Genomic DNA, 57,671 nt, shown 5'->3' on the forward strand with positions numbered 1-57,671 from the left:
CTTGTCCCCGACGAACCTGCCGCGGCCGGCATACACGGTGATGTTCGGGGTCTCTGGGCCGGAGCGGTACGCCCGGCCGCCGGCCTCGATGGCGTCGATCCGGGTGAAGATGCGGTCCCTGATGGCGGTCCAGTCCACCTTGTCGACGTGTGCGCTGACGCCGAGGTCGGCGGCCCGCCGGGTGCCCCAGGCCAGGTCGGCCGGATAGACGAACATCTTGGTGGGGATGCAGCCGACGTTGAGGCAGGTGCCGCCGAACTTGCCGTCCTCCACCATCGCGATGTCGACGTGCTCGTAGCCGGGCGGGATGCTGTTGCCCGAACCGGTTCCGATGATCACCAGCTCGTGCCGGCGTACCTCGGGTGTTGTCACTTGCATCTCTCCGTCCCACCGCGATTGGTCGTCATTGCGCCCAACGGCCGGCCGCCCCGGCGCATTCCCTTTCGGGTGTACCGCTCAGGCGGCGTGCGTTCCGACCAGGATGGCCCGGCCGAGGGTGTGGAAGGCGAGGTTGAACGACACCACAGCGGGCGAAGCGTCAGCGTCGACGTCCAGCTCGGGCACGTCCACGGCGTGCACCACGAAGTAGTAGCGGTGCGCCGGGTCGCCCTCGGGCGGCGCGGCCCCGACGAACTGCGCCTGCGACATGTCGTTGCGCACATGAAAAGCCTTGTCGCCGGCGACCTTCTGTAGCTCGGCGTCGGAGCTGCCGGCGCCGGCGGGCAGTTCCGTCACCGAGGCCGGCAGGTTGACCGCCACCCAGTGCCAGAAGCCGGAGGGGGTCGGGGCGTCCGGGTCGTACGAGGTGACGACGTACGACCGGGTACCTTCGGGCGCGCCGCTCCAGCTCAGCGCCGGCGAGATGTTCTGACCGCCGGACGACTCGGCCAGCTGCGCCTTGCCCAGTGGCTGCCCCTCGGTGACGTCGGTGCTGGTGACGGTGAACGACGGCACCTGCGGCAGCAGCTGGTACGGGTCCGGCGCGGTGGGGCGGTCTAGTCCTGGCACGGTGCGCTCCTTTGCTCGGGTGGTCGGTACCCCGACGCTACCGCCGCCCCGGCTGTCGGTGCCGACCGGCCGGGCTCGCCCGGGTGCCTCGCCGGGGCTCTCGCGAGGGCGCTCACCGGTGCTCGCGCGGGGCGGCGGGACTCAGCCGACGCGCGCGATGATCTCCCCGTGTGGGATGACGATCCAGCCGTCAGGGTCGTCGGCCCAGGCCAGCCAGCCCTCGGCGATCGCGGCCAGTTCGCCGTCGCCGACGCCGGATTCCTTGGCCTGTTCGGCGATCCGCGAGTGCCGAATCCGATCGGCCCATGACGATCCCCATGCCCGCCGGCTCTCCGGGTCGGCGTACGTCCAGACCGACGCGGTTGCCGTCACGGCGCCGAGCCCCGCGGCATGTGCCCAGGCCAGCAACCGGCGGCCGGCCTCCGGCTCGCCGGCGTTGGCCCTGGCCAGCCGTCGGTACAGCTCGCGCCAGCGGTCCAACTCCGGCAGTTCCGGGTACCAGGTGAAACCGGCGTAGTCGGCATCCCTGGCGGCGACGATGCCGCCGGGTCGGGTGACCCTGGCCATCTCACGCAGCGCCTGCACCGGATCAGCGACGTGTTGCAGCACCTGGTGGGCGTGCACCACGTCGAACTCGTCGTCGTCGAACGGCAGCCGGTGCACATCCCCGACCACCAGTTCCACCGACTCCAGGTTGTGTGCCGCCAACTCGGATGCGGTGAGCCGCAACGCTTCCGGGTCCGATTCCAGCGCGGTGACGACGCCGGGAGCGACCAGCCGGGCCAGGTCGGCTGTGATGGTGCCGGCGCCGCTGCCGACATCGAGCACGCGGTGACCGGCTCGAAGCTCGGGGATCAGGTAGCTCGCCGAGTTCTCTGCGGTCCGTCGCCGATGCGAGCGGATCACGGAGTCGTGAAAGCCATGGGTGTAACGCCGTTCCGGGGATACGTTGGGCATGCCTCGAACTATAGCGACCATATCGAATAATGAGAAACAGTTCTCAGAGTATGGGAGAGCGTTCCGGAGTCGGGAGGCTAGTCACCGTCCGGCGGCGGCAGCTCCCCGAGCAGCTGTGGCCGGGTGCCGACCGGCCGATCCGGGGCGGCATCCGACCCGCCGGCCAGCGCCCACAGGTGCTCGCTCAGTGCGTCGGCATCCGCCGCCAACACGCCCCGCCGGGAAAAGAAGTCGGTGATGTTGGTGCAGTCACGTCGCAGGAAGCTCAGCCCTTGCGGGTTGGCGATCACGTCGATCACTTGCGGCACATCGATGACGACGCAATGGCTTTCGCCGTCGGACGGGTCGGTCGACACCAACACGTTGTACGCCGACAGGTCGCCGTGCGTCAGGCCGGCCTCGGCGAAGATCTCCAGAGTGGCGACCAGGTCGTGATACAGCTCGGTGTACTCGCTGGAGTCGGCCTCGACTGCGGCCAGCCGCGGCGCCGCCGACCCCTGCTGATCGCCGACGAACTCCATCATCAGCTCGGAGCCGATCAGCTGTACCGGGTAGGGAACGCGCCCGCCCGCCAGCCAAACCTGGCTCAGCGCAGCGAATTCCGCCGCCGCCCACCGGCCGGACAGCAGCTCGCGGCCGAACGCGGTCCGCTTCGCCATCGCGCGGCCCTCCCGGCTGCGCCGGGTACGCCGGCCCTCGAGATAGCCGGCGTCTCGGTGGAACATCCGGTGCTGGGTGTCGCGGTAGGTCTTCACCGCTAGCAGACAGCCAGGCCCGCCGGGCAGCGACCGGTCCAGCAGCGAAACATCCGCCTCCTTACCGGTTTTCAGCACGCCGAGCCGGGTGTCCCTGGCGTTCAGGTCGGTGATCAGCCAGTCCGGAACCGGGTCGGGCCCGCGTTGGGCCACGTCGTACGACGACAGCGGCGAGGGTTCCACCTCGCGGCGGCTCTCGTCACCGACACCGACACCGGCAACGGCACCGATGCCGTCGCCGGTGCGGTCGGGATCGAACCAGTCGGGATCGGCCGGCGAACGCGTATCAGGGTCGCCCTCGTCGCGGTCGACCTCGGAGCGACCGGACCGGCCCTCCGCCACCAACCGGGGCCGGCGGGCCGACTTTCGGCGGCTGTGCTGCGACCGGCCGGCGCGGAGATCATCGTCAGTGTCGTCGTCGACGTAGTCGGCGTACCGCTCGTACGGGTCGGTCGGGTCCGTCAGCTCAGCCGAAGCAGTTGGGTTGGCCGAGTCGATTGGGGTGGAGTGCTCAGGGGTGCCATCGGCGGGATCGGTGCCGCCGGTACGGCCAAGCCGATCGTCGACCGGGGTGTGAGTGGACGAGTGAGAGGCGTTGCGGGACTTGCGGTGTGACATGAGGTTCGAACTCCTGAAGGGGGCCGACCTCGACGCTGGCTGCTCGGTTCAGCAGCGTGGTGCGGGGGAGGTCGGGAGGCTGAAGGACGGGGCTGTTCCGCTTGGGACCGTCATGATGCGTGCCTCCCCTCCGCGGCGGCCGAGCCACCGCATCCGTCGATGTTCCGACGTGCTGCCCGGCTGGTCCGCCGGCTACCAGGACAGTGTGGCAAGCAGTGTCCGGCGCGACAACTGATTTTTTTGCGGCAGCAATCCCGGCTCAGCACAACTGCGTTGCACCCGCTGGCTACGGTGAACATCATGGACAGCGTCTCGACTCCCGCCACCGCCACCGCCGCCGATCTGGATCGGCTCACCGAACGGCCGTTGACCGTTGACGACGCGGCCCAGATCACCGAGTTGCTCTCCGAGGTGGAGGCGGCGGAGCCGGTTGAGGAGCACATCGACGAAGGCCAGGTGCGTCGTGAGCTCACCGGCCCGGCCGCCGATCTTGAGCGCGGCTCTGTCGGCTTGTTCGACGGCGATCGGCTGGTCGGGTTCATCGCCGTCACCGGCATCGGCGACGGCGAGAAATGGAAGGCCTACCTGCACGGCGGCGTCCGCCCGGGGTGGACCAGGCTGGGCCTGGGCACCCGACTGGTGAACACGGCGCGCGAGCTGGCGGCCGCCTGGAAGGAGCGGGACGCGCCCGACCGCGAGGGCGAGCTGCAGATGTGGGCAGACACCAAGCAGACCGGCGCCATCGCGCTGGCCGAAAGCACCGGGTTCGATGTCTGGCGGCACTTCTACACCATGCGGCGCGATCTGACGGAAAACGCGGCACCGATCGAGACCACTGATGTCGCAAGCGGTTTCACTGTCCGGCCGTACGCCGAAGCAGATGGCGAGCCGGTGCGGTTGGCGCGCAACAACTCCTTCGCCGATCACTGGGGATCGGTGCCGACTCCGCCGGAGCGCTGGGAGGCATTCATGGTGGGCAGCCCCGACTTTCGGCCGCAGCACAGCCTTGTTGCCGAGTTCGATCAGGGCGACCCAGCTGTCGCCGAACTCGGCACCCGGATCGCCGCCTTCGTGATGGCCGAGGAGTTCGACGCCCAGACCAAGGCGGAAGGCTTCCGCACCGGCTACATCGCCCTGGTCGGCACCACCCGGCCGGCCCGTGGCAAGGGGCTGGCCAGCGCCCTGCTCGGACGGCAGCTGCTTTCGATGCAGCGGGACGGCTACGCCAGGGCCGAGCTCGGGGTGGACTCGGATTCGCCGACCGGCGCCGGTCGCATCTACCAGCGGGCCGGTTTCATCGAGGCCAGAGCCAGCCGCAGCTACGGGCAAGCGCTGTAGCTGCTGCTGCCGCCGACGCAGAGGTGCTGCGGGTCAGCCGGGCGTCGACTGCCGGGCGCGCAGTTGCTCCACCAGAATGTCGCCATGCCCGGCATGCCGGGCCAACTCGGCGATCAGGTGCCCATAGATGAACCGCAGGTTCACCGGGTCGCGGTGCCAGTGGAACTGCTCGTCAAGATCGTGCTCGGCCGCGATCGTCCTGGACACCGCACAGGCGTCGACGAATGCCTGCCGCACGCCGGCGACGGTGTCGTCGTCGCTGAGGATGAAGCTCTCGTCAACGGTGTCGGGCAAGCCCAGCTCCGCGCGCGCCACGTCGGCGACGCGGGAATGGAACCAGATCCGCTCGACAAAGGTGGCGTGTTTGACCAAGCCGAGCGGGGTGGTGAGCGACGGGACCAGGCGGGCGCGGGCCTGCGTCTCGTCGAGGCCGTCGAGGATGCCGGCGATGGCGTCCCGCTGCAGATCGAGCCGGGCTTCGAGGGCTTCGCGCTCGCCGGCGGTCTGAAGATGTGGCATGGCGGGCCTACCGTTCGCCCGGAAACGCAACGGTGACCGGGTCGGCCTTGGCCAGCTGCCGCCAGCGCACCAGCCGGTTCGCGGTCTCAAGCAGTACTTGGGCCGCCAGCCGGCGCAGATCGGCATTGTCGGTGGAGCCCACCACATTTCGCCATGCGGCGGCGCAATCGCTCTCGATCTGAATCGCCAGTTCGCGGGCCTGCGCCTGGTTGCTCACCTTCGGTACTCGGTAGGCGGGGGCGGGCGGCGGGGCTTCTTGCTTGGCGGCAACCAGCAGACCCGCGGTGGCGTCCCGCCGCACCCGATGTGCCGCCACCATCGACCCGGTCACCGCGATGTCGTCCTTGTCGCTCGCGGCCACCAGCGCGTAGGCCCAGATGGCCGCGTTCTCGGTGCGCAGCGCGGTCTGCACAGCGGTGGTCGCGGTCTTGTCCAGCGGCATGGGTTGCGCCGACTCCGGGCTCTGCGGCCCCACCGACACCTCAGGGGGCGCCTGCGACGTGGCCGCACCCGAGCCGGCGCCCATCCCGCTCTCGGTGGCGGGCGTGCTGGACCCGGCGTCGCCGGCGCTGGGCGGCTCCGGAGGCCCGACGGGGGGCCCCGGCGGACCCGAGCCGGCCGCGCCGGATCCCACTGCTCCGGATCCCACGGCTGCTGAACCCACTGGGCCCGAACCCACTGGGCCGGAAGCACCCGCCGGGTCGGAGCCGATCGGTTCGGAACCAACGGTGTCGGTTCCGGACGCCTGCACCTGTGCGCGCCGACCTGCCGGACGACTCACTCGCTTGCTGCTCACTGCGGTCGATTCCTCCATCCGGCCCTGTCGTCCCGCTGCTTGCCCGCGCGGTCCGCTCCGTGCCTGTTCGATGCGCTCCCGCGGTCGCCGCGGGCCGGTCCGACGCTCCGTTGTGGCGTTGGTCCGTTGCCTGCGCTCGTGGTCGGCTCCGTGCTTGCTCGATTCGCTTCCGCGCTCACGACGGCGCCAAGACCGTTCGATGCGTCGCCAGGCAGGCAGCGATCGAGGCGAACAGCGCCGCCCGGTAGCGCGAGACGTTCGCGATCTGATCGGTGAAGGCGACCTGGGCGACCGAAGCGTCGTCGACGGCGGAACTGATCGCCGCGGCGGCGGACGCCGGCGGTGCAACGGTCTGCCCGGCCTGAGTGGCCGGCGCCGGGGTGCTGCGATTGGTTCGAGCCTGCTCGGCCAGCAGCCGTTTCAAGTGCTCGAGCCGATCTTTGGCCAGCGGCTCAAGCTTGGCGGCAGCTCCGCCGAGGCTCGCTCCGGCCTGCAACCGCAGATAGTGCAGCCTGGTCATCGAGATCAGGTTGTCCATCGGGTCGGTGGGTGGGGGAGCGGCCACCGTCTCGGTGCGAGTGGTGCGGCTGGACGAGAAGACCGTGCAGCCGGCCGTTGCCGAGAGCGCGACGGCGGCCCCCGCGGCGAAAACACCCCGGCGCGCCATCCGCATTGACCTCACCGGCATCTGCTCGGCAGTTTGCGCGGTTGTTTCCGGCGGGTTTGTTGCCGGCACGATCATTTCCGGCACGGTCAATTCCCGCGCGCTCGGCGGCTCCTGGGCGCGGTCCAACCCGGGACGGTCGATGGCAGACACTCGCCCATCATGTCAGCAACGGCGCAAACCCCGGCCCGCACGGGGGTGGTCCGCGCGGGCCGGGGCGGCGCCGAGCAGCCGGCCCATCAGACCGTCCCGGCCACCGGACGGACCCGACCGGCACGCCTAACAGCCATCCCAAACAACCGGACCCGAGAGCCGGACCCACGAGGCAGACGCAGCGGGCAGCGCCGTCATCGGCATCGGGGCCGCACTAAACTCGGGACGTTGCCGCGCCCTGGAAGGCGGGCAAGCCGCGTGACCGCCGAGCCCGGTGTGCCGTCACCGTGGGTCGCGCACTGGTACAACATCTGCATACCGACAACTGCCCACCGACAATTGCACACCGATAACTGCACACCGACGAAGGACGACTGACATGGCCACCGGCGAACAGCGCTGGCGAGAGATCGCGGAGCGGGTTGCGAACGAAGCGGGCTTTGACCTTGAGGACTTTTCCGTCGTCAACGCCGGCCGGCGCCGCATGGTGCGGGTGATCATCGACGCCGACGACGGAGTCGACCTTGACCAGGCCGCCACCGTGAGTCGGCGGCTGTCCGCGGCATTCGATGCCGACGAGGAACACCAGTCCGGCGCCCCGGTCGGCAGCCAGGCGTACACCCTCGAGGTCACCAGTCCCGGCATCGGCCGCCCACTCACCGAGCCCCGCCACTTCCACCGGGCTCGCGGCCGGCTGGTCACCCTCAACCGCACCGACGGCTCCAGCCTGTCCGCGCGCGTCGTCGGAATCGACGCCGACGGTGTCGACCTGCTCGGCGGCAAGAGCGGCACCGATCCGGTCACCGTGCCCTTCGCCGATATCGCCAAGGCCCGCGTCGAGGTCGACTTCTCCGGACCGTCCGCCGCGGTGCTCGCCGCGCTCGCCGCCGACCCGCGTTCGGCCGATGTCGCGGCCAAGGCCGGGGGTGACCCCGTCAGCATCGACGCCGGTGACGATGCGGATGCCGCCGCCGCTGGCGACCCTGCCGCTGAGGACGCCGCCGACTCCGGTGACGCCGACGCCGAGCATCCCGATAGTGCAGACCAGGCCCGTGACGCCGCGGAGTCAGCACCGGCCGAAGGAGAGAATCGATGAAGAACATCGACCTTGGCAACCTGCGGTTGCTCGCCGCGGACAAGGGCATCGCGGTGGAGTCGCTGATCCAGACCCTGGAGACCGCGCTGCTCACCGCCTACAAGCACACCGAGGGGCACGAGGGGCACGCCCGGGTCGAGGTGGACCGCACCAGCGGCGCCATCCGGGTGTTGGCGGCCGAGGTCGACGACGAGGGCAACGTCGTCCGCGAGTGGGACGACACCCCCGAGGACTTCGGGCGGATCGCCGCCGGCACCGCCCGGCAGGTCTTCACCCAGCGGTTCCGCGACGCCGACAACGAACGCGTCTTCGGCGACTTTGCCGGCCGCGAGCACGAGCTGATCACCGGGACCGTCACCGCCGACGCCAGGGTCAACGCCCGTGGTGTTGTGGTGGTGAGTCTCGGCGACGTCGAGGGCATCATCCCGGCCGCCGAGCAGGTGCCAGGCGAGACCTATCAGCACGGCCAGCGACTGCGCTGCTATGTGGTGTCGGTGGCGCGCGGCCTGAAAGGTCCGCAGATCACGCTGTCGCGGACCCACCCCAATCTGGTGCGCAAGCTGTTCGCGCTCGAGGTGCCGGAGATCGCCGACGGCACCGTCGAGATCGCCGCTGTGGCAAGGGAAGCCGGGCACCGCACCAAGATCGCCGTCCGGCCGACGGTACCCGGCGTCAACGCCAAAGGCGCCTGCATCGGCCCGATGGGCGCCAGGGTGCGGGCGGTGATGAGCGAGCTGAACAGCGAGAAGATCGACATCATCGACTACTCGGACGACCCTGCCACCTTTGTCGGCAACGCACTGTCGCCGTCCAACGTGGTGTCCAGCACCATCGTCGACGCGGCCGCCAAGGCCGCCAGGGTTGTTGTGCCCGATTTCCAGCTGTCGCTCGCCATCGGCAAGGAGGGTCAGAACGCGCGGTTGGCCGCCAGGCTCACCGGCTGGCGCATCGACATTCGCTCCGACGCCGAGACCCCACCAGCGCCGGCGGGCCAGGCAGGGCAGTCAGCGCCGGCCGGACAGGCAGGGCAGTCAGGACAGTCAGGGACGGCAGGTCGGTCGGACGGCGCGGCTGCCGATCGCGGTACCCCGAGCACCGCTGCCGGGCCGGCCGCGGCTGGGGCTGGTGGTGCCGGGACAGCTGGCGCCGGGACCGCCGGCGGTTCCAGCACCGCGGACGCCGAGGCGGGCCGCACCGAGGATGCGGCGGGGACGTGACGGCGCCGGCGCGGGCGTGTGTCGGAGCACTGCGTCCCGGGCGTAGACTCTCTTGACGGACCGATCGGCGCCAAGCTCCAGCGGTGGGCCATCCCGTTCCGCTCGTCCCAGCGCAGCCGTGTCAGCTCGCCCAGCCCAACCAGCTGAAGCAGCCGACACAGCCAGCACGGCGCGGGCGAGCAGTAAGGGATGTCGCACCTGCGTTGGATGTCGCGGTAAAGACCGGCCCGTTGCTCTGCTCAGAGTCGTCGCCGCTACCGGCACCGACGCTCCGGAACGTTCCGGGGCGATCGCGCTGGTCCCGGACCCGCGGCGCCGGCTCCCCGGTCGGGGAGCGTGGATCCATCGTCACGACGAGTGTCTACGGCTGGCTGAGCGGCGCCGAGCGTTCAACCGAGCTCTCCGGCTTCCGGCCGGGCAGGCCGTTGACTCTCGGCAGGTCAAGCAGTACCTGGTGCGTAAGGAAAGTGCAGGCGATCCATTGTGAAGACCGTGAGCACACAAGGCTCAGCATCATGAGCGCGCAGTGAAGCCGCAACGATGAGCATCATCCACTAACCGGGGGCCGAGCCGGCTGGGACTACCTGCCGCCCGTCCTCCACCGACAAGGAGAGCAGTGGCAGGCAAGGCCCGCGTCAGCGCAATTGCAAAAGAGCTGGGACAGTCCAGCAAAGACGTCATCGCCAAGCTTCAGGAGCTCGGCGAGTTCGTGAAATCAGCGTCGTCCACCATCGAAGCGCCAGTGGTGCGCAAACTCCGCGATGCCTTCCCGGCGGCGGAGAACGGTGCGGCCGACGGTGCCAAGAAGGCACCGGCCAAGAGTGCCGGCAGCAAGGCTGCCGCCAAGAGCACCGGCAGCCCGAAGCCGGGTGCCCCGCGGCCCGGTAAGGCTGCTGCCGACGGCATCGCAGACACCAGTGCGGCAACCGCCGGTGCCGACAGTGCACCGGCGGCGAGTGCGCCCGCCGAAGCTGCTGCGGCCACCGCAAAGCCGGCGGCCCCGAAGACAACACCGGCTCCGGCCGCCGAGGCAGCACCGTCGACCACCGATTCCGGCAGGGCCGCGCCGCGGCCGGCCCCGGCTCGGCCGGCCGCGAGCGCCCCGGCAGCAGCAAGTGCAGCCCCGGCCGAATCGGCGGGCGCCGCACCGGCTGCGGAACGGCCGGCCGCCCGCGCCGCCGACGGTGCCACCGGCGCCGCGGCGGCAGACGCCGGTGGTGAAGCGCCGGCGCGCCCGCGCCCGACCGGTGGCGTCCCCGGCGCCCCGCGGCCGCCGCGCATGGGCAACAACCCGTTCGGGGTCGGCGCCGGTTCCCGTACCCCGGCTCGGCCCGGCGGCGTTCCCGGTGCGCCTCGCCCCGGCGCCCGTCCTGGTGCCGGCGGTGCTCCCGGTGCCGGCGGCCCGCGTCCCGGTGGCGGCCGACCCGGCGTGCCCAGTGGTGCGCGCCCCGGTACTCCCGGCGGCCGGCCGCCGGCCATGGGCCGTCCCGGCGGTGGCGGCGGTGGCGGCTACCGCGGTCCGGGTGGACCCGGCGGTGGCGGCGGTGGCGGTGGTTACCGCGGCGGCGGTGGCGGACCGCGTCCCGGTGGCGGCGGCCGCGGTAACGCCCCTGGCGCTTTCGGTCGCAAGGGCGGCCCGGCGCGTAAGGGCCGCAAGTCGAAGAAGCAGCGTCGTCAAGAGATCGAGAACATGCAGGCGCCGTCGGTGGGCGGTGTCACGCTGCCACGCGGCAACGGCCAGACCATCCGGCTGGTGCGTGGTTCGTCGCTCGCCGACTTCGCCGACAAGATCGACGCCAACCCGGCGTCGATGGTGCAGGCGCTGTTCCACCTCGGCGAGATGGTCACCGCCACCGCGTCGGTGTCCGACGACATCCTCGAGCTGCTCGGGTCCGAGATGGGCTACGAGGTCGAGATCGTCAGCCCCGAAGACGAAGACCGCGAGCTGCTGGAATCGTTCGACCTGTCGTACGGCGAAGACTCCGGCGGCGAGGACGACCTGCAGGTGCGCCCGCCGGTGGTCACCGTCATGGGCCACGTCGATCACGGTAAGACCCGACTGCTGGACGCCATCCGGCACACCAACGTGGTGGACAAGGAGGCCGGTGGCATCACCCAGCACATCGGCGCCTACCAGGTGGCGACCGAGCTGGAGGGCACCGAGCGGCTGATCACCTTCATCGACACCCCCGGTCACGAGGCGTTCACCGCCATGCGTGCCCGCGGTTCGAAGTCCACCGACATCGTGGTGCTGGTGGTCGCCGCCGACGACGGCGTGATGCCGCAGACGGTGGAGGCCATCAACCACGCCAAGGCGGCCGACGTGCCGATCGTGGTGGCGGTCAACAAGATCGACAAGGAAGGCGCCAACCCGGACAAGATCCGGCAACAGCTCACCGAGTACGGGCTGATCGCCGAGGAGTACGGCGGCGACACCATGTTCGTCGAGGTGTCGGCGCGCGAGCGGATCAACCTTGACGGGCTGCTGGAGGCCGTGCTGCTGACCGCGGACGCGGCGCTCGATCTGCGCGCCAATCCCGACATGGAGGCCCAGGGCGTCGCCATCGAGGCGCACCTGGACCGCGGCCGCGGTGCCGTCGCGACCGTGCTGGTGCAGCGCGGCACGCTGCGGGTCGGCGATTCCGTGGTGGCCGGTGAGGCGTACGGCCGCGTCCGCGCCATGCTGGACGACTCGGGCAACAACGTCAGCGAGGCGCTGCCGTCATTCCCGGTGCAGGTGCTCGGGCTCACCTCGGTGCCGGGTGCGGGCGACTCGTTCATGGTGGTCGAGGAGGACAGGGTGGCTCGCCAGGTCGCCCAGTCCCGGCAGGCCCGCGCCCGCAAGGCGCAGGTGGCCAACCGTCGCCGGATCTCCCTGGAAGATCTGTCAACCGCGTTGGCGGAGAAGAAGATCGAGCAGCTCACGCTGATCATCAAGGGCGACAACTCCGGCACCGTTGAGGCGCTGGAGGACGCCCTGCTCAAGATCGACGTCGGCGACGAGGTCGATCTGCGCGTCGTGCACCGCGGTGTCGGTGGCATCACCCAGGACGACATCAACCTGGCGTCCACCACCGACGCCATCGTGCTCGGCTTCAACGTCAAGCCGGTGCGCGGTGTGCAGGAGTTCGCCGACCGCGAGGGCGTCGAGATCCGTTACTACACGGTGATTTACCAGGCCATCGACGAGATCGAGGCCGCGCTCAAGGGCATGCTGAAGCCGGAGTTCGAAGAGGTGGCGCTGGGTGCCGCCGAGGTCAGGCAGATCTTCCGGTCCAGCAAGTTCGGCAACATCGCCGGCTGCATCGTCCGCTCCGGGGTGATCCGCAGGAACACCAAGGCGCGGCTGCTGCGCGGCGGTGTCGTGATCAACGACAACCTGCAGATCGACTCGCTGCGTCGTGAGAAGGACGACGTCACCGAGGTGCGCGAGGGCTACGAGTGCGGTATCAGCCTCGGTTCCTGGAACAACATCGAGGTAGAGGACAGCATCGAGACCTACGAAGTGCGGGAGAAGCCGCGCACCTGATCCGCTGAGCTGGTGCCGCCACCGCCGAGGGGTGGTGGCGGCACTCATCGGTCGGCGGAACGCCGGTCGGTTGACCATGGGCGGCGGACCATCGGTCAAGGGTTCGGGGCCGGTGAGAGGGGATCGAAGGAGCATGGCGACGTACACCGGGGTGCTGGAGTTCGACGTGATCGTCGGCGCCGGGGCACCCGTCGACTCGCTGAAGCACAAGCGGGCGATGCTGCGACCGGTGCTGGCCCGGCTGCGGCGGCTGCAGGTCGCCGCCGCCGAGACCGATCACCAGGATCTGCACCGGCGCGCGCTGATCGCGGTCGCCACCGTTGCCTCCGACCCGGGTCAGGTGCAGGCGGTGTTGGACACCTGCGAACGCCAGGTGGCTGGTGAGGTGGAGCTGGAGCTGCTGTCCGCCCGGCGCCGCACCCTCGGCCCCGAGGACGACTGACAGCTCTGCTCGGCAGACCGACAACTCTGCTGAGCGGGGGAGCGCGGCAGCAGCGAGCATTGCTTGACGTGAGTTGTCCGAAGTAATTAGCAGTGAACAGCAGTGCAGAGCAGTTCAAGAGCAGTGAACAGCAGTGCAGAGAAGTGAACTGAAGCGGAACAGAAGAAGGTGATGGTCGTGGCCGATTCGGCCCGGGCCCGCAGACTGGCCAAACGCATCGCCGCCATCGTGGCGACCGAGCTCGAACACCAGGTGAAAGACCCGCGGCTGGCGATGCTGACCGTCACCGGAGCCACCCTGACCCCCGACCTTCGCGACGCCACGGTCTTCTACACCGTCTACGGCGACGACGAGGAGCAGGCCGCCACCGCGGCGGCGCTGGCATCGGCGACCGGGGTGCTGCGCAGCGCGGTCGGCAAGCAGACCGGCATCAAGTTCACGCCGACCCTGGCGTTCAAGGCCGACACCGTGCCGCAGACCAGCGCGCACATCGAAGATCTGCTGGCGGCCGCCAAGGCCTCCGACGCCGAGATCGCCAGGCAGGCCGCCGCCGCCGACTACGCCGGCGAGGCGGACCCCTACAAGCCGCCGCGCGAGGACGCTGCCGACACTGACGACGCCGCACCCGACGCGGCGCCGGATGCCGAGACGCCCGACGCCGAGGCGCCCGATGCCGGACCATCGGATGCCGAAGCATCGGAGTCGGGGGCAGCGCGCCGATGACGTCCATGTCGCCGTCGATGCTCGATTCGGCGGACCAGGGGGAGCAGCCGGATCCGCGGATCGTGCAGCTGCTGCACGCGGCCCGGCGTCCAGTGTTGTTGGCGCACAACAATCCTGACGCCGATGCGTTGGGATCGGCGTTGGCGCTCGCGCTGGCGTTGCGGCACCACGGTGCGCAGCCGGTGGTGGCCTTCGACCAACCGGGCGAGGTCCCGGACGCGCTGCGTGGGCTGCCCGGCCAGGAACTGCTGCACCCGGGCCCTGCCGACCCCGCCGCCCCGGCGGACTGGGATCTGATCGTCACGCTGGACGCGGCGTCGCCGGATCGGTTGGGCCGCTGGGCCGAGCTGTTCGACGGTGACGTCCCGGTGGTGGTGATCGATCATCACCGCTCCAACACCGGGTTCGGTGATCTGCGCTGGGTGCTGCCGCAGGCACCGGCGACGGCGGTGCTGGTGCACCGGCTGCTGCCGCTGCTGCAGGTGCCGCTGGACCCGCAGATCGCGAAGGCGCTGTACGCCGGGCTGGCCACCGACACCGGCAACTTCCGCTACGGCGATGCCGACGCCCACCGGATGGCCGCCGACCTGATGGACGGTGGCGTCGACCCGGAACAGGTGATGCGGCCGATCTACGCCAGCCACCGCTGGGGCTGGTTGACGTTGCTGGGCAACGCATTGGGGCGCGCCGCGCTCGACCCCGAGGTGATTCCCGGCGGCCTGCTGTCCACCGCCATCACCCTGGCCGATCGCGGCGAGCTGCCCCGCGAGGAGTGCTACTCGGTGATCGGCATTCTGACCGGCAGCGCCGACGCCGACACCGTCGCGGTGCTCACCGAGACCGGACCGGGCAGCTGGGACGTCTCGCTGCGCTCCCGCGGCGAGTCCGAGGTGGGCAGCGTCGCCGTCGCACTGGGCGGCGGCGGACACGCCAGGGCCGCCGGATTCAGTTGGACCGGTGAGCCGGAGGCGGCGTTGTCGACGTTGGTTGCGCAGCTGCGCAGGAACCGGCCGAACGCCGATGCCGCCGGCGCCGGGGCCGCCGGTGCTACCGGTGCCGCCGGTGCCGCCGGTGCTGATGCCGCCGGTGCTGCCGGCGCCGAGCCCGCAGGTGCTGCCGGCGCCGAGCCCGCAGGTGCTGCCGGCGCCGCGGCCGGGGGCTCCGAATCGGGTCGGACGGCGGCGCAGCCTCCGACGCAGCGGCCGGCCGACTCGGTAGAGCCGGCCGCCGCGGACTGACCCGCTGGCGAGTCACAGCCATGCCGGAGCCGAACCGACCGTCTCCCGCCGGCCCGAACCCGACGCCACCCGACGCCGCCGCTCCCGCGGCAGCTCCCGCGGGCACCGCCGGGCCGAGTGCTGCCGCCCGGTCCGGCTCGGCATCCAGGCGCGCCTGGCTGATCTGGGGCGTCGGCGCCGGTGTGTACGTGCTGGCAGTTTTCCATCGCTCCTCGTTGGGCGTCGCGGGGCCGCTCGCCACCGAGCGGCTGCAGCTCTCGGCGGGGCAACTGTCCACGTTCGTGATGCTGCAACTCGGCGTCTACGCGGCGATGCAGGTGCCGACCGGGCTGCTGGTGGATCGCTGGGGTCCGCGCCGGATGCTGCTCGCCGCGACGCTGACCATGGGCATCGCCGAGCTGTTGTTCTCGGTGGTGACCAGCTATCCGCTGGCGCTGCTGGCCCGCGGTTTGCTCGGCATGGGCGATGCCATGACCTACATCTCGGTGCTCCGGCTGGCCGTCGGCTGGTTCCCGGCACGGCGCTACCCGATCATCGCCTCGTACACCGGCCTGCTCGGCACCGCGGGGAACTTGATCGCCACCATCCCGTTGACCGGCCTGCTGCACCAGTTCGGGTGGACCACCACGTTGGCGGTGGCCGGCGGCATATCGATCGGCTATGCGCTGCTGCTGGTGCGGAAGGCGACGGTAGCGCCGTTCCGCGAGGTGGCGGGCGCGGCGTCCAGCTCACCGGCGTCCGGCAGCAAGGTGGTGACCCAGGTACGAGCCGCATGGCGGATGCCCGGTGGCCGGTTGGGTTTCTGGGTGCACTTCACCACCATGGCGGGCCCGACGGTCTTCGCCGTGCTCTGGGGATTTCCGTACCTGCGGCAGGTGATCGGGCTGTCGCCGTCGTCGGCATCGCTGTTGATGATGCTGTTGGTGTTGGTCGGTCTGGTCGCCAATGTCACCATCGGCCGGATGGTCGCCGCCCGACCGGAGATCCGGACGCCGTTGGCGGTGCTGGTGGCGCTGGCCGGGCTGCTCGGCTGGCTGGCGTTGGTGCTGTGGCCGGGTACCCGGCCGCCGCTGCCGGTGGTGATCGGGGCAGTGGTGGTGTTCGCGGTGGGTGGCCCGGCGTCGTCGGTGGCGTTCCAGCTGGCCCGCGACTACAACCCACGGCACCGCATCTCCACCGCCACCGGAATGGTCAACGTCGGCGGTTTCTGCGGTGCGGTGATCGGCACCTTCGCGGTCGGCGTGATTCTCGACGCGATCGACGGGTCGGCCCCCACCCACTCCAGCACGGCGTTCCGGGCGGCGTTCGCCGCGATCGCCCTGCTCACCGCCTTCGGACTATGGCGGATGTTGACCTGGTGGCTGCGTACCAGGGCCGAGGTACTGTTGGCCGCCGCGCGCGGAGAACCGGTGCCGGTCAACATCTCTCGGCAGCGCTGGGAGCTCGTCGACGAGGCCATCCTGCAACGCGAGTGGGAGTTGGCGAACCGGGTCGAAACCGCGCAGCAGCAGGTGACCAAGCCGGAGCGGGGTGCACACGATGACTGATCCGAGCGACGGGCGGCCGGCCACCGCTGCCACCGGCCCACCGAATGGTGTGCTGTTGGTGGACAAGCCGTCCGGCGTCACCTCGCACGACGTGGTCGGGCGGGTGCGCGCCGTGCTGCGCACCAGGAAGGTCGGCCACGCCGGCACACTCGACCCGATGGCCACCGGCGTGCTGGTACTCGGCATCGGGCCGAGCACCAGGCTGATCGGGCAGCTGGCGCTCACCGACAAGGCCTATGCCGCAACCATTCGGCTGGGTATCGCCACCGACACCGATGACGCCGAGGGGACGGTCACCGATCGGCGTGGCGCGGCGGATCTCGTCGACGGCGCCTGGGCCGAGCCGATCGCCGCGCTGACCGGCGACATCCTGCAGGTGCCGAGCACGGTGTCGGCAATCAAGGTGGACGGGGTGCGCGCCTACCAGCGCGCCAGGGCGGGGGAGCAGGTGGAGTTGGCCGCCCGCCCGGTCACCGTGAGCCGCTTTGCGGTGCTGGCACCGCCCCGCCGCTGCACGGTGGGTGGCTGCTCGGACAGCGACGCGGCCGGCGGCACCGCCGTCGTCGATCTGGACGTCGAGGTCGAGTGCAGCAGCGGGACGTACATCCGGGCGCTGGCAAGGGATCTCGGGGTTGCGCTGGGCACCGGTGCGCACCTGACCGCGCTGCGCCGCACCCGGGTGGGGCTGTTCGACGTTGCCGGTGCCGTCGACGTCTTCGGTCCCGAAGGCCCGGCCCCGCGACCGGAACCTGGCGGCAAACCGGTACGGCGCCCGATCCCGGAGGCGCTGCGGGCCGAGGTGGCCGGCGCGGTGATCCCCGCGGGCCAGGCCGCCGCGCTGGCGTTCACCGTCCGCATCGGCACCGACGCCGAGGTGCGCGCGCTGTCGTACGGCCAATCGATCGCGGCGACCGGGACGGCCGGGCCGGTGGCAATCCTTGATGCCGCAGGCGATCTCGTCGCCCTGGTGCGTGACGACGGTGATCGCGCTGCGCCGGTGGTGGTGTTCCGCGCCGCAGGGTGACCGGGCCGGGAGCGGCGGTGGGTCACTGACCGGTGAGCAGTGCGATCTTTCCGCCGGCGTGGCCGGCGCTGACCCTGCGCAGCGCGGTGACGGCCTCGGCCAGCGGGTAGCTGCCGGCCATCGGCACCACGAGGTCGCCGCTGCTCGCCAGCTTGATGATCTCGGAGCGGACGCTGTCGCGGTAGCCGGCACTGTCCGGGCTGGTGCCGGCAACCGCGACGAAGCCGTCCGCGGCGGCCCTGGCCGGCGCCGCCGCGGTGACGATCCGGCTGCGATCGGTCACCAGCTGCAGCGCGGCGTCGACGGCCTCGTCGGTGCCGGCCAGATCCAGTACCGCTGCTACCGGCCCGGGTGCGACCGCCCTGATCCGTTCCAGCACACCGTTTCCGTAGCGCACAGGAATCCCGCCGAAGGAGCGCACCAGCTCGTCCCCGTGCTGCCCACAGGTGCCGATCACGGTGATGCCGCGCAGCCGGGCCAGCTGCAGCACGGCCGCGCCGACCGCACCGGAAGCGCCGTGCACCACGATCACCTCGCCGCCGAGGGTGCCCGCATGAACGCGATGCAGCATGTCGGCGGCGGTGGTACCGGCCAGCAACAAATTGGCCGCCTGCTCGTCCGGCATGCCGTCGGGTGCTGCGAAGACATCGGCGGCCGGCTCCGTGACCGCGGTGGCGTACCCGCCGTACACCCGGAACGCCACCACCCGGTCTCCGATCGCGCCGCCGCCGGAGGCGATGGTGGTGTCCGGACCGACGGCGGAGAGCCGGCCGGCCACCTCGTAGCCGATGGGCGTCGGCAGCTTCGCCGGATCGCCGCGCAGGGTGTGCTTGAGATCGGAGGGCTTGACGCCGGCCGCGGTGATGGTGATCGTCACCTCGCCCCGGCCCGGTTCGGCGAGTTCACTCTCGACGAAGGCAAAGTCGTCCAGCCCGGAAAAACCCTGTGCCACCCCGCGTTTGATCTGCATCCCGGTGAGCCTAGAGCCGCGGCGGCGGCCGGCGCAGTAACGGCGATCACCCCATAGCCGGTCAATCAGCATGGCGTGGCTCGGCGCGGCGGCCGAGCTCCCGGCAGCGCTGCAGAAAGTCGGCGAGCACACCGGACAGCCGCCGGTTGCCGTCCGTCACGACGAACGTTGCCAGGCTCAACGGGCGAGCCTTTTTGCCGACCTCGACCGGCCGGAAGGCGACGCCGGGAATGGCCAGCGTGTCTGCGTGCGAGGCGTAAAAGACCGTCCAACTCGGCGGCCCGATGGCCAGTTCCGCGAACGCTTCGTGCAGGGCCGCGCCGAACTCGCCGGCGATCACCGGTTCGAAGCCGGAGACCGCTGCCGCTTGCTGCACCGCCTGGTACAGGTCGGGGTTGTGGTGCGCCGGCGCGATCCGCAGCGGCAGGCCGGCAAGTTCGCCGAACGGGATCCGCCGCCGGCCGGCGAGGGGGTGTGCGGAAGGCAGCGCCACCAGCAGCTCGTCGGTCCAGACGTGGGTGAAATCGAACTCGTCGGTGGCGCGGCTGTCACCGCGCACCACCGCTGCGTCCAACGTGCCGGACCGCACCTGGTGCAGCCGAGTGCTCACGTCGGAGTAGTTGAGCTGCAAGGTGATCGGCGGATCGGCGCGCTGACAGCTGTGCACCAACTCGCTGACCCGGGCGCCGAGTCCGGCGCTGGTCCCGAGCCGGACCAGCCGTTCCTGCCGGCCTGAGAGCGCCCGCATCTCGGCCACCGCGGTGGTCTCCGCGTCCAGCACCTGCTGCGCCAACGGCCGGAACCGTTCACCGGCGTCGGTCAGCCGGACCGTGCGGTGTGAGCGATCCAGCAGTGGCACACCGAGTTCACGTTCCAGCCGTGACACCTGCTGGCTGACCGCCGACGGCGCCACCCGCAGCCGCTCGGCGGCGCGGCCGAAGTGCAGCTGGTCTGCCACCTGCAGGAAGTACCGCAGCTGGCGCAGTTCCACCGCACCTCCGATCCATCGCATTCATATCCATCGCATTCATATCCATCGCATTCATATCGACCGCGCAACCAGCCGCGCGGCCCCGCCGTGCCGTCGCGCCGCCCGGCCCACCATGCCTGTCGCGCCGGGCCGGCGACGGACCGGCTGCGACGGCCCGGGTCCAACCGGAATCCGTTCAGCAAACGTGAACGCTGCCTGCACGATATGACGCTGGTTCGACGGCCGGCCCGGCGGCACCGTGAAAGCCGTGAACACCGATAACAACCGTCCAACGGCCGGCTCCCCAGAGCCGGCTACCGATTTGCCGGACGCCATGGGCAGACAGCACACCGGTGCCGGGACCAGCTACCTGCGGGCAGGTACCGGGCCTGGCCTTGTGCTGCTGCACGGCACCGGCGCCAACGCGGGGATGTGGGAGCCGCTGCTGCCCCGCTGGTCGCCGTCCCACACCGTCGTCGCACCCGACTTCACCGGTGCTGAACCCGATCGAGCCGACGCTGCACCCGGCCGGGGCGAGCCACCGCTCACCCTGGCCGGCCTGGCCGCACAGGCACTGGACGCCGCCGACCATGCCGGCTTGGCGACCTTCGACCTGGTCGGGCATTCGCTCGGTGCCGCGGTGGCCGCCGAACTCGCGGCGACCGCACCGAACCGAGTGCGCAGCCTGGTGCTGCACGCCGGCTGGGTCCGCACCGACCCGCGGCAGTTGGCCGAGTTCGACTGGTGGATCCGCCTGTTACGCAACGACATCCAGCATCAGACGCAGCTGTTCCTTCGCTACCTGCCGTTGCTGGCGTTCGGGCCGGTCTTCTGGTCGGCGGCCACCGTGAGCACCGTTGACGAAATCGTCCCACTGCTGGCCGAGCAGTTCCGGCCGCGGGCCACCATCCGGCAGATCGAGCTGGACCAGCGGGTGGACCTGACCGATCGACTGGTTGCCATCACCGCCCCCACCTTGGTGCTGACCTCAAGACACGACCGGCTGATCGACTGCGCGAGTCAGCGCGCGTTGGTCGAGGGCATCGCCGGGAGCACGCAGGCCGGTTTGGACGCCGGGCATGGTGCGCCGGCCGAGAACCCGACCGAGTTCGCCCATGCCATCGAGACGTTCTGGAGCCACACCAGATGACGACAGCAACGAAAGTGGATGCCCGCATCGGTTGGGGCCCAGCCATTCTGCTCTGCGTCACCGTGCTGCTGGTGCCCGTCGGGCCCCCGGCGCCAGCGTCTCGATTCCCGGCATGGCAGCGGAGCTGCGGGCACCCGCCAGCGCCAGCAACTGGGTGATCAACGCCTTCATGTTGGCGATCGCCGCGGTGATGGCGGTGGCCGGAGCGCTGGCCGACCGGTTCGGCCGCCGGAGGGTGCTCGCGGTCGGCCTACTGGTCTTCGTGGCCGGCAACGCGCTGATCGCCACCGCGCCGGCGATCGCCGTCGTCATCGCCGGGCGCGCCGTCTGTGGTATCGGTGCCGCTGCCATCACCACCGCCGGCTCCGCGCTGCTGTCGAACACCTACTCGGGGCGGCAGCGGAGCACCGTTTTCGCGGTGTTCGGCACCACCATCGGTCTCGGGCTCGCGTTCGGCCCGATGCTGTCCGGGCTGGCGATCGCTGCGGTCGGTGGCTGGCGGTGGCTGTACGTGCTGTACGCCCTGGTTGCGGTGCCGCCGCTGGTGCTGCTGCGTCGGGTGCTGCCGCGGGAGAGCCCTGCGGCCGCCGGCCGTTTCGACATGGTCGGCGCGCTGGTGCTCACCACCGCGCTGACAGCGTTCATGATCGGGGTGTCGCTCGGGCCCGATCTTGGTTGGCTGCACTGGTTCCCGTTGACGATGCTGGCGCTGGCAGTTGCCGCAGTGCTGGTCTTCACCCGGGTGGAGCGCACGGCTGCGCACCCCTTGGTCGAGCTGAACCTGTTGCGGGTACGACAATTCCGCGCCGTGTGCCTGACGGTCACGTTGGGCGCCTTCGGCTTCGTCTCGCTGGTGTTCACCCTCGGGGTGTTCCTGTCGGTGGCTCACCACGCGGGGGCGCTGGCCACCGGCGCCATGTTGCTGGCGCTCACCGGGCCGACCCTGCTGGTGCCGCTGCTGATCGGCCGATTGGCGCATCGGATCCCGCTGCGCCGGTTGCTGACGCTGTCCATGCTGGTGGTGGCGGTCGGCTGCGGCTGGCTGGCGCTCATCGGACCGGGGCGGCCGCTGGGAAGGACGGCCGCACCGATGGCGGTGATCGGCGCCGGGTTCGGCCTGTCGCTGACCGTGCTCGACGGCGCGGCGCTGGCCACCGTCCCAGCGGACCGGGCCGGGATGGCGGCCGGGGTGTTCAATACGGTCCGCCTCGGCACCGAGTCGGTGGCCGTGGTGGTGACGGCCATCGTCGGTACGGTCACGACCGCACGGGTGGGCCGCTCGGCCGCCGCCGACCTGCTGGCTGGGCGTCCCGCCGCGGGGGCGGCCGGAGTTGCCGGTTACGCCGCCGGCTGGCAACTCGCGCTGGGTGTGGTTGCGCTGCTGTGTCTTGGGGGCGCCGGCTGCATCTGGCAGTTGCTCCGACCGGCGCTGCCCGCTGCGGAACCGCGCCCCGTCGTGGCCGCGCCGGAGCGCCCTGTCGATCAGTTGAACTGACCGAAAGTGGCTTCTCGTTCCGCCGCTCCCGCGCGGCGCCGCTGGGGATCGGCGGCGAGAAGCCACTTTCGGTCATTTGACCTCGGCACCGGGGTGCGGTCCGGTCAGGAGGGCAGCTGGCCGAGCAACCGGCCGGGCGACAGCACGGTGGCGCCGACGGCACGCACCCGGGCGATCAACCCGCGGTCGGCGGTCACTACCGTGGTCGGATGCCCTGCCGCGGTGAGGGTTTCGGCCTGCCGGACTATCTCGTCGTCGCCGGAGGCGGGCGCGTGCACCACCACCGGGCGGCCATCGGGGTCCGCATCGACACCGCGTTTGGCCGCGCCCTCATAGACCACGACGACCGTGCCGTAGGGCAACGACGCCGCGGCCAGCCGCTGGTTGAGGCGTCCGGCCGCGCCGGCCCGGTCCCGCCACCAGCCGTCCGCGCGGGAGCCGATGACGTTCGCCGCGTCCACCACCAGCGCCGAGTCGTGGCTGCCGGCACCCGATTCGCCGTCCGGCGTGGGTGATTGCTCGCTCACCACGGTCTCCTTCGATCGCTGGGGCCGGTCCGACGCCGCCCGCTGCACCAGCCTCGCACGGTCACCCGCGCCGTGCCCCTCGCGCTATCAGGTCGCGGCGAATCGGCAGCAGCAGGCCCGGCTCCGAGCGGAACGACGCGCGGTGCAGACTGGTCGGGTGGCTGAGGGACGTCGACGGGAAGGGTTGCCGGTGCAGCGCTGGCGCGGATTCGACCAGATACCCCCGGGCTGGGGCCGCTGTGTGCTCACCATCGGGGTCTTCGACGGGATGCATCGCGGGCACCAGGCGTTGGTCAGGGCCGCGGTGGCGCGCGGCAAGGAGCTACAGCTTCCGGTGGTCTTGATGACCTTCGACCCGCACCCGAGCGAGGTGGTGCGCCCCGGCTCGCATCCCGCGCAGCTCACCACCCTGCGGCGGCGGGCCGAGTTGGCCGACGAACTCGGCGTCGATGTGTTCTTCGTGCTGCCGTTCAGCCCGGCCATGCAGCAGACCCCGCCGGAAACCTTTGTGCACGACCTGCTGGTGGACCGGCTGCACATGGCCGCGGTGCTGGTCGGCGAGAACTTCCGGTTCGGGCACAAGGGCGCCGGCAACCTGGAGTTGTTGCGGCGCTTGGGGTCCCGGTTCGGATTCACCGCGGAAGGAATAGGTCTGGTCGTGGAGCAGGAACCGGCAGCGGACAACGATGCCGTCAGCACACCCGGCGCGCCGGACGGCGCCGTCGCGACCGAACCGCAGGCAGAGCAGCGGTCCGCACCCCGCGCCGAACACCCGGCCGCACCCCGCGCCGAGCACCCGACCGAACCGCCTGAGCTGCCGATCACCAGCACCTACGTGCGGGCCAACGTCGACGCCGGCGACGTCACCGCGGCCGCTGCCGCCCTCGGCCGGCCGCACCGGCTGGAAGGTGTGGTGGTGCACGGCGAGGGCCGCGGCGGTGCTTCGCTGGGCTATCCGACCGCGAACCTGCACACCGCCGAACATGCGGCGATCCCTGGCGACGGCGTGTATGCCGGTTGGTTCGTGCTGGGCAGCAAGCGTTATCCCACGGCCATCTCGGTGGGCAGCAACCCGACGTTCTCCGGCACCGCCCGCACCGTCGAAGCATTCGTGCTCGACGAGTCGGCCAACTACTACGGACGGCGGGTGGCGCTGGAGTTCGTGGCGAAGCTGCGCGATCAGATCGCCTTCGACTCCGTCGAGGCCCTGATCGACCAGATCGGCAAGGATGTCGACCGCACCAGACAGATTCTCGGAGTGCCGGCATCGGTCGTGAAACCATCGACGGACCGGGCACCCGAGCCGGGGGAGCGGGCCGCCGGCGGCGAACCAGCCGGCCGGAGTAGCGGCACGCCGTCCGGCCCAAGCCAGTCCGGACCAAGCCCGTCATGACCCCGTCCGTCCTGCCAACGCAGGCCCGGTTCACCCTCAGCGGCGGGTTGGTGTTCGACGGCGAGTCCGAGCAGCCGGTGCAGACGTCGGTGCATGTTGTCGACGGCGCCATCGCCGGCCTCGGCGACGGTCTGCCCACCGCCGACCAGACCATCGACGTCACCGGCAAGCTGATCGCCCCCGGCCTGATCGACGCCCACTTCCATGCCTACGGCGTCAGCCTGTCCGGCCAGCAGATCGACGCCACCGCCCCTGGATACCTGGCCTTGCAGGCGGCCCGCCGGTTGAGCGCGGCGCTGCGGCGCGGCTTCACCACCGTCCGGGACGTGGCCGGCGGCGACCCGTGGTTGGCGAAGGCCGTCACCGACGGGCTCATCGACGGCCCTGAGTACCTGTACACCGGTCCGGCGCTCAGCCAGACCGGCGGCCACGGCGACGCCCGCCCGGCGCTGGTGGCCGGGCCGGGCGATCCGGCGCCGGCCGCAGCGGATTGCTGCGGCGCCGGCGGTTCCGGCGTGATGGGTGAGGTGGTCGACGGCGTCGACGCGCTGCGGCGCGCCGTCCGCGAGCGCTTCCGCCGGGGCGCGCATGCCATCAAGATCATGGCGTCCGGCGGGGTCATCTCACCGACCGATCCGCTGCGGATCCCGCAGTACTCACCGGACGAGATCGCTGCCGTGGTCGCCGAGGCGCAGCGACGCGGCAGTTATGTGGCGGCGCACGCCTACTCGCCCGCGGCGATCGCGGCCTGCCTCGACGCCGGCGTTCGGTCGATCGAGCACGGCAACCTGCTGGACGCCGCCACCGCCGAGCGGATGGCGCAGACCGGCGCGTTCCTGGTGCCGACCCTGGTCACCTACGACGCCATGGCCCGCCGCGGCACCGACTTCGGCATGACGGTGGCCGCCCTGGCCAAGAACGCCGAAGTCCTCGACCATGGCCGGACCGCGATCGAACTGGCTGCGGCGCAAGGGGTTCGGGTCGGATTCGGTACCGATCTGATGGGTCCGCTGGACAGCGAGCAATCCGCGGGGCTGCGGTTGCAGTCCGACGTCACCGGCGTGGCCGCGACGCTGCGCTCGGCCACCGGTGTCAACGCCCGGCTGCTGAACCGCGACGATCTCGGGCGCATCCGGCCCGGCGCCAGGGCCGACCTTGTGGTGTTCGACGGCAACCCGTTCCAGACCGCCGAGGTGCTGTGGTCGCCACCGTTGGCCGTCTACCGGGCGGGCCGGCCGGTCGCGCAGTGACCGACCGGGCGGTGGCTCGGCGGCCGCCGCGGTGACGCGGTCGGTGAGGCTCAGCTGCGCTGGTAAAGTGGACACTCGTGCGACTGCGGTCCGTGGCGGTCGCACCAGACATCACTGTCGAACCCGCTGGTCATGCCTGTCGGCATGCGCTGAATGCAGGTGAACGCAGCTGGCGACACCTCATCAAGGTGTACGCAGCAGACGCACAGCAGCGGGACTACTCACACGGTACGACTGCAAGGAGCAGCACTGTGGCGTTGACCGCCGACCAGAAGAAGACGATTCTTACCGAGTACGGCCTGCACGAGGGCGACACCGGTTCCGCCGAGGCCCAGGTGGCTCTGCTGAGCAAGCGGATCTCCGACCTCACCGAACACCTGAAGACCCACAAGCACGATCACCACTCGCGCCGCGGCCTGATGGCCCTGGTCGGCCGTCGCCGCCGGTTGCTGCGCCACTTGCAGGAGATCGACATCGCTCGCTACCGCTCGTTGATCGAGCGGCTCGGCCTGCGCCGCTGAACCCCCACTCGCCGGGAGCGTCCACCCAGGACCTCCCGGCGAGTCGCGTTCGGCAGCACCACCGCTACCACCACAACTGAACAAGTACAAGGCACCACGTTCAACACCTCGCGCTCGCGCATCCGGCTGCACCTTGACGGCCGGTTTTCGGTAGTGGCCGCCAGGATCCGGCACTCATCGGCTCCGGCGGCTTCGATCGAAGGCCGGCAGCACCGGAGCAGCTGATTCGCCTGGCGGGGCGTAGGACGGGACAACAATGCAGCGGCCGAGCACGTCGGCGCTGCTCCCGAAGGAGAAACATGTCCGACCCCACCGCCTCCAGCGCCACCGCTGTCCTGGACAACGGGCGCTTCGGCACTCGCACCATCCGCTTCGAAGCCGGCCGGTTGGCCCAGCAGGCCGCCGGCAGCGTCATGGCCTACCTCGACGACGACACCGTCGTGCTCTCGGCGACCAGCGCCAGCAAACACCCGAAGGAGCACTTCGACTTCTTCCCGCTCACCGTCGATGTCGAGGAGCGGATGTACGCCGCCGGCCGCATCCCCGGCTCGTTCTTCCGCCGCGAGGGCCGGCCCAGCGAGGACGCCATCCTCACCTGCCGGCTCATCGACCGCCCGCTGCGCCCGTCGTTCGCCGACGGTCTGCGCAACGAGGTGCAGGTCGTCATCACCGTGCTGGCGCTGAACCCCGACGTGCTGTACGACGTGCTGGCCATCAACGCCGCCAGCGCCTCCACCCAGATCGCCGGGCTGCCGTTCTCCGGCCCGATCGCCGGCACCCGGATGGCCCTCATCGCCCAGGGCCAGGAGCCGGCGCAGTGGGTGGCGTTCCCGACCCACAGCCAGCTGGAAGACGCCGTCTTCGACATGGTGATCGCCGGCCGCGTCGTCGGTGAAGGCCCAGACGCCGACGTCGCGATCATGATGGTGGAGGCCGAGGCCACCGAGCGCACCGTCGAGCTGGTTGCCGGCGGCGCCACCGCCCCCACCGAAGAGATCGTCGCCCAGGGCATGGAGGCCGCAAAGCCGTTCCTGCGTCAGCTGTGCCAGGCCCAGGACGAGCTCGCGGAGCAGGTCAGCAAGGAGACCCGCGAGTTCAAGACCTTCCCGGCTTACACCGACGACGTCTACGAGGCGGTCGCCGAGATCGCCACCGACAAGCTGGCCGACGCCATGCGCATCGCCGACAAGGCCGAGCGCGAGCTGCGCACCGTTGAGATCTCCGACGAGGTGCTGGCGGCGCTCAGCGAGCGGTTCGCCGACCGGGTCGGCGAGATCGGCGGCGCCCTGAAGGCGGTCACCAAAAAGGTGGTGCGCGAGCGCATCATCCGCGACAAGGTGCGCATCGACGGCCGCGGGCTGGCCGACATCCGGCCGCTGTCCGCGGAGGTCGAGTACCTGCCGCGGGTGCACGGCAGCGCCCTGTTCGAGCGCGGCGAGACGCAGATCCTCGGCGTCACCACGCTGAACATGCTGCGGATGGAGCAGCAGCTGGACACGCTGTCGCCGGAGACCCGCAAGCGCTACATGCACAACTACAACTTCCCGCCGTACTCGACCGGCGAGACCGGCCGGGTGGGCTCGCCCAAGCGGCGGGAGATCGGCCACGGGGCGCTCGCCGAGCGCGCCCTGGTTCCGGTGCTGCCGTCCCGCGAGGAGTTCCCGTACGCCATCCGTCAGGTGTCGGAAGCGTTGGGCTCCAACGGTTCCACCTCGATGGGCAGCGTCTGCGCCTCCACCATGAGCCTGCTCAACGCCGGGGTGCCGCTGAAGGCACCGGTGGCCGGCATCGCCATGGGCCTGGTCTCCGCCGACGACGAGTCCGGCAAGACCCAATACGTCGCGCTCACCGACATCCTCGGCGCCGAAGATGCCTTCGGCGACATGGACTTCAAGGTGGCCGGCACCAAGGACTTCGTCACCGCGCTGCAGTTGGACACCAAGCTCGACGGCATCCCGTCCGAGGTGCTGGGAGCCGCGCTGCAGCAGGCCCACGACGCCCGGCTGACCATCCTCGACGTGATGAACGAGGCCATCGACGCCCCGGACGAGATGAGCGAGTTCGCCCCGCGCATCACCACCATCAAGGTTCCGGTGGACAAGATCGGCGAGGTGATCGGGCCCAAGGGCAAGATGATCAACTCGATCACCGACGAGACCGGCGCCGACCTGTCCATCGAGGACGACGGCACCATCTACGTCTCCGGCTCGGACGCGGCCGCCGTCAACGCCGCGATCGACAAGGTGAACGCGATCGCCAACCCGCAGCTGCCGAAGGTGGGCGAACGGTTCCTCGGCACCGTGGTGAAGACCACCGCGTTCGGCGCGTTCGTCTCGCTGCTGCCCGGCAAGGACGGTCTTGTGCACATCAGCAAGCTCGGCGGCGGCAAGCGCATCGGCAAGGTCGAGGACGTGGTGAACGTCGGCGACAAGCTGCAGGTGGAGATCGCCGAGATCGACGCCCGCGGCAAGATCTCGCTGGTTCCGGTCGCCGCCGGTGACGACTCCGGCAAGGACGGTGCCGCCAAAGACGGTGCTGCCAAAGACGGTGCCGGTAACGACGATGCCGGCAACGGTTCCGCCGACGAGCCGACCGCTGCCGCGGCGGCAAGCACGGCCGGCAGCGAAAGCTGACCGGGTGACGGTACGCACTCGGAGTACCCGGGTCCTGGAGCGCAGCTTCGCGCGCCAGGACCCGGGCGTTTCGGCCGGTTCCCGATCCGGCCGCGCCGGGTCCACCCGCGGCGCAGCCGGCTGCCCGATCACCCTGTCGGTCACCGACGGCGGGCTGCGCATCGTCACCGAACAGGTGCCTGGCGTGCGGTCGGTGGCCGTCGGCATCTGGGTGGGGGTGGGTTCGGTCGACGAGCGGCCGCAGTTGGCCGGCACCTCACACTTCTTGGAACACTTGCTGTTCAAGGGCACCAGCCACCGCAGCGGCGCCGAGATCGCCGCCGAGATGGACGCCATCGGCGGCGAGTTCAACGCCTTCACCTCGCACGAATACACCTGCTACTACACGCATGTGCTGGCCGAGCACGCCGAGCTCGCCATCGACGTGGTGAGCGATGTGGTGCTGGATGCCACCGTTGCCGGCTCCGACGTCGAGGTGGAGCGCCAGGTGATCCTGGAAGAGATCGCCATGCGCGACGACGACCCTGAGGACACCCTTGCGGACGTGTTCGCCGAGTCGGTGTACGCCCCGCACCCGGTGGCTGCGCCGGTGATCGGCAACGTCCGGAGCATCGAAGCGTTGCGCCGCAACCAGATCGCCGGGTACTACCACCGCAGGTACACCCCGGACAAGATGGTCGTCGCCGTCGCCGGCGACATCGACCACGCCGACGTGGTGCGCTGGGTGAAGCATGCCTTCGCCGGCCGGCTGCACGGATCCGCAGGCCCGCAACCGCCGCGCGGTCGCACCGGTCTGGTGCTGCCGCAGCGGGCTCTGCGAGTGGTGGAGCGGGACTCCGAACAGGCGCACCTGATGGTCGGCGCCCCGGCGCTACCGCGGGACGACCCGCGGCGCTACGCGCTCGCCGTGCTGACCACCGCGCTCGGCGGCGGGATGAGCTCGCGGCTGTTCCAGCGGGTCCGGGAACAGTACGGGCTGGCCTACAGCTGCTACGCCGGGTCGCACAGCTACGCCGACGCCGGCGCGTTCAGCGTCTACGCCGGCTGCCAGCCGGGGAATCTGGACCAGGTGTCCCGGCTGATCCACTCCGAGCTGGCCGAGCTGGCCACCGGCGGGGTCAGCGACGACGAGGTGCAGCGCGCCATCGGGCAGCTCACCGGATCGCTGGTGCTCGGACTGGAGGACACCGAATCGCGGATGAGCCGGATCGGGCGGAACATCATGGTACGCAAGAAGTTCCAGACCGTCGACGACGAGCTGGCCGGCATCAGGGGAGTGCGGGCGGAACAGGTCAACGAGCTGGCGGCGGCGTTGCTGGCGCAGCCGCTCAGTGTCGCCGTTGTCGGCCCGTACTCCTCGCAGCGGTCACTGCCCGCCGGGGTGCGGGCGCTGGCCGGGGCCAGAGCGTCGGACGGGCCGGACGGCTCCGCCACCGCGCGATCCGGACACACCGGGGCGGGCGGCTCGGCGCGGTCGGCGGCGCACCACCGCGGCGCCGGGAGCCGGCCGTGACCGAACCGACCGCGAACGAACCGACCGCGAATGACCCGACCGTGCCCGAACCGACTGGGACCGAACCGACCGGGACCGACTCGACTGGGACTGACCCGGCAGCGGCCGACCAGCCGCTGCGAGTCGCGATCACCGGCGCCTACGGACGGATGGGAACGCTTGCCAGCGACTATCTTTCCCGGGCCGCCGGCGTCGAGGTCGTCGCCAGGCTCGGCGCTGACGATCCGATCGACCGGCTCGTCGAGAGCAACGCGCAGGTGCTGGTCGACCTGACCCGGCCCGATGCCGTGATGGCGAATGCCGACTTTGCGATCGAGCACGGAATCCATTGCGTCATCGGCACTTCCGGCATCGATGCCGAGCGGCAGCGGGAACTGCGCAGGCTGCTGGCCGGCCATCCGGAGGTGGGGGTGGTGGTGGCCCCGAACTTCGCCGTCGGCGCGGTACTGGCGATGCGGTTCGCCGCAGAGGCCGCGCGCTTCTTCGACGCTGTCGAGGTGATCGAACTGCACCACGCCGGCAAGGCAGACGCGCCGTCCGGGACGGCAGCGGCCACCGCCGCCCGCATTGCCGGGGAGCGTTCGAAGGCCGGCTCGGCGGCCATGCCGGACGCCACCACCCACGACCAGGACGGCGCCCGCGGCGCCACTGTCGACGGCGTACACGTGCATTCGGTCCGGTTGCCCGGACTCGTTGCGCACCAAGAGGTTCTGCTCGGTAATCCCGGCGAACTGCTGACCATCCGGCACGACTCCACCGACCGGGCGTCGTTCATGCCGGGGGTGCTGTTGGCTGCACGCCAGGCGCCCCGCCACCCTGGCCTGACCATCGGCCTTGAACCGTTGTTGGGTCTACCCGCCGCAGCCGCCACCGAGTGACCGGAGCCGGGCGGTCACAGCGACGCCGGACCAGGGGCTCACTCCTGGCCCGTCAGACCTGAATGACCCGCACCCCGGCGTCGGCGAACTCGGCGACCCGCTCGGCGGGAGCGTCGGTGTCCGTCACCAGAATGTCGATGTCGTCCACCGGGCAGATGCGGGCGAACGAGCGTCGTCCCAGCTTGCTGGAGTCGGCCACCACCAGCACCGTCGACGCCTGCGCCACCATCGCGGTGGTGACGGCGGCCTCACCCTCGTGGTCGGCGGTGGCGCCGATGCGGGTGTCCACCCCGTCGACGCCGAGCACCACGAAGTCAAGGTGCAGCTTGGCCAGACCGGGTTCGGCCAGCGGGCCGATCAGCTCGTACGAATTGGGGCGGGCCACCCCGCCGGTCACCACCAGCTTGATGGTGCGCCGGACCGCCAAGTCGTTGGCGATGTTCAGCGCGTTGGTCACCACGGTGTAGGCCAGCCCGCCGGGAGCGCCGTCGTCGCTGGGATCTTCCGGTGGCGCCGACCCGTTGCTGGAGCCGTTGGCGGCCGTCACCAACGCCCTGGCCACCTCCGACGTTGTGGTGCCGCCGTTGATCGCCAGCACCGAACCGACCGGGATCAGATCGGCTGCGGCGGAACCGATTCGGGCCTTGGCCGCGGCGTTCCGGCCGCTCTTGTATCGCAGCGGCAGGTCGTAGGCGATGCTGGCCGGGGCCGCACCGCCCCTGGTTCTGGTCAGCAGTTGACGTCCGGACAGATGGTCAAGATCGCGCCGGATGGTCGCCGCCGACACCGAGAGTTCGGCGGCGGCGTCGGCCACATCCAACCGGCCGTCCCGGCCCAGAATGTCCAGCAACGCGGTCCAGCGTTCGTGCGGTCCCATCGGTGCTGCTGACCTCCCTGTCCGGCCTGTCCGACCTCGAACGATGCCGCGACCACCGCACCGGCGTCCGGCCGGCATCAAGCCGAGCGTAGATCAGCGCGGTCAGCGCCAGTGTCGGGGGCGGGTGGCACCATGCAGTGGTGCCTTCCGTACCCGCCTCGGCGCGCCGGCTGACCGCGGCCCAGGCTCGCCGTACCGCCCTGGCCGCGCAAGGGTTGCAGCGCGCCCGCCCCGGGCCGGCGCCGGTCAACCGTGGTCATCTCAAGCGGCTGCTCGATCGCATCGGGTTGCTGCAGATCGACTCGGTCAACGTGCTGGCGCGGGCGCACTACCTGCCGGCGTTCGCGCGGCTGGGCAGCTATCCGACGGAACTGCTCGACCAGGCTGCCTGGCCCGGTCTCGGCCGCGGCGCCGCCGGCCGGCGGTTGCTGCTGGAGAGCTGGGCGCACGTGGCGTCGTTGATTCCCATCGAGATCGAACCTTTGTTGCGCTGGCGGCAGCAGAAGCTGCAGGAGCGCTGGCGGCGCGCCGAAGCGCTGCGCAGCCAGCATCCCGGGCTGGTCGAGGCGGTCCTGGACACCATCGTCGAGAACGGCCCGATCGGCGCCGGCGCCGTCGAGAAACTGTTGGAGGCACCGGGCAAGGGGCGGCCGGGCTGGTGGGAGTGGTCGGCCACCAAGCGGGCCAGTGAGTACCTGTTCGCGACCGGCCAGATCGCGGTGGCGGGCCGGCGAGCTTTCGAGCGGCAGTACGCCGACTACGCTGCGGTGGTTCCGGCGAGCGTGCTGTCCCGGCCAACTCCGGCGGAGGCGGACGCGAAGCGTCAGCTCACCCGGTTGGCGTTGCGGCATCACGGCATCGGCACAACGGGCGACATCGCCGACTACTACCGGCTGAGCATCGCCGACACCAAACGCTCGCTGCTCGATCTGGTCGACGCCGGCGACGCGATTGCGGTGGAGGTGGCGGGTTGGCGGGAGCCGGCCTGGCTGGACGTCGGTGCGCCGCTGCCCCGGCGGGTCGACGCCAGCGCGCTATTGTGCCCGTTCGACCCGGTGATCTGGCACCGCCCACGCACCGAGCGGATGTTCGGGGTGCGCTACCGCATCGAGATCTACACACCGGCGCACAAGCGGGTGCACGGCTATTACGTGTTCATGCTGCTGGTCGGCGAGGCGCTGGCGGCTCGGCTCGACCTGAAGGCCGACCGGGCAGCCGGGCAGCTGCTGGTGCAGTCCGCGTGGCTGGAGCCGGGCGCCGACGAGGCGTCAACCCTGCGAGCCGCGGTCGAGCGGCTGCGCGAGATGGCCGGCTGGCTCGGGCTGGAGCGGGTCACCGTGCAACCTCGGGGAGATCTGCACGCGCAGCTTCGGGCCGCGCTCGGCAGTGCCGCGGTGGCCGGGCCCTCGTTGTCCGCCTCCGGACGGAGCGCGAACTCCTCGGCCGCCCGGTGATCAGCAACCACCGGTAGCCGCTGCCCGACCCGCGCGCCGGTCGGACAACGCTCGGACAGCGCTCGGACAGCGCTCGGATTGTCGGTACCCCCGAAGGCCCGATCGGTTCCCGGCGCGGTGAGCTCACCGCTGGGCGCTGCGCTGCCGCAGGGATCGGGCGTCGGCATAGCCGACGGCCGCCGCCGCTGCCTGCTGGGTCCAGCCCTGCGACTGCAGCTGCGCCGCGTGTTCCCTGCGGACCGCGGCGGCATAACCGGCCGGGGTGAGGCCGGTGGCCCTGGTGAAGTGCCGGGCCAGGGTGCGGCCGCTGACGCCCAGCCGCGCGGCGAGCCGGTCCAAGGATTCCGCCGGCCGACTCGGGTCGTCGAGAATGTCCTGGGCTCGGTGGGTCAGGTCGCTCAGATGATCCCGATGCCTCAACAGCACCGAGACCTGCGGGGCCGCGCCCGGCCGCCAAGCCGGTACCACCAGGGTGCGCGCCACCCGGGCCGCCAACGCCGGTCCGTGGTCGTGCGCAACCAGATGCAGCGCAAGGTCGATGCCGCTGGCCACACCCGCGGAGGTGTGCAGCCGGTCGCTGCAGGTGTACAGCACATCGCGCAGCACCGTTGTCTCGGGGAACCTCGCCAACTGATCGATCACATCGTGATGCGTTGTCGCCCGCTGGCCGGACAGCACCCCGGCGTCGGCGAGGGCGAGCGCGCCGGCACACACGCTGGCAACGTGTCCGCCGGACTGCCAGTGCTCCGAAATGCGTTGCAGCGCAGCCGCTGTCAGCCCGGCTCCGGTCGCACTGGTCTGCCATCCAGGCACCAGCAGCAGATCGCCCGGCCGCAAGTCCGGCCACTTCGTGCCCGCGGACAGCATGAGGCCCTGGTGGGCCGGCACGCCGCCGGCTGGCACCCCGCCGGTCGGCTCCGGCTCCGGGCCCGGGTCCGCGACGTAGCACACCGAGTAGCGGCCACCGGCCTCGGCAGCGCTGACGAAGACCTGCGCCGGACCGGCGACATCCATCAGCTGCACCTGGCTCGGCAGCACGATCACGACACAACGCGGGGCGGACTTGCTCATCAGGCCAAGGGTGTCACGGTGACGGCGCGGTGACTATCCGGCGGCGGCGACCGAGCGGTCGAAACCCGGCCGATCGGTGGTGCCCAGCACCGCCTCGATGCTGGTGATGGTGGCGAACCGCCCGGCCAGCGCGGCGGCGGTGCGCGCCACCACCTCGTCCGCTCCGATGATGCCGGTGCCGTCGTGTCGGGGAAGTGGATGAGTGGCGGTGGCGTCCAGCACCACCTCGACCCGGTAGCCCAGATCGGACGCGAGCCTGGCTGTGGTCTCCACACACTGCTCGGTGCGAATCCCGGCCAGCCGGAGCTTGGTGACCCCGGCCGCGGTGAGCTGTTGCCCGAGATTGGTGGTGGTAAAGGCGTTATGGCTGGTCTTGGTGACGCTCAGATCGCCGGCCTCCGGTTGCAGTCCCGGCTGCAGGGCGACCAGACCACCAGCCGGATCGAACGGCCCGCCGCTACCCGGCTCGCTGTGCAACACCCACACCACTCGATCACCCAATGCCCGTGCATTGACGATCAACCGGTTGGTCCGCGCCACGATGTCCGGGCGCGAGATCTGTTGCCAGGACGGTTGCCGGCGGAACGACTCCTGGATGTCGATCACGATCAGGGCGGTGTCGCCGGCGACGGCGCTGGGGCTGGGGCTGGGCGGAGTTGACATGCCCTCACGGTGCCGCTCCGCCGGTGTCACGGCCAGGTCAACACCGGACTGGCACCGGAACGATCAAGACACCGCAGCTGACGCGTCGCGCGCAGTCGAGGAGCCGGCGTCCGGCGAGCCGGTGTTCGGGTAGCCCTAGGCTGTTCCGGTGACACTTCCGGTTTCGGTGGCGGCCGGCCATCCGGCGACGGCCGCTGCCGGGGCCGGAGTGCTGTCCGACGGCGGCACCGCGGCCGACGCGGTTGCGGCGATGATCCTGGCCGGGTGCGTGGCGGAGACTATCTTCTCCGGGCTGGGCGGCGGCGGGTTCGCCGTGGTGTTCGAGGCGGCCACCGCCCGGGTGCATTGCCTCGACTTCTTTGTCGCGGTACCGGGTTTGGACGGCAGCCGGCCGGGCGCCGGCCGCGCCATTGCGGTGAGTTTCGGCGGCGTTGCGGTGCCGTACGAGGTTGGCGGGGCGACCGTGGCGGTGCCGGGCAATCCGAGCGGGGTGGCCGAGTTGAACCGGCGCTTCGGCAGGCTGCCGCTGTCCCGATTGGCGGCTCCCGCGGTGGCGCTGGCCGAGTCTGGTGCTGTCTTTCCCGCCGAACACGCGGCTTTGCTGTCCGACATTGCGCCGGCGATGCTGCTGGGTGACGGCGTAGCCGCCTACTCCCGGCCCACCGGCGCGCTGCTGGCCGCCGGCGATCTACTGCATCATCCCGGCCTGGCCGAGACGTTGGAACAGCTGGGGGAGTGCGGCCCAGCTGCCCTGCTGCAGGGGCCGTGGGGCCGGCGATTGGTCGACGCGGTTCGCGCCGACGGCGGCGCGTTGTCGACCGAAGACCTTGCCGCATACCGGGTCCGGGAACTGCCGCTGGGAAGGGTCGCGTTCGCGGGGACAACGGTGCAGGCTCGCGGCAACGACCTGGACGGCATGCTCGACACGCTGCGCCGGCTGGATCCTGCCACGTTGACGGCGGGTGATGCCGCCAGGGCGGTGGCTCTGGCCGAGGCCTTCGCGGCACCGCCCCTGCGCTCGGAAACCACCTCGGTGGCCGCCGTCGACGCCGACGGAAATGCCTGCGCGGCAACCCATTCGCTCGGCCTCGGCAGCGGGGTCTGGGTGCAGGGGGTGCACGCAAACTCGATGCTCGGCGAGGGTGAGCTGATCCGCGGAGAGTTGGCGCCTGGGCAGCGAATGGGCTCGATGATGACCCCGACCATCGTCACCCGTCCCGTCGGCGGCGGTCGGCCGGACGAGCTGGTGGCGGCGCTCGGCGCGGCCGGTGGGTCGCGCATCCGTCCCGCGCTGATTCAGGTGCTGGTGCGGAGTCTGCTGGACGGGGCAGCGCTGTCGGACGCGATCGCCGCTCCGCGGCTGACCGCCAGCCCCGGTGTGGCGCAGCTGGAACCGGGGTTCGCCCCCGCGGTACCGATGGCGTTGCGGGAGGCGGGGTTTGCGGTGCGGCAGTGGCCGGAGCGGCGGCCCTACTTCGGCGGCGTGGCCGGGATCGGCGCCGGCGGACCGGCAGCCGATCCGCGGCGCGGCGGTGTCACCATCACGCTGTAGGTGTGCGGTGCCGCCGTTCTCAGACTGCGACGGCCGCGGCGCGCCGCAGCCGGATGTCGCCGGAGGTGGTGCGGCAGGTGATCTCCAGCCGTCCGCCCGGCCCGGCCTGGCGGCCGGTCGCGTCATCGGAACGGGCCGCGGTGGCACTGTGGGAGCCGGAGCCGGAACCGGCGTCGGAGTCGGAGCCGGAGTCCGAGTTGGCGTCGGGCAACTTGGTTTCGCCCGCCGCCGCTGGAGTGCCGCCCAGCCGCGCCTTGTCCAGATCGACGGTGAAGTCTGCGGTGCGGTCGGCGAGGCGAGCGGAATCGCCGGGGCCGCTGGGGTCGTCGGCGGCGCCGCGATCGTCGGTGTCGAACGCGTCGAGATCGGTGGGGTCGTCCACGACGTCGAAATCGTTGATGGTGGAGCCGGTGACCGTCGACAGGTTGATCCGGGCGAGCGAGCCGCGGTGCACGCCGATCTCGACGTCACCGGAGACCGCGGTGGCCTGCACCGAGCCGTCGACGGCGTCCAGGATGCGCACGTCGCCGCTGACCGACCGGACGAACACGTCACCGGAGGGTTCTTCGACACGGACGTTGCCCGAGGTGCTGTGCACGCTGAGGGAACCGGCCACCCGTTCAACCACAATGCCGCCGGAGGCGGTACGGACCTCGGCGTCGGCGCCCAGCATCGACAGCCGGATGTCACCGGATGCGGTCTGCACCAGGCTGGCCCGGCGCACGGTGTCGGCGACCACCTCGCCCGAGGCACTGCGCACGTCGAGCCGGTCGGCCACCCCGGTGATGGTGAGATCGGCCGAGCGGGTCTGGGCGCGCAGCCCGGAATTGCGCGGCGCGACGATCCGCACCCCGTAGGCCGGGGTGCTGCCCCAGCGCCCGACCGGACCGCCGAACTCGGCCGCGTCCGGTTCGGTGTCGACGATCAGCACGTTGCCCTGTTCGGTGACCCGCAGGTCGATCCGCACCTCGTCGGTGACGGCGACCGGGGCGGCACCGGTGTCGGCGTCGCTGCGCCGGAACGCGGCAACCAGGTCGTCCAGCAGCCCGACGCCGCTCGGCAGCCGCAACACCTCGACGGTGCTGGTGGTGACATCGTCGGTGAGGTCGACCGTCACGAAGCCGGCGGCGTTGCGCACCTCGATGACGATCGGGTCCGGAGTGAGGAAGTTCTTCATGGTGGCTCCCTTGTCTGGGTGGGGTTGGGAGGGAGGAACAGGGTGGGGTTGGGAGGGAGGAACAGGGTGGGGTTGGGCGGCCTGGCAAGAGTGCGGGCAGGGGCGGAACTGCAGGCGCGGCAACAGGTTTGGTTGGCTATGGGGACCGGCGCCGGGTCCGATGCTCAGCCCTGGATCCAGCCGCTCACCGTGCCGCCGCTGTTGCCGGAGCCGCGGCGGCGCGGTGACTTGGGCTGCCGGATGCCCTTGACGGAATCGGAAATGGCCCGAGAGATGTAGGTGTTGAGCGAGACGCCCTGATCCGACGCGGCCGACTCGGCCTGGCTCTTGAGATCGTTGAACAGCCGCACGGTGGTGCGGGACAGTTCGTTGCCGGCCTCGCGCATGGCCCGCTTCAGATCGTCCGGGTCGCCGTCGGGATCGTCGGCGTCACCGCTGCCCGAGCCCCGCGGCGACGGCCCAGGGCGCGCCGGGTGGTGCGGGTAGGGGCGCCGACCGTGCGGTCCCCGGCCGCGCCGGCGCGGACCGGTGGCGTCCCAGGACGCGCTGTCGGTGCCGGCGTCGGCGTCGGTGAGCTCGTCGCGGTCGTGCTGCTCGACCGTGACCCGCAGATCCTGGCCGTCCAGGCGCACCTCGACGGTGGTGTCGTCCAGCGCTCCGGTGATCTCGCCGGCCAGGTCGGACAGCGCGCTCAGCAGCATCAGCCTGGCGCTGGATTCGATGCTGCCGGCGAGCGCCTCGGCGGTCCGCCGGGTCTGCTCGTCGCCGAGCGCGGCGGCCCGCACCAGATCGCGGCGGAGTTGGTCCACATACGGCGAAAGGTCCATGACGTCATCCTGACACCACAGTTGACGCCAGGCAAGGGGTCTAGTGATGTCGAAGTGATGTCGGCATGGCGTCGGAGTGATGTCGGAGCGATGTCGGAGCGATGTCAGCATGACCGCAAGCTGGTGGCAGGTGTGGCCATCTGTGCGGCGCTGGCCAGGTGGCCGGTGCAGGGTGTCAGCGATCCCGGACGCCATACTGCTGGGATGACCGCAGGCCAGATCCCGCCGGAGTCGGCCGCCGGCCCGGGCGCCGTGCAGCTCATCGGGCACACCGTGTTCACTCCGCCGGCCGGCATCGACTTCGACACCGACGCCGACGCCGGGCAGGCACTTGTCGAGTTCGCGGGACGGGCGATCTACCGCTCGTGGGACAAGCCGATCCCAGCCACCGCCAGCAATGCCGGGTTCCTGCGTCATCTGATCGAGGTCGGGCACCTTTCGGTGCTGGAACATGCCAGTGCCACCTTTCTGCTGCAGGGCATACCCCGTTCGGTGAGCCATGAGCTGTTGCGGCACCGGCACTTCTCGTTCTCGGAGCTGTCGCCACGGCAGCCGGTGTCCGGGGCGGCCCTGCCGGCAGCGCTGCGCGCGGATCCGGAACTTGCCGAGCTGGCGGATACGGCGGTGCGACGCTCCGAGGATTCCTATCGCGAGGTGCTGAAAGCCCTGGAGGCCAAGGCATCCGGCGCCGTTCAGCACAAGCAGGCAAGGCAGGCGGCCAGGGCGTTGCTGCCGATGAGCCAGCCCACCGACCTGGTGATGACCGGGAACCTGCGCTCCTGGCGGCATTTCGTCGGCATGCGCGCCACCGACCCGGCCGACGTGGAGCTGCGCGAGTTGGCCGTCGAGGTACTGCGGCAGCTACAGGCCTTGGCGCCGAACGTCTTTGCCGATTTCCGGATCAGCGAACTGGCCGACGGCAGCATGCTCGCCGCCTCGCCGCACGTCCGCGACGCCTGACCACCCGGCAACGCGTGCCGGCTGTGTGCGCGGGCAGTGCCTGGAAGCTGCGGTAGCTCCCAGTCTCCAGTCGCGCCAGGTACATGTGGCCGTCGGCCCGTTTCACCGCGATGTCGCCGTCCTGGGGCGGGTGCAATCGGTGCGGCACGCCGGGAGTGGCTCCGTGGCACGGCTCACATGATGTTCTAAAGTCTGCCTATGCTGCCCGGGCATCCGCGCGGGCGGAACACGGTGCTTCATCCAGATTCCAACGGAGGAATCGATGTCATCACCCATCGACCCGTCGCTGTCGAAGACGGTGGATGCGCCCGACTGGGAACAGATTCAAGCCAGCCCTGACTTCGGCAGGTTACGTCGCGCGGTCCGCAACTTCATCTTCCCGTTGACGGTGGCTTTCCTGGTCTGGTACCTGCTGTACGTGCTGCTGGCCGACTACGCCCACGGCTTCATGAGCACCAAGGTGTTCGGCAACGTCAACATCGGGCTGATCTTCGGTGTGCTGCAGTTCGTCTCCACCTTCTTGATCGCGATTGCCTACTCGCGCTATGCGAATCGCAAGATCGATCCGCTGGCCGACCAGATCCGTGACGAGGCGGAGGGGAGCGCCCGATGAGCGGGTTGAGCTTCGCCGGACTCGGCGAAACCACCTTCCTGGCCGCAACAACCGATGCGCCGGCGGACAACCACCGCACGCTGACCATCGTCCTGTTCGCGGTGTTCGTGGCGGCCACCCTCGGCATCACCATCTGGGCGAGCCGGCAGAACCGCAGTGCCGCAGACTTTTACGCCGGCGGGCGCGGGTTCTCCGGAATGCAGAACGGCCTCGCCATCGGCGGCGACTACATGTCGGCCGCATCGTTTCTCGGCATTGCCGGGCTGATCGCCCTCAACGGCTACGACGGCTTCCTGTACTCCATCGGCTTCCTGGTGGCGTGGCTGGTCGCCCTGCTGCTGGTGGCCGAGCTGATGCGCAACACCGGCAAGTTCACCATGGCGGACGTGCTGAGCTTCCGGATGAAGCAGCGTCCGGTCCGCACCGCCGCCGCCATCTCGACGGTGATCGTGTCGATCTTCTATCTGCTCGCGCAGATGGTGGGCGCCGGCGAACTCGTTGCCCTGCTGCTGAACATCCCGGCCAGCAACACCGCAGCCAAGAACTGGGTGGTGGTGCTGGTTGGCGTGCTGATGATCGTCTACGTGGTCTTCGGCGGCATGAAGGGCACCACCTGGGTGCAGATCGTCAAGGCCGTGCTGTTGATGATCGGCGCTCTGACCATGACCATCTGGGTGCTGGCCAAGTTCAACTTCAACCTCTCCAGCCTGCTCGGCGCGGCCGCCGACCAGTCCGGCAAGGGTGAGGCATTCATCGGGCCAGGACTCAAGTACGGGGTGAGCGGTACCTCCAAGCTCGACTTCATCTCGCTGGCGTTGGCTCTGGTGCTCGGCACCGCCGGCCTGCCGCACATCCTGATCCGCTTCTACACGGTGCCCGATTCCAAGACCGCACGGAAGTCGGTCAACTGGGCCATCGGCCTGATCGGCATCTTCTACCTGATGACGTTGGTGCTGGGGTTCGGCGCCGCCGCACTCGTTGGCAGCGCGAACATCTCGGCCGTCAGCGCCGGTGGCAATACCGCGGCGCCGCAACTGGCGCAGGCGCTGGGCGGCTCCTGGATGCTGGCGATCATCGCATCGGTGGCGTTCGCGACCATCCTCGCCGTTGTCGCCGGGTTGACGCTGGCCTCGTCCGCCTCGGTGGCACATGACCTGTACGCCAATGTGATTCGCCGCGGCAAGGCCACCGACGCCGACGAGGTGCGGGTGGGCCGGATCGCCGCGGTGGTGATCGGCGCGGCCGCGATCGCGCTGGCCATTCCGGCGCAGAAGCTGAACGTCGCCTTCCTGGTGGCGCTGGCATTCGCGTTCGCGGCATCGGCCAACCTGCCGGCGATCCTGCTGTCGTTGTTCTGGAAGCGGTTCAACACCCGCGGCGCCACCTGGGGCATCTACGGCGGGTTGGCGTCAACGCTGATCCTGCTGATCTTCTCGCCGAACGTGTCCGGCGGGAAGGTCACGGACGGCAAGGCGGCCAGCCTGATCACCAACCCCGACATCGACTTTGCCTGGTTCCCGCTGTCCAACCCCGGCATCGTGTCGATCCCGCTCGGATTCCTGTTCGCCATCATCGGCACGCTGACCTCGAGGGAGAACGACAAGCAGAAGTGGGCCGAGATGGAGGTGCGTTCGCTGACCGGCATTCACGCCGAGAAGCCCACCGCGCACTGACTTCCCACCCTTCGCCCGCGGAGCGGGCAGAGCTGAGCGCTGCGTCCTGCCGGGGCTAGGGTCGGGCCATGAGGTTGTCACAGAGCGAACGGCAGGCGCTGGCCGACGAGTTCATCAAGGCCGGGCCCGACGCCCCCACGCTGTGTGCCGGCTGGAACACCGCAGACCTGTTGAACCACCTGACCATTCGGGAGTCACGACCGGACGCGGCGCTCGGCCGGGTGGTGGGCCCGCTGCGTTCGCATGCGGCAAAAGTGGTCGGGGAGCTGAACTCTGCGCCGTGGCTGGAACGGGTGGAACGCTTTCGCGCCGGTCCGCCGCGCTGGAACCCGATGGGGTGGGGCCCCATCGACCGGCTCACCAACTCGGCGGAGATGTTCGTCCACCACGAGGACGTCCGTCGCGGCGCACCGGGGTGGCAGCCGCGGGCGCTGAGCCCGGAGCAACGGCAGCAGGTCGAGGCCGTCCTCGACTCGCGGATGATGTCGCTGGTGCTGCGCAAGCTGGACTGCGGGGTGCGCGCCCAGCTGCCCGACCGGAGCATCGAGTTGCGGGCGGGCGAGCCCATGGCAACCGTCGTCGGCGAACCCGCCGAGGTCCTGCTGTGGGCGCTGGGCCGCGACGCCAGCCAGGTCGAGGTGACCGGCAGCGCCGCCGCGGTGGCCGCGGTGCGAGCCGGCCGGCGCGGAATCTGACCGGCTCGGCTTCGGACGCCACGCAATCCGACCCCCGGCGCACAATCCAGTGGAATCCGGTGGAACCGGGCGGAAACCAGGGGAATCCGGCGGAATCCGACAAGCTCGACGGCGCTGAATCCGCGGGGGCCGGTACTGGCAGAAACCTGTCGGAGTTTGGCCGCGCCCGACGCCGCCGGCCCGGCGCACCCCGGTAACTTGAGCGTCATGACAGCCAGCGACAACTCCGTGGTGGCCGGACCGGCCGGACGCCAAGGCACCCCCTTCGGCACCACCATCACCGCCATGGTCACCCCGTTCCGCGCCGACGGCGCGGTAGACCTGGACAAGGTCGCCGCGCTGGCGAACCAGCTGGTGGACGAGGGCAACAACGGGCTGGTCGTCAACGGCACCACCGGCGAATCGCCGACCACCACCGACGCCGAGAAACTCGACATCATCCGGGCCACCGTGCAGGCGGTGGGGGACCGGGCCACCGTCGTCAGCGGCGTCGGCAGTTACGACACGGCACACTCCGTGCACATGGCGCAACAGGCCGAAAAAGCCGGTGCGCACGGCGGTTTGGTGGTGACGCCGTACTACTCGCGGCCGCAACAGGCCGGCCTGCTCGCGCACTTCATGGCGGTCGCCGACGCCAGCGAGCTGCCGATCATGCTCTACGACATCCCACCCCGCTCCGTCGTCCCGATCGAGGTGGACACCCTCAAGCGGCTCGCCGAGCACCCGCGGATCGTCGCGGTCAAGGACGCCAAGGGCGACCTGCACGCCGGCTCGCAGGTGATCGCCGAAACCGACCTCGCCTACTACTCGGGCGACGACCCGATCGTGGTGCCGTGGATGAGCGTCGGCGCGGTCGGCGTTGTGTCGATCATCGCCCATGTGGTCGGCCCGCATGTCAGCGCGATGGTGGACGCCGCGAACGCCGGCGACTTCGCCACCGCCACCCGAATTCACCACGCGCTGCGTCCGGTACACCGCGCCATGGGACGCACCGGCGGCGGCGCCGGCCTGGTCTTCGCGAAGACCGCGCTGGCCCAACGGGGCATGGACGTCGGCATCCCGCGGCTGCCGCAGATCCCGGCCACCGCGGAACAGGCCGAGCAGATCGCCGCCGATCTGGCCGAGTTGGTCCCACTGGAGGAGCTCAGGGCAGAATCAACCGGGTGAGCGCCCAACGATCCGCAGGCAAGACCAAAGAACGGCAGCAGCAGTCCACCGGGGCGGCCGCCCCGGCCGGCGACCGGGACAAGGAACTACCGGCGGAGCAGGTCGCGGGCCAGCTGACGGTGCCGCCACCACCGCTGCGCCCCGGCACGCTGCGCATGGTCGCGCTCGGCGGCATCGGCGAGATCGGCCGCAACATGACCGTCTACGAGCTCGACGGCAAGCTGCTGATCGTCGACTGTGGCGTGCTTTTCCCCGAGGACGCTCAGCCCGGTGTCGATCTGATCCTGCCCGACCTGCGGCTGGTTGAGGATCGGGTGGACGACATCGAAGCCATCGTCGTCACCCACGGGCACGAGGACCACATCGGTGCGCTGCCGTGGCTGCTCCGGTCGCGCCGCGACATCCCGGTGATCGGGGCGCAGTTCTCGCTGGCGCTGATCGCCGCCAAGGCCAAGGAACACCGGATCACCCCCAATCTGCGGGTGGTGAAAGAGCGCGACCGCACCAGGGTCGGCAAGTTCGAGCTGGAGTTCTTCGCGGTCAATCATTCGATTCCCGATGCGCTGGCGGTCGGCATCCGCACCGAGGCCGGCACCGTGCTGCACACCGGCGACATCAAGCTCGATCAGCTTCCGCTGGACGGCCGGCTCACCGACCTCGGCGGGTTCGCGCGCTTCGGTGACGAGGGCGTCGACCTGTTCTGCGTCGACTCCACCAACGCCGAGGTACCCGGATTTGTCGCGTCCGAGCGGGAGATCGGCCCGGTGCTGGACTCCTACATCCGGTCGGCGCCGCAGCGGGTGATCGTCGCATCGTTCGCCTCGCACGTGCACCGGGTGCAGCAGATGCTGGACGCCGCCCAGCGGTACGGGCGCAAGGTGGCATTCGTCGGCCGGTCCATGGTGCGCAACATGCAGATCGCGCAGGAGTTGGGTCTGCTGCAGGTGCCGGACGGGCTGATCCGCAGCCTGGACAAGGTGCTCGAGCTGCCGCCTGAGCAGGTGCTGCTGATCTCCACCGGCTCGCAGGGCGAGCCGTTGTCGGCGCTGTCGCGCATGTCGCGTGGCGAGCACCGCAGCGTCAACCTGCAGGAGGGCGACACCGTCATCCTGGCGTCGTCGATGATTCCGGGCAACGAGACCAGCGTGTTCACCGTGATCAACGAGCTGGCCAGGGTCGGGGTGAACGTGGTGCACCAGGGGGTGGCGAAGGTGCACGTCTCCGGGCACGCGTCCGCCGGCGAGCTGCTGTACCTGTACAACGCGGTGCGGCCGCGCAACGTCGTGCCGGTGCACGGCGAGTGGCGGCACCTGCGGGCGAACGCGAAACTCGCTGCCGCTACCGGGGTTTCGGAGTCTCAGGTGTTGCTGGCGCCGAACGGCACCGTCGTCGACCTGACCAACCACCGGGCCAAGATCGTCGGGCATGTCGATGTCGGCATGGTGTACGTCGACGGCAACGCCGTCGGCGACATCGGCGAGAACACGCTGTCCGACCGGCTCATCCTCGGCGAGGGCGGCTTCATCTCGATCACCGTGGCGATCGACCGGCAGACCGGCAGGGCGATGGGCACCCCGACGTTGTCCGGCCGCGGATTCTCCGACGATCCCAAGGCCCTCGACGACGTGCTGCCGCTGGTGGAGGCCGAGCTGGCGCGGACCGAGGCCGACGGCATCACCGACCCGCACCGGGTGGCGCAGGCGGTGCGCCGGGTGGTCGGCCGCTGGGTGAGCGACAAGTACCGGCGCCGCCCGATGATCGTGCCGACCGTCATCGACGTCTGAGCCCGGCAACGCATCCGGTGCTGGTTCCGGCGGCGGCTGCGTTGGGGGCACCGGTCCCGGGTACCTTCTGCTGCGTGAGCGACGACCGGTACCTGTATCACTACACCGTCGAGTCCGACTGGGAGGCGGCCACGGCAGCGGGCGAGTACCGCGTCTCCGGGCGCGGCCTGACCTTGGACGGAGAGGGCTTCATCCACTTCTGCTACGCCGGGCAACGCCCCGGTGTGTGGCAGCGGTTCTGGGCCGACATCGATCTGGCGGCCGAGCCGGTGGTGCTGCTCACCGTCGACCCGGACGATCTGGATCCGCAGCTGCTGAAGGACGAGAACACCTCGGGCGGCACCGAACTGTTTCCGCACCTTTACGGCCCGCTGCCGGTCGAGGCGGTGACGGCGGTGCACGCCGTCGACGCCGCCGGAAATCCCGTCTGAGCAGGCGGTCGCCGGCGCTGACGCCCGGCTAAGCACGCCGGCGACGCCCGGCTGAGCGAGCGGGCGGCGCGCCAGGCCTGACGCGGAGCGCTCGGACGTCCGGCCGCAGCCACGGCCACCGGGCCGAGACCGGTGCGCCACCTTCGGTGTGCCCGATGGTGCTGATGGGACTCAAGCGACTAGCGTGACGGGTATGGCTGGCAAGGCTTCTACTGGCACGCGTCCGCGATCCGGCGGCGGCGGTTCCGCCGCGCGCTCCACGGGCTCGCGGTCAGGGGGCGCCACCAGCGCAAAGACCACCCGTCAGCCGGCTGCGAACGGCCGCAACGCCAAGAAACCGGCCACCCGTGCCAACGCCCGCACCACCGCGCTGCCGGTGGCCCGGCAGCGTCAGGGCGGCGGCCTCTCCAGGAGCATGGCGGCGCTGGGACGGGGGATCGGCCGACTGTGGAAGCTGATCGCCCGCGGCGTCGGCAGCCTGATCCGGGCGATGGGTCGCGGTGCCGGTTCGGCTCGGTCCATCGATGCCGCCCACCACCGCGACGGTCTGGCGCTGGCGCTGATCGCGCTGGCGCTGGTGTGTGCCACCGGCATCTGGTTCTCCTCGGCCGGTCCGGTGGGCAACGTCATCAACGACGCCGCCCGGGTGTTGATCGGTGTGCTCGCCGTGGTGCTGCCGGTGCTGTTGCTGATCGCGGCGATCGTCATCATGCGGGGCCGGGACGAGAATCGCCGCACCCCGCAGCGCGTCATCGGCAGCCTGGCGATGGGCCTCGGCGTCGGCGGTGTGCTGCAGGTCGCGCACGAGCTGAAAAACGGGACCGGCGTCCCGTTCGGCACCAGCAAACAAGCCGGCGGGGTACTGGGTTGGCTGCTCGGACACCCGCTGATGGCCGGCATCCAGGCGGTGCCGGCGATTCTGGTGCTGGTGTTGCTGGCGGTGTACGGCCTGCTACTGCTGACCGGGGTGCCGCTGGTCGAGATCCCAAGCCGCGCAAGGCAATGGCTGGGACTGCAGCACGACCAGACACCGGACGGCGATCCCCTCGACGACGACGCCACCCAGGCGCTGGCCGGCGACGGGTCACCCAAGCGCCGCCGCCGGTCCCGTTCGAACGCTGCCGACGACGACGAACACGAGGGTTACCTCGACGGCGGCGAGGTCGATCTCGACGCCGAGGCCGACCTGTCCGGCACCAGGTTGCGACGCTCGTCCCGGCGCCGCGTCGGAGCCGACGGCACCGGCGACCAACCGTCGGACGAGGCGCAGCCGGCGCTGGGCATCGATGAGCAACCGACCGAGTCGCTGCCGCGGAAACGCTGGTCCCGCACCAAGTCTGCGCCGGACAACGCCGGTGAGCTGTCCGCGCCGACGGCGCCCACCGAACACATCGTGCGTCCGGCCGCTGCCGATCCTGCAGCCGCTGCCGCCCCGGCCGCTGCCGGCGCCCCGGCGGGCAGGGGAGCCAGCAAGCCGGCGGTGCCGGACGGCGCGCCCCCGGTCGACAAGCCAACCCAGCTCACCCTCGACCCGTCCGTCGCCGGCACCTATGCGCTGCCGCCCGGCACCCTGCTCAAACTGGGTGCGCCGCCGAAACAGCGCAGCTCCGCCAACGACGAGATGATCGAGCGCATCGACGGCGTGCTGGAACAGTTCAACGTGGACGCGGCCGTCACCGGGTTCACCCGCGGACCGACCGTCACCCGGTACGAGGTGGAACTGGGACCCGGCGTCAAGGTCGAGAAGATCACCGCGCTCACCCGCAACATCGCCTACGCGGTCGCCACCGACAACGTCCGGCTGCTGGCACCCATCCCCGGCAAGTCCGCTGTCGGCATCGAGGTGCCGAACTCCGACCGCGAGATGGTGCGGCTGGGCGACGTGCTGGCCGCCCCTGACGCCCGAAAAGACAACCACCCCTTGGTGATCGGCCTCGGCAAGGACGTCGAGGGCGGCTTCGTCACCGCCAACCTCGCCAAGACCCCGCACCTGCTGGTGGCCGGTGCGACCGGGTCCGGCAAGTCCAGCTTCGTCAACTCGATGCTGGTGTCGTTGTTGCAGCGGGCCACGCCGGACGAGGTCCGGATGGTGCTGATCGATCCGAAGATGGTGGAACTGACGCCGTACGAAGGCATTCCGCATCTGCTCACGCCGATCATCACCCAGCCCAAGAAGGCCGCGGCGGCGCTGGCCTGGCTGGTGGAGGAGATGGAGAAGCGGTACGCCGACATGCTGGCGCACGGCGTACGGCACATCGACGACTTCAACAAAAAGGTGCGCTCCGGGGCGATCTCGGCCCCGGAGAACTCCGAGCGGGTGTACCGGCCGTACCCGTACATCCTCGGCATCATCGACGAGTTGGCCGACCTGATGATGACCGCACCCCGCGACGTCGAGGACGCCATCGTCAGAATCACCCAGAAGGCGCGCGCCGCCGGCATTCACCTGGTGCTGGCCACCCAGCGCCCCAGCGTCGACGTCGTCACCGGCCTGATCAAGACAAACGTGCCGTCGCGCTTGGCTTTTGCCACCAGCTCGCTGACCGACAGCCGGGTGATCCTTGACCAGCCCGGAGCCGAAAAGCTGATCGGGATGGGTGACGGGCTGTACCTGCCGATGGGCGCCGGTAAGCCGATCCGCATCCAGGGCGCTTACGTCTCGGACGAAGAAGTCGCCGATATCGTCTCGTTCACCAAGACGCAGGCCGAGCCGGAGTACGCGGAGAACGTCACCGTCCCGAAGGCCGACCCGGCCAAGGACGTCGATCCCGACATCGGCGACGACCTCGACCTGCTGGTGCTCGCGGTGCAGCAGGTAGTGGAATCGCAGCTGGGTTCAACGTCGATGCTGCAGCGCAAGCTCCGGGTGGGCTTCGCCAAGGCGGGCCGGCTGATGGACCTGATGGAGACCCGCGGCATCGTCGGGCCGTCGCAAGGCTCCAAGGCACGCGATGTGCTGGTGAAGCCGGACGAGCTGGACGACGTGCTGGCCAGCCTCACCGGCGCCGACAACGGCACCGAGGTTCCCGACGAGATCTGAGTTTCCGGCGATCGCGGTTTCCAACGAACTCTGAGATCTCGGGCTTTGGAGATGCCGTTGGGATGACGAGCTTTGGAGATGCCGAGCTCTGAGATTTCGAGCTCTGAGGTTTCGACGCGAGCTGACCGCTGGGCTGGCCGGCCCCGCCCGCCGACGAGCACAACCGTTTCGGTACGTCACAACCGTTTCAGTCTGCTGGAACGGTTGTGACGTGCGGAAAGGTGTGTGATGGCGAGAGGTTGCCGCGCGGGACATTGCCTCGCGAGACAGCGGCCCGCGGGACACCGGTTCACGAGACATCGGTTCGGGGGACGTCGGTTGGCGATCGGCTAGCCGGTCCCGTAGATGGCTGCCGGCGTCGCTCGGTGTGAGACGTCGCCCGGTGTGACGCCGCGCTGCGGCCCGCCTGCGAGCACAACCGTTTCGGTACGTCACAACCGTTTCAGTCTGCTGGAACGGTTGTGACGTGCGGAAAGGTGTGTGATGGCGAGGTTGCCTGGAGGGACAGTGTCCGAACAAGCGAACGTGTCCGAACAGGCGAACGTGTCCAAACGGCGAACGTGTCCGAACAGACGAACGCCGCGCCTGACCCGAAGGTCGAGCGCGGCGTTCGCGATGGTGCAGTTGTGCGTGTTGCCGGACGCTCAGCTCACCCGCGCGGGGCGGGCGGCGCTGTGCGCTCAAGCAGCCAGTGACTCAGCCGAAGGCCGGACCGGCGGCGACAGCGGCCTTCTCGGCGCTGGCCGCGCGCTTGGCATTTCCGGCCTTGGCCTCAGCGGCGCGCTGCGGGAGGGCCATCCGGGCCTGCGCCTTGGCTGCCGCCGGCTGCAGGTCGGCGAACTGGCCGCTGACCTCACCGCGGACGCGGTTGCCGGCGCCGGTGGGAGCCGGGTCGTTGCCGTCACCGGAGAGGTTGCCGCGGATGATGTTGTCGTTCACCTCGACCGAACCCTTGGTGTTGCTGATCGTCACGTCCTTGTCGAAGTAGTTCGAGCTGGTACACGGCGAGACCGAGCCGGTGCCCAGCTGCACGGCGGAACCGTTGCCGTCGTACGCCGCGGCGCCGTAGACCTCGGAGTCGCAGACCACGGAGCCGTTGGCGGTGCTGGCTACGGTCAGGGCACCGTTGATCACGCTGTTGCGGACGTCAACCAGGTCGCCGCCGGTGTTGCTGACGACGCCGGCAACGGTGGAGTCGCTCAGGTCGACGATGCCGGTGGTGACGACGATGTTCTTCACCTTGGTGCCGTCCGAGGCGAGCAGGTAGCCCTCTTCGGTGCCACCGGTGACGACCTTGCCCCGGTAGCCGCCCTGCAGATCGGAGGCGATGCTGTCGACGCCGAAGCCCGAGTTGGAGGAGACCACGCCGGTGAAGGTGACGGTATCGGCGGACAGGTAGCCGTTGGATGCCACCGTGGTGTTGCCGTTGACGGTGCTGTTCGACAGCAGCAGGTTGGCATCGGCGGCGATGCGGACGTTTCCGTTGACGGTGGCGTCAGAGAGGGTGCAGGACTTGCCCTTGGCAACGGCAAGGTCGCCAGGGACGGTGACGCTCGACGCCTCTCCGTCGCAGTACGTCACCAGGGCGGCCTGCGCGGGCAGAACCGAGAAGGTGATGCCTGCGCCGATGGCGACGACGCCCGCGGTGGCGGCGGACAGGATGGCTTTGCGCACGACTGCTCCTTGAGGTCAGCTTGCGGTGGGCGGTACCCCGTGCACCCACCCCGACGAAATGTCATTTCAGTTCGCTCTACAGGGCCGTATGAAGATTCTCATACCTAGGCGCCGAGCGCATCCTCTAGTTGGGTGAGTTTGCAGAGTTGTGTTGATTTCGGCGCATCGTCGGACTAATTCGCTCAGCCCGAATCACCACCCGATCGGGCACTTCCACTGCGGTGATCGATGTGCATATCTCTTGCTGGCGACCGTGTGTCGCCTGATCGGACGCTCCGGCGCGGCCCGGTGCGTTGCTCGCCAGTGGCGTCGGCATCGACGGGTTGTCGCAACGCCGACGAGCCCGTCGCGCACTATTCGAGGTGTGTTCACCCATCGTTGGCTGGGTTCGTTGGCTAACTTTCCGATATGTCCACCCAGCGCCGTCGCTCACGCGAGTGCTGACGGGACGAGTGCTGGCGGGACGAGTGCGGGCAGGAGAGTGCGGGCAGGACGAGTGTCGGTATGAGGAGTAGGGGCACGACGACGGCGGTGATGGCATGAGGGACGAACCGGATCTTCCTGATGCGCTTGATCCCCAGACGCTGAGCTGGTTGGCCGCTGCGTTCGGATGGCCGGCCGCCGCAACCGGCACGCTGGTGCAGCGCGGCGCCATGGGCGCCACCTACCGGATCGAGACGCCGACCGGCCCGGTCGCGGCGAAGCGCCTGTTCGACTGGCATCCGCTCACCGAAGAACTGGTCGACTGGATGGCCCGGTTTGCCGACCGCTGCCGCGACGCCGGTGTCCCGTCACCGCGCGCCCTGCCCGGCCGGGACGGCCGGTTGCTACAGGCAGCCGACAACGGAGCCAGGTGGCGCTGTCTTGACTGGATCGACGGAGCCGTACCGGACCGGCTGGATCCCCAGGCCGCATGCTGGCTGGCGGAGCAGGCGGCGGTGATCCACCGGATGGCCGAACCGGTGGGGCCGGGGGCCGAGCTGCACCCGTGGTACCGCCGATCGGACCTCGACTGGCCGCGGATGGCCGAGCGAGCCGCTGCCGCCCGGCACGGCGGCGCGCGGCCGGCGATCTCCGCCGACGTATCCGCGCAGTTGACGCTGCGGGCCGAAGAGCTTGCGGCGCTTGGCCGATGGGCCGGGAGCGTCGGAACTGGCGACCTGATCGTCACCCACAACGACCTGAAGGTGCAGAACACCCTGGTCGCCGGAAACCACCGCTGGCTGCTCGACTGGGAACAGGCCGGGCCCGGCGTCAGCTGGCGAGAAGTGGGACTGATCGGAATCCACTTCGTCCGCGACCATCGTGCGCTGCAGGCGATCTGCGGCGCCTACCGTGAAGCCGGTGGTCCCGGCTGGCCGCACGGCAGGAGCCTGTTCGCCACCGGAGTGTGCGTGTGGCTGAACTTCTTGTGGCTGCAGCTGGAGGTGTTGCTCGATCCCGCGGCTGGCCACTCCGATCGTTCGTTCGCGGCGCCCATCGTGTCCGGCTTGCTTGCCGACATTCCCGGGTTCGCCGAACTCGACGCCGCCGCTGTGGCCGTCCGCCCGCGCTGACCGGTCCGGCCACCGTTCGCCGATGTCGCCAGTTCGGCGGAAGTGCGTGCGGTGAGCGTCCGGATAGGCAACAGTTGATCGATGAGCACAGGCCGGTCCGGTGGCTGGATCGACACCGATCAGGGCACCGTCACGCAGCGTTGGCAGTGGCTGCCCCGTCCGGTACTGGCGGCGTGGCGGTCGCGGCCGCTCGGGTTCGTCCGGCGGGTGCTGCTGCGGATCGCGGCGGAGGCACTGTCGCGCATCTACGAGCTGTACAAGCTGCACCCGGCGGTGTGGCGGTGGACCGCACGGCACTATCACCCGGCGATGGGCCGGTTCGCCCGGCTGCACGCCTGGATGACCTGCCAGTACGCCGCCCTGGAAGTGCCGGCGTACGCAGAACATCTACGCCGCAACGGGTTCCAGTTCCGATGGTGGGACATCGGCAGCTACCCGGTGACCGACAAGCAGAACTATGTGACGACCTACAGCGAGGAGTCGCGCTGCTGGGGCGGGCACCTCGACCGGGTCGGGACGGTGGTCGACGAGTCGTCTGGATCGTCCGGCACGCCGTTCAACTGGGTCAGAGGCAAACGCGAGCTGGACACCATTCACCGCAATGTCGCGGGATTCACCAGCCAGATCTATCCGCGCCGCCGGCTGTTCGTGATCAACGCCTACTCGATGGGAGCGTGGGCCACCGGCACCAACACCGGGATTGCCATGGCCAAGGTGGCGATGGTGAAGAACACCGGACCCGATCTCGACAAGATTGTCGACACCGTCACGCATTTCGGTCCGAAATACACCTACCTTGTCACGGCGTATCCACCGTTCTTGAAAGACCTGCGGGACCGGTTGGACGCCGAGAGCGAAGCCGGGAAGTTCGACTGGCCGGCCTTCCGCATGTACGGCATGGTCGGCGGTGAAGGCATGACGGAGGCGTTGCGCTCGTACTGCGAGGAGCGGTTCATCTCGGTGCTGTCCGGTTACGGCGCTTCGGATCTGACCATCGGTATCGGTGGCGAATCCGCGTTGACGGTGTGGCTGCGTCGTCAGCTGGTGCGGGACTCCGAGCTGCGGGCCGCGCTGCTGGGGGCGGGGGAGTCGCGGATCCCGATGATCTTCCAGTACAACCCGCTGGAAACATTTCTGGAGACCAACGCCGACGGTGAGCTGGTCTGCACGTTGAACAACACCTCGGTGTAGGCGCCCAAGTTGCGGTACAACATCGGCGACGAGGCAATGCTGCTCAGCTACCCGGAGCTGACGGCGGCTGTCGACCGGTTCAGCCAGTACCGGCTGCCGCTGGCCGAGGCCGCGGCAGTGCACGGGATGCGACTGCCGCTGTTGTTCCTGTACGGCCGAGCCGATTCCACCGTGAGCTTCATGGGGGCGAACATCTACCCGCAGGACGTGGAATACGGGCTGTACCAGGACAATCCGCACGCGGGGGAGATCGAGGCCTTCATGTTGACGCTGGAACAGACCGAGGCGCTGGACGCCCGTCCGGTGGTCAACATCCAGCTGCGCGCCGATACCCAGCTGGACCCGGCCGAGCAACAGCAGCTGGCGCAAGCCTGCGAGCGGGGCGTCGTCGAGCACCTGCTCGCGGTGAGCAGGGACTTCCGGCAGTCGGTGGAAGAAGACCCGACAGCCAGCAGCATCACCGTTCGGGTGCACCCCTACGGCACCGGGCCGTTCGCCGACCAGCACTCCAAGATCAAGAAGGTCTATCTGCGCCGGGAGGCCTGATGCGTACCGACGATTTCTCGCGTGCACCACGCCGGGGCCAGGGCAACGCACTGTTCTTGGGCGCCACCAAGTACAACGGCCTGCGGCAGTGGCTGACGCTGTACCGCACCTGGCGGCCGTTCGTCCGGCGAATGAAGGCGTCACCCGGATACTGCTGGCACAAGGTCTACTACGAGCCGCCGTTCACGCTCGGCACCATCGCGGTCTTCACCGACCGCGCCGCGCTGCTGGCCGTTGCCCGCTCACCGGAGCATCGAAAACTGATGCGGTGGGTCGCGGACGGTTCCACCGATCACGCCACCGGCGGCTTCATCCGCCTGTTCGACGCCCAGCAACACGGCTACACCAACGGGGTGTGGCGGGCCGAGGACCGCAGCATGGAGCACATCCAGAGCTACACCCCGCTGCCCGGCGACGCCGGCGATCGGCGCGTCGACGACCCGGGCAGCGAGATCAGGTGACCGAACCCGCTGCCGCCGCCGGCCCGGTGCTGGTCGACGAGGTCACCGACGCGGCCGGTCTGCGCGAGTTCGTCGAGTACCGCCCGGCCGGTCTGCTGTTCGACGGGACCGTCCCGCCGTTGCAACCGACGGTCCGAAGCTGGTTCTCCGGCACCCATGCACAGGCGCGGTTCTCGCCGGTGCGGATGTTGGTGGCCCGCAACAACAACGGCGGTGTCGTCGGGCGCACCTGCATGCATCACAATCCGAAGATGGACGCACGGCTCGGCGTCGACACGGCCCTGTTCGGACTCACCGAGTTCGACGACGATGCCGCGCTGCGCGCGCTGCTGGGGCACGCCGAAAAAGACGCAAGGGCCGCCGGCCGCAGTGCGCTGTTCGGCCCGGTGGCGCTGCTGCCGAACCAGACCGGGGGTGTGATCACCTCGGGGTTTCAGCACCGCGGCTTCGTCGACTCGCCCTGGAACCCCGATCACTACCCGCGGGCCTACGAAAAGCTGGGCTTCAACAGGGTTTTCACCGGTCAAACCTGGATCTGTGACGCGTTCGACGCGCTGGACCCGGACCGGACGTTCCGCTTCGACGACGGTCGCCTCGCCGCCGAGAACCTGCGGGTGCACCGAGTCCGACCCTGGCAGCTCAGGCGGTTCCTTCCGATCTTCCGCGAGCTGCTCAACGCTGCGTTCGCGCAGCTGGGCTACTACACGCCTATTGACGCGGAAGAACTCGCCGACCAGACGGCCGGTCTTGGCTACATTCTCGACCCGGCGCTCATCCTGTGGCTCAGCCGCGGCGGCGAGCCAGTGGCGTTCGTGCTGGTGATCCCCGACCTCAGCGAGGTGCTGCAGCGCTTCAACGGCGCCTTCGGCATCCGTGAGCAGCTCGCGGCGCTGCGGCATCGCCGCCCCGGGGAGGCGATCCTGGTGGTGAAAGGCACGGCGCCGGCCGCCCAGGGACGCGGCTACCTCACACTGCTGTCGCGGGAACTGTTGCGGGGCTTGCAGTCCGGCGGTTACCGAACGCTGCGCTCCACCTTCGTCGAGGACGATAACGCGGCCTCGGCGGCGCAGTACCGACGGATGGGCGGCCGACCGCTGCACGACACCACCTTCTACCGCAAGGACCTCGGTTGAGCACCGCGACCTGGACCGAGCGCTTCCATCGGGCCGAGCCCGCGCTGCGCCGGGCCCCCAGCGCGCACAACACTCAGCCATGGACGGTTCAGCTCACCGCGAGCGGCTGGACGATCGGCTGGGACGCCGACCGGGAGCTGGTGGTGGGCGACCCGACCCGCCGCGATCTGTGGCTGTCGTTGGGCGCGTTCACCGAATCCGCGGTGATTGCTCTCGGGGAGCAGGGGGTCAGCGCGGCCGTCGAGTACCTGCCAACAGCAGCTGCCGGGCCGGGCCGCGTGCTCGTCACCGAAGCGGGCGGCTCGGCCGGCACCGGTGATCCCGCCGCCGCGACCGCATCGGGCGGTGAAAACCCTTTCACGGCCGGCGATCTGCTGGATCGACGCACCGCGCGCGGCGAGTACCGGCCAGTCGACCACGGCGACATCGACCTGCGTCAGCTGATGTCCGCGGCCAAGGCACCGGGAACGCTCACCCTGCTGCCCGGAGGGTTCGCACAGGAGTTGCTCGCGGTGGCCGAGCCGTGGAGCTACCGGAACCCGGCCCTTGTCGCCGAGTTGCGGCGCTGGCTCCGCCTGAACCGCCGCGACAGTCGCTATCGCCAGGACGGCCTCAGTGATGCTGCTCTTGGGTTGAGCCGGTGGCAGGCGCTCGGCCTGCGGGGCGCGCTGTCGGCGCCGGTCTGGGCGGTGCTGCGCCGGATCGGCGGCCCACGGCTGCTGGCGGCCGCGGCCCACGCACCGGCCGGCGGCAGCGTGGCGGTGTTCGCCGTCCCGGCCGCGCAGGCTGCCGAACCCGCGGACATGATCGAGCGCGGCCGAGAACTGTTGCGGCTGTGGCTGGCCGCCGGCCGGCGCGGGTGGCGGGTGCACCCGCTGAGCGTGCTGCTGGACTGCCCGGCCACCGGACGGCAATTGACGCAGTACCTGAACGCCGATCGGCCGAACTCCAACGGGGACAACACTTGCCGCGAGAACCCCGTGGCCGACGCGTCGAACTGGGTGCCACTGGCAGTGTTTCGGATCGGTACACCGCTGCGGCAGCCGGAACTGTCCGCGCGGCGTCCGGTGCCGATGCGTCAGCCGCCGGGTAGTGGTGGCTGAGCCACCTCGCCGGGACTCGCCGCTGCTATCGCCTTCCGGTACACCTCTGGTACTGCGTCCGGTAACCGGTCCACCGGCAGCCATGCGAGCTGCGTGTGCTCGGTCGACAACAGCAACGGGGCACGCCCCCGCACCCGGCAGCGATACGCCCGAATCACCACGGTGCGGCCCGGCAGCACCTCCAGCGGTGCCTGCAGCACCAGCTCACCAACATCGACCGCCTGCCCGGTTTCCTCCAGCACCTCGCGGCGGACGGCTTCCGGGTCGGACTCGGCCGGTTCGGCGCGGCCGCCTGGCAGCTCCCACTCGTCACGGGTGTTGCGGCACAACAACACCTGACTGCCGCCGCGGGAAAGTTCGCGCAGTACCACGGCTTTCAGCGATGTCGGGGTTGTATCCGGCGCACCGCCGCGATTCGACTCCACCGGTGACGAGCTAGACCAGGCCGAGTTGCTTGACCGCGTCCCGTTCCTCGCCCAGTTCGGCCACCGATGCGTCGATCTTGCCGCGGGAGAACTCGTCGATGTCCAGGCCCTGAACGATCGACCACTCGGTGCCGTCGGAGGTCACCGGGAACGACGAGATCAAGCCCTCCGGCACACCGTAAGAGCCGTCCGACACCACCGCGGCGGACGTCCAGTCGCCCTCGGGGGTGCCCTGCACCCAGGTGGCGACGTGATCGATCGCGGCGTTGGCCGCCGAGGCCGCCGAGGAGGCGCCACGGGCCTCGATGATGGCCGCGCCGCGCTTGGCCACCGTTGGGATGAAGGTGTTCTCCAGCCAGTCCTGATCCACCTGCGAGGCAATGGATTTGCCGTCCGCCATGGCATGGAACAGATCGGGGTACTGAGAGGCGGAGTGGTTGCCCCAGATGGTCATCTTGCTGATCTCGTCGACGCCGATGTCCAGCTTGGCCGCGGCCTGCGCCAGCGCCCGGTTGTGGTCGAGTCGGGTCATCGCGGTGAAGCGGCCCGCCGGCACGTCGGGGGCGTGCGACTGGGCGATCAGCGCGTTGGTGTTGGCGGGGTTGCCGACCACAAGCACCTTGACGTCGTCTGCGGCGCCGGCATTGATGGCCTCGCCCTGCGGCTTGAAGATG

52 protein-coding genes (2 of these 52 cut by a window edge) are annotated in these 57,671 nt (G+C 70.1%); 34 read left to right on the top strand and 18 right to left on the bottom strand.

What is annotated here, in order from left to right; all coding sequences use genetic code 11:
- The 4 genes from HKD39_RS00525 to HKD39_RS00540 form a co-directional block, all read right to left on the bottom strand.
- Positions 1-372: the start of a mycothione reductase gene (locus tag HKD39_RS00525; protein ID WP_343074507.1), read on the bottom strand. Its footprint begins 1,053 nt before the window's first position; 372 of the gene's 1,425 nt are visible here — the first part of the coding sequence; its start codon is at positions 370-372; its stop codon lies off the left edge, out of view.
- Positions 373-456: 84 nt separating this feature from the next.
- Positions 457-1,008 (bottom strand): YbhB/YbcL family Raf kinase inhibitor-like protein, encoded by a 552-nt coding sequence (locus tag HKD39_RS00530; protein ID WP_171197900.1) that lies wholly within the window; start codon positions 1,006-1,008, stop codon positions 457-459.
- Positions 1,009-1,149: 141 nt separating this feature from the next.
- Positions 1,150-1,965 (bottom strand): methyltransferase domain-containing protein, encoded by an 816-nt coding sequence (locus HKD39_RS00535; RefSeq protein ID WP_171197901.1) that lies wholly within the window; start codon positions 1,963-1,965, stop codon positions 1,150-1,152.
- Positions 1,966-2,042: 77 nt separating this feature from the next.
- Positions 2,043-3,338, bottom strand: coding sequence for a serine protein kinase RIO (locus HKD39_RS00540; protein WP_171197902.1), 1,296 nt, complete (start codon positions 3,336-3,338; stop codon positions 2,043-2,045).
- A 300-nt stretch (positions 3,339-3,638) separates the two neighbouring features.
- Here HKD39_RS00540 and HKD39_RS00545 point away from each other — a divergent pair, with 300 nt between their 5' ends.
- Positions 3,639-4,676: a GNAT family N-acetyltransferase gene (locus HKD39_RS00545; RefSeq protein ID WP_171197903.1), complete on the top strand. Its 1,038-nt coding sequence runs from the start codon at positions 3,639-3,641 to the stop codon at positions 4,674-4,676.
- A gap of 33 nt (positions 4,677-4,709) precedes the next feature.
- Here HKD39_RS00545 and HKD39_RS00550 read toward each other — a convergent pair whose 3' ends face one another.
- The 3 genes from HKD39_RS00550 to HKD39_RS00560 form a co-directional block, all read right to left on the bottom strand.
- Positions 4,710-5,195, bottom strand: a complete 486-nt coding sequence (locus HKD39_RS00550; protein WP_171197904.1) for a DinB family protein — start codon at positions 5,193-5,195, stop codon at positions 4,710-4,712.
- A 7-nt stretch (positions 5,196-5,202) separates the two neighbouring features.
- On the bottom strand, positions 5,203-5,721 hold the full coding sequence (locus tag HKD39_RS00555) for a ferritin-like domain-containing protein (protein ID WP_171197905.1): 519 nt from the start codon (positions 5,719-5,721) through the stop codon (positions 5,203-5,205).
- Positions 5,722-6,166: 445 nt separating this feature from the next.
- The gene (locus tag HKD39_RS00560; RefSeq protein WP_212753734.1) at positions 6,167-6,808 is read right to left on the bottom strand and encodes a hypothetical protein; all 642 of its coding nucleotides are present in this window, start codon (positions 6,806-6,808) and stop codon (positions 6,167-6,169) included.
- A gap of 379 nt (positions 6,809-7,187) precedes the next feature.
- On the opposite strand from HKD39_RS00560, the gene rimP reads away from it, so the two are divergent.
- The 9 genes from rimP (at position 7,188) to truB (ending at position 17,624) form a co-directional block, all read left to right on the top strand.
- Complete coding sequence (gene rimP, locus HKD39_RS00565; RefSeq protein WP_171197907.1) at positions 7,188-7,904, top strand: ribosome maturation factor RimP; 717 nt, start codon at positions 7,188-7,190, stop codon at positions 7,902-7,904.
- Positions 7,901-9,121 (top strand): transcription termination factor NusA, encoded by a 1,221-nt coding sequence (gene nusA, locus HKD39_RS00570; protein WP_171197908.1) that lies wholly within the window; start codon positions 7,901-7,903, stop codon positions 9,119-9,121. The genes rimP and nusA overlap by 4 nt, the downstream gene beginning before the upstream one ends.
- Before the next feature lie 118 nt (positions 9,122-9,239).
- Complete coding sequence (locus tag HKD39_RS00575; RefSeq protein WP_171197909.1) at positions 9,240-9,608, top strand: DUF448 domain-containing protein; 369 nt, start codon at positions 9,240-9,242, stop codon at positions 9,606-9,608.
- Positions 9,609-9,737: 129 nt separating this feature from the next.
- A complete protein-coding gene (infB, locus tag HKD39_RS00580; RefSeq protein ID WP_171197910.1) occupies positions 9,738-12,650 on the top strand; it encodes a translation initiation factor IF-2 in 2,913 nt (970 codons plus the stop codon).
- A gap of 133 nt (positions 12,651-12,783) precedes the next feature.
- Positions 12,784-13,092 (top strand): DUF503 domain-containing protein, encoded by a 309-nt coding sequence (locus HKD39_RS00585; protein WP_171197911.1) that lies wholly within the window; start codon positions 12,784-12,786, stop codon positions 13,090-13,092.
- A 177-nt stretch (positions 13,093-13,269) separates the two neighbouring features.
- Positions 13,270-13,815, top strand: coding sequence for a 30S ribosome-binding factor RbfA (gene rbfA / locus HKD39_RS00590; protein ID WP_171197912.1), 546 nt, complete (start codon positions 13,270-13,272; stop codon positions 13,813-13,815).
- Entirely contained in the window at positions 13,812-15,053 is a 1,242-nt protein-coding gene (locus HKD39_RS00595) for a DHH family phosphoesterase (RefSeq protein WP_171197913.1), read from the top strand. Before rbfA ends, HKD39_RS00595 begins: the two co-directional genes overlap by 4 nt.
- Before the next feature lie 20 nt (positions 15,054-15,073).
- Positions 15,074-16,600 carry an MFS transporter gene (locus HKD39_RS00600; protein WP_171197914.1) on the top strand — a complete coding sequence of 509 codons (1,527 nt, stop codon included), beginning with the start codon at positions 15,074-15,076 and terminating at the stop codon, positions 16,598-16,600.
- Complete coding sequence (gene truB / locus HKD39_RS00605) at positions 16,593-17,624, top strand: tRNA pseudouridine(55) synthase TruB (RefSeq protein WP_171197915.1); 1,032 nt, start codon at positions 16,593-16,595, stop codon at positions 17,622-17,624. Before HKD39_RS00600 ends, truB begins: the two co-directional genes overlap by 8 nt.
- 22 nt (positions 17,625-17,646) lie before the next feature.
- Here truB and HKD39_RS00610 read toward each other — a convergent pair whose 3' ends face one another.
- A complete protein-coding gene (locus tag HKD39_RS00610; protein ID WP_171197916.1) occupies positions 17,647-18,594 on the bottom strand; it encodes an NADP-dependent oxidoreductase in 948 nt (315 codons plus the stop codon).
- 61 nt (positions 18,595-18,655) lie between these two features.
- Positions 18,656-19,606 carry a LysR family transcriptional regulator gene (locus HKD39_RS00615; RefSeq protein WP_212753737.1) on the bottom strand — a complete coding sequence of 317 codons (951 nt, stop codon included), beginning with the start codon at positions 19,604-19,606 and terminating at the stop codon, positions 18,656-18,658.
- 226 nt (positions 19,607-19,832) lie between these two features.
- On the opposite strand from HKD39_RS00615, the gene HKD39_RS00620 reads away from it, so the two are divergent.
- Together HKD39_RS00620 and HKD39_RS00625 are read left to right on the top strand one after the other, a co-directional pair.
- Positions 19,833-20,714: an alpha/beta fold hydrolase gene (locus HKD39_RS00620; protein ID WP_212753738.1), complete on the top strand. Its 882-nt coding sequence runs from the start codon at positions 19,833-19,835 to the stop codon at positions 20,712-20,714.
- On the top strand, positions 20,680-22,209 hold the full coding sequence (locus HKD39_RS00625) for an MFS transporter (RefSeq protein WP_281361707.1): 1,530 nt from the start codon (positions 20,680-20,682) through the stop codon (positions 22,207-22,209). The genes HKD39_RS00620 and HKD39_RS00625 overlap by 35 nt, the downstream gene beginning before the upstream one ends.
- A gap of 104 nt (positions 22,210-22,313) precedes the next feature.
- Here HKD39_RS00625 and HKD39_RS00630 read toward each other — a convergent pair whose 3' ends face one another.
- Positions 22,314-22,736, bottom strand: a complete 423-nt coding sequence (locus HKD39_RS00630; RefSeq protein ID WP_212753891.1) for a PIN domain-containing protein — start codon at positions 22,734-22,736, stop codon at positions 22,314-22,316.
- A gap of 190 nt (positions 22,737-22,926) precedes the next feature.
- Here HKD39_RS00630 and ribF point away from each other — a divergent pair, with 190 nt between their 5' ends.
- The 6 genes from ribF (at position 22,927) to dapB (ending at position 30,924) form a co-directional block, all read left to right on the top strand.
- Entirely contained in the window at positions 22,927-24,129 is a 1,203-nt protein-coding gene (ribF, locus tag HKD39_RS00635; protein ID WP_171198366.1) for a riboflavin kinase, read from the top strand.
- Entirely contained in the window at positions 24,126-25,379 is a 1,254-nt protein-coding gene (locus HKD39_RS00640; protein ID WP_171197918.1) for a metal-dependent hydrolase family protein, read from the top strand. The genes ribF and HKD39_RS00640 overlap by 4 nt, the downstream gene beginning before the upstream one ends.
- A 251-nt stretch (positions 25,380-25,630) precedes the next feature.
- The gene (gene rpsO / locus HKD39_RS00645) at positions 25,631-25,900 is read left to right on the top strand and encodes a 30S ribosomal protein S15 (protein ID WP_171197919.1); all 270 of its coding nucleotides are present in this window, start codon (positions 25,631-25,633) and stop codon (positions 25,898-25,900) included.
- 299 nt (positions 25,901-26,199) lie between these two features.
- Positions 26,200-28,533 carry a polyribonucleotide nucleotidyltransferase gene (locus HKD39_RS00650; protein WP_171197920.1) on the top strand — a complete coding sequence of 778 codons (2,334 nt, stop codon included), beginning with the start codon at positions 26,200-26,202 and terminating at the stop codon, positions 28,531-28,533.
- A 4-nt stretch (positions 28,534-28,537) separates the two neighbouring features.
- Positions 28,538-30,046: a M16 family metallopeptidase gene (locus tag HKD39_RS00655; protein WP_343074509.1), complete on the top strand. Its 1,509-nt coding sequence runs from the start codon at positions 28,538-28,540 to the stop codon at positions 30,044-30,046.
- 116 nt (positions 30,047-30,162) lie between these two features.
- Positions 30,163-30,924, top strand: a complete 762-nt coding sequence (dapB, locus tag HKD39_RS00660; protein WP_281361725.1) for a 4-hydroxy-tetrahydrodipicolinate reductase — start codon at positions 30,163-30,165, stop codon at positions 30,922-30,924.
- Positions 30,925-30,976: 52 nt separating this feature from the next.
- On the opposite strand, the gene HKD39_RS00665 is transcribed toward dapB, so the two are convergent.
- Positions 30,977-31,801 (bottom strand): DeoR/GlpR family DNA-binding transcription regulator, encoded by an 825-nt coding sequence (locus tag HKD39_RS00665; RefSeq protein WP_171197922.1) that lies wholly within the window; start codon positions 31,799-31,801, stop codon positions 30,977-30,979.
- Positions 31,802-31,941: 140 nt separating this feature from the next.
- Between HKD39_RS00665 and HKD39_RS00670 the strand changes: the two genes are divergently transcribed.
- A complete protein-coding gene (locus tag HKD39_RS00670) occupies positions 31,942-33,255 on the top strand; it encodes a DNA glycosylase AlkZ-like family protein (protein WP_171197923.1) in 1,314 nt (437 codons plus the stop codon).
- Between the two features lie 123 nt (positions 33,256-33,378).
- Here HKD39_RS00670 and HKD39_RS00675 read toward each other — a convergent pair whose 3' ends face one another.
- Both HKD39_RS00675 and HKD39_RS00680 read right to left on the bottom strand, forming a co-directional pair.
- Entirely contained in the window at positions 33,379-34,326 is a 948-nt protein-coding gene (locus HKD39_RS00675) for a GlxA family transcriptional regulator (RefSeq protein ID WP_171197924.1), read from the bottom strand.
- A gap of 33 nt (positions 34,327-34,359) precedes the next feature.
- Complete coding sequence (locus HKD39_RS00680) at positions 34,360-34,989, bottom strand: isochorismatase family protein (protein WP_171197925.1); 630 nt, start codon at positions 34,987-34,989, stop codon at positions 34,360-34,362.
- A 148-nt stretch (positions 34,990-35,137) separates the two neighbouring features.
- Here HKD39_RS00680 and HKD39_RS00685 point away from each other — a divergent pair, with 148 nt between their 5' ends.
- Positions 35,138-36,541, top strand: a complete 1,404-nt coding sequence (locus HKD39_RS00685) for a gamma-glutamyltransferase (RefSeq protein WP_171197926.1) — start codon at positions 35,138-35,140, stop codon at positions 36,539-36,541.
- Between the two features lie 19 nt (positions 36,542-36,560).
- On the opposite strand, the gene HKD39_RS00690 is transcribed toward HKD39_RS00685, so the two are convergent.
- Positions 36,561-37,718, bottom strand: coding sequence for a DUF4097 family beta strand repeat-containing protein (locus HKD39_RS00690; protein WP_171197927.1), 1,158 nt, complete (start codon positions 37,716-37,718; stop codon positions 36,561-36,563).
- A 164-nt stretch (positions 37,719-37,882) separates the two neighbouring features.
- The gene (locus HKD39_RS00695) at positions 37,883-38,545 is read right to left on the bottom strand and encodes a toxin-antitoxin system HicB family antitoxin (RefSeq protein WP_171197928.1); all 663 of its coding nucleotides are present in this window, start codon (positions 38,543-38,545) and stop codon (positions 37,883-37,885) included.
- A 204-nt stretch (positions 38,546-38,749) separates the two neighbouring features.
- Here HKD39_RS00695 and thyX point away from each other — a divergent pair, with 204 nt between their 5' ends.
- The 8 genes from thyX to HKD39_RS00735 all read left to right on the top strand — a co-directional run bounded on the left by thyX (position 38,750) and on the right by HKD39_RS00735 (position 48,908).
- Complete coding sequence (gene thyX / locus HKD39_RS00700) at positions 38,750-39,505, top strand: FAD-dependent thymidylate synthase (RefSeq protein WP_171197929.1); 756 nt, start codon at positions 38,750-38,752, stop codon at positions 39,503-39,505.
- A gap of 262 nt (positions 39,506-39,767) precedes the next feature.
- Positions 39,768-40,118 carry a DUF485 domain-containing protein gene (locus HKD39_RS00705; protein WP_171197930.1) on the top strand — a complete coding sequence of 117 codons (351 nt, stop codon included), beginning with the start codon at positions 39,768-39,770 and terminating at the stop codon, positions 40,116-40,118.
- On the top strand, positions 40,115-41,791 hold the full coding sequence (locus HKD39_RS00710) for a solute symporter family protein (protein ID WP_171197931.1): 1,677 nt from the start codon (positions 40,115-40,117) through the stop codon (positions 41,789-41,791). The genes HKD39_RS00705 and HKD39_RS00710 overlap by 4 nt, the downstream gene beginning before the upstream one ends.
- Positions 41,792-41,859: 68 nt before the next feature.
- Positions 41,860-42,486 carry a TIGR03085 family metal-binding protein gene (locus HKD39_RS00715; RefSeq protein ID WP_171197932.1) on the top strand — a complete coding sequence of 209 codons (627 nt, stop codon included), beginning with the start codon at positions 41,860-41,862 and terminating at the stop codon, positions 42,484-42,486.
- Between the two features lie 207 nt (positions 42,487-42,693).
- Entirely contained in the window at positions 42,694-43,653 is a 960-nt protein-coding gene (dapA, locus tag HKD39_RS00720) for a 4-hydroxy-tetrahydrodipicolinate synthase (RefSeq protein ID WP_171197933.1), read from the top strand.
- A 155-nt stretch (positions 43,654-43,808) separates the two neighbouring features.
- A complete protein-coding gene (locus HKD39_RS00725) occupies positions 43,809-45,437 on the top strand; it encodes a ribonuclease J (RefSeq protein WP_171198368.1) in 1,629 nt (542 codons plus the stop codon).
- 74 nt (positions 45,438-45,511) lie between these two features.
- On the top strand, positions 45,512-45,868 hold the full coding sequence (locus HKD39_RS00730; RefSeq protein WP_343074510.1) for a DUF952 domain-containing protein: 357 nt from the start codon (positions 45,512-45,514) through the stop codon (positions 45,866-45,868).
- Positions 45,869-46,061: 193 nt separating this feature from the next.
- Positions 46,062-48,908 (top strand): DNA translocase FtsK, encoded by a 2,847-nt coding sequence (locus tag HKD39_RS00735; RefSeq protein ID WP_171197934.1) that lies wholly within the window; start codon positions 46,062-46,064, stop codon positions 48,906-48,908.
- A gap of 696 nt (positions 48,909-49,604) precedes the next feature.
- Here HKD39_RS00735 and HKD39_RS00740 read toward each other — a convergent pair.
- Positions 49,605-50,582 carry a hypothetical protein gene (locus tag HKD39_RS00740; RefSeq protein WP_171197935.1) on the bottom strand — a complete coding sequence of 326 codons (978 nt, stop codon included), beginning with the start codon at positions 50,580-50,582 and terminating at the stop codon, positions 49,605-49,607.
- A 539-nt stretch (positions 50,583-51,121) separates the two neighbouring features.
- Here HKD39_RS00740 and HKD39_RS00745 point away from each other — a divergent pair.
- The 6 genes from HKD39_RS00745 (at position 51,122) to HKD39_RS00765 (ending at position 56,572) form a co-directional block, all read left to right on the top strand.
- A complete protein-coding gene (locus tag HKD39_RS00745; protein WP_171197936.1) occupies positions 51,122-52,138 on the top strand; it encodes a phosphotransferase enzyme family protein in 1,017 nt (338 codons plus the stop codon).
- 81 nt (positions 52,139-52,219) lie between these two features.
- Positions 52,220-53,329: a phenylacetate--CoA ligase family protein gene (locus tag HKD39_RS18550; protein WP_212753739.1), complete on the top strand. Its 1,110-nt coding sequence runs from the start codon at positions 52,220-52,222 to the stop codon at positions 53,327-53,329.
- 9 nt (positions 53,330-53,338) lie between these two features.
- Positions 53,339-53,875: a phenylacetate--CoA ligase family protein gene (locus HKD39_RS18555; protein ID WP_212753740.1), complete on the top strand. Its 537-nt coding sequence runs from the start codon at positions 53,339-53,341 to the stop codon at positions 53,873-53,875.
- A complete protein-coding gene (locus HKD39_RS00755) occupies positions 53,875-54,336 on the top strand; it encodes a DUF4188 domain-containing protein (RefSeq protein WP_171197937.1) in 462 nt (153 codons plus the stop codon). The genes HKD39_RS18555 and HKD39_RS00755 overlap by 1 nt, the downstream gene beginning before the upstream one ends.
- A complete protein-coding gene (locus HKD39_RS00760) occupies positions 54,333-55,469 on the top strand; it encodes a GNAT family N-acetyltransferase (RefSeq protein ID WP_171197938.1) in 1,137 nt (378 codons plus the stop codon). Before HKD39_RS00755 ends, HKD39_RS00760 begins: the two co-directional genes overlap by 4 nt.
- Positions 55,466-56,572: a nitroreductase family protein gene (locus tag HKD39_RS00765; protein WP_171197939.1), complete on the top strand. Its 1,107-nt coding sequence runs from the start codon at positions 55,466-55,468 to the stop codon at positions 56,570-56,572. The genes HKD39_RS00760 and HKD39_RS00765 overlap by 4 nt, the downstream gene beginning before the upstream one ends.
- Here the strand turns inward: HKD39_RS00765 and HKD39_RS00770 are convergent.
- Positions 56,548-56,997 (bottom strand): NUDIX domain-containing protein, encoded by a 450-nt coding sequence (locus HKD39_RS00770; protein ID WP_171197940.1) that lies wholly within the window; start codon positions 56,995-56,997, stop codon positions 56,548-56,550. The genes HKD39_RS00765 and HKD39_RS00770 overlap by 25 nt on opposite strands.
- 10 nt (positions 56,998-57,007) lie before the next feature.
- Positions 57,008-57,671, bottom strand: the 3' portion of a protein-coding gene (locus HKD39_RS00775; RefSeq protein ID WP_246231760.1) for a malate dehydrogenase. The gene runs 341 nt beyond the window's last position; 664 of the gene's 1,005 nt are visible here — the last part of the coding sequence; its start codon lies off the right edge, out of view; the stop codon is at positions 57,008-57,010.

Origin of the sequence: Nakamurella aerolata (assembly GCF_013002705.1) — a bacterium.
Lineage (GTDB): Bacteria > Actinomycetota > Actinomycetes > Mycobacteriales > Nakamurellaceae > Nakamurella > Nakamurella aerolata.

Coding starts and splice junctions, on each gene's coding strand:
- HKD39_RS00535 (WP_171197901.1), bottom strand. CDS start 1,965: ATGCCCAACGTATCCCCGGAACGGCGTTACACCCATGGCTTTCACGAC.
- HKD39_RS00540 (WP_171197902.1), bottom strand. CDS start 3,338: ATGTCACACCGCAAGTCCCGCAACGCCTCTCACTCGTCCACTCACACC.
- HKD39_RS00545 (WP_171197903.1), top strand. CDS start 3,639: ATGGACAGCGTCTCGACTCCCGCCACCGCCACCGCCGCCGATCTGGAT.
- HKD39_RS00550 (WP_171197904.1), bottom strand. CDS start 5,195: ATGCCACATCTTCAGACCGCCGGCGAGCGCGAAGCCCTCGAAGCCCGG.
- HKD39_RS00555 (WP_171197905.1), bottom strand. CDS start 5,721: ATGGGCGCCGGCTCGGGTGCGGCCACGTCGCAGGCGCCCCCTGAGGTG.
- rimP (WP_171197907.1), top strand. CDS start 7,188: ATGGCCACCGGCGAACAGCGCTGGCGAGAGATCGCGGAGCGGGTTGCG.
- nusA (WP_171197908.1), top strand. CDS start 7,901: ATGAAGAACATCGACCTTGGCAACCTGCGGTTGCTCGCCGCGGACAAG.
- HKD39_RS00585 (WP_171197911.1), top strand. CDS start 12,784: ATGGCGACGTACACCGGGGTGCTGGAGTTCGACGTGATCGTCGGCGCC.
- HKD39_RS00595 (WP_171197913.1), top strand. CDS start 13,812: ATGACGTCCATGTCGCCGTCGATGCTCGATTCGGCGGACCAGGGGGAG.
- HKD39_RS00600 (WP_171197914.1), top strand. CDS start 15,074: ATGCCGGAGCCGAACCGACCGTCTCCCGCCGGCCCGAACCCGACGCCA.
- truB (WP_171197915.1), top strand. CDS start 16,593: ATGACTGATCCGAGCGACGGGCGGCCGGCCACCGCTGCCACCGGCCCA.
- HKD39_RS00610 (WP_171197916.1), bottom strand. CDS start 18,594: ATGCAGATCAAACGCGGGGTGGCACAGGGTTTTTCCGGGCTGGACGAC.
- HKD39_RS00615 (WP_212753737.1), bottom strand. CDS start 19,606: ATGCGATGGATCGGAGGTGCGGTGGAACTGCGCCAGCTGCGGTACTTC.
- HKD39_RS00625 (WP_281361707.1), top strand. CDS start 20,680: ATGCCATCGAGACGTTCTGGAGCCACACCAGATGACGACAGCAACGAA.
- HKD39_RS00640 (WP_171197918.1), top strand. CDS start 24,126: ATGACCCCGTCCGTCCTGCCAACGCAGGCCCGGTTCACCCTCAGCGGC.
- HKD39_RS00650 (WP_171197920.1), top strand. CDS start 26,200: ATGTCCGACCCCACCGCCTCCAGCGCCACCGCTGTCCTGGACAACGGG.
- HKD39_RS00665 (WP_171197922.1), bottom strand. CDS start 31,801: ATGGGACCGCACGAACGCTGGACCGCGTTGCTGGACATTCTGGGCCGG.
- HKD39_RS00675 (WP_171197924.1), bottom strand. CDS start 34,326: ATGAGCAAGTCCGCCCCGCGTTGTGTCGTGATCGTGCTGCCGAGCCAG.
- HKD39_RS00680 (WP_171197925.1), bottom strand. CDS start 34,989: ATGTCAACTCCGCCCAGCCCCAGCCCCAGCGCCGTCGCCGGCGACACC.
- HKD39_RS00690 (WP_171197927.1), bottom strand. CDS start 37,718: ATGAAGAACTTCCTCACTCCGGACCCGATCGTCATCGAGGTGCGCAAC.
- HKD39_RS00695 (WP_171197928.1), bottom strand. CDS start 38,545: ATGGACCTTTCGCCGTATGTGGACCAACTCCGCCGCGATCTGGTGCGG.
- thyX (WP_171197929.1), top strand. CDS start 38,750: ATGACCGCAGGCCAGATCCCGCCGGAGTCGGCCGCCGGCCCGGGCGCC.
- HKD39_RS00705 (WP_171197930.1), top strand. CDS start 39,768: ATGTCATCACCCATCGACCCGTCGCTGTCGAAGACGGTGGATGCGCCC.
- HKD39_RS00710 (WP_171197931.1), top strand. CDS start 40,115: ATGAGCGGGTTGAGCTTCGCCGGACTCGGCGAAACCACCTTCCTGGCC.
- HKD39_RS00715 (WP_171197932.1), top strand. CDS start 41,860: ATGAGGTTGTCACAGAGCGAACGGCAGGCGCTGGCCGACGAGTTCATC.
- dapA (WP_171197933.1), top strand. CDS start 42,694: ATGACAGCCAGCGACAACTCCGTGGTGGCCGGACCGGCCGGACGCCAA.
- HKD39_RS00725 (WP_171198368.1), top strand. CDS start 43,809: ATGGTCGCGCTCGGCGGCATCGGCGAGATCGGCCGCAACATGACCGTC.
- HKD39_RS00735 (WP_171197934.1), top strand. CDS start 46,062: ATGGCTGGCAAGGCTTCTACTGGCACGCGTCCGCGATCCGGCGGCGGC.
- HKD39_RS00745 (WP_171197936.1), top strand. CDS start 51,122: ATGAGGGACGAACCGGATCTTCCTGATGCGCTTGATCCCCAGACGCTG.
- HKD39_RS18550 (WP_212753739.1), top strand. CDS start 52,220: ATGAGCACAGGCCGGTCCGGTGGCTGGATCGACACCGATCAGGGCACC.
- HKD39_RS00755 (WP_171197937.1), top strand. CDS start 53,875: ATGCGTACCGACGATTTCTCGCGTGCACCACGCCGGGGCCAGGGCAAC.